The sequence below is a fragment of the Micromonospora sp. NPDC048040 genome, from assembly GCF_055587185.1.
Map to the genome: position 1 here is coordinate 56,915 of NZ_JBVJGT010000020.1, position 49,113 is coordinate 106,027.

At 75.5% G+C, this 49,113-nt stretch carries 45 protein-coding genes (1 of these 45 running past the window's edge); 24 read left to right on the top strand and 21 right to left on the bottom strand.

Translation table 11 applies throughout. From position 1 onward, the window contains the following. The 6 genes from ACZ6O2_RS20140 to ygiD form a co-directional block, all read left to right on the top strand. Positions 1-1,291: the 3' portion of a hypothetical protein gene (locus ACZ6O2_RS20140; RefSeq protein ID WP_466023880.1), read on the top strand. It extends 950 nt beyond the left edge of the window; only the last 1,291 of its 2,241 coding nucleotides appear in the window; its start codon lies beyond the left edge, outside the window; the stop codon is at positions 1,289-1,291. Positions 1,292-1,668: 377 nt separating this feature from the next. Further along, positions 1,669-1,836, top strand: coding sequence for a multicopper oxidase domain-containing protein (locus ACZ6O2_RS20145; RefSeq protein WP_466023881.1), 168 nt, complete (start codon positions 1,669-1,671; stop codon positions 1,834-1,836). Positions 1,837-1,867: 31 nt separating this feature from the next. Further along, positions 1,868-2,245: a hypothetical protein gene (locus ACZ6O2_RS20150; RefSeq protein WP_350708278.1), complete on the top strand. Its 378-nt coding sequence runs from the start codon at positions 1,868-1,870 to the stop codon at positions 2,243-2,245. A gap of 31 nt (positions 2,246-2,276) precedes the next feature. Next, positions 2,277-2,879, top strand: coding sequence for an MBL fold metallo-hydrolase (locus tag ACZ6O2_RS20155; protein ID WP_350708280.1), 603 nt, complete (start codon positions 2,277-2,279; stop codon positions 2,877-2,879). Between the two features lie 121 nt (positions 2,880-3,000). Next, positions 3,001-3,219, top strand: coding sequence for a hypothetical protein (locus ACZ6O2_RS20160; RefSeq protein WP_350708282.1), 219 nt, complete (start codon positions 3,001-3,003; stop codon positions 3,217-3,219). Between the two features lie 153 nt (positions 3,220-3,372). Continuing rightward, complete coding sequence (gene ygiD / locus ACZ6O2_RS20165) at positions 3,373-4,242, top strand: 4,5-DOPA-extradiol-dioxygenase (RefSeq protein WP_466023882.1); 870 nt, start codon at positions 3,373-3,375, stop codon at positions 4,240-4,242. Between the two features lie 50 nt (positions 4,243-4,292). On the opposite strand, the gene ACZ6O2_RS20170 is transcribed toward ygiD, so the two are convergent. Continuing rightward, the gene (locus tag ACZ6O2_RS20170; RefSeq protein WP_466023917.1) at positions 4,293-4,820 is read right to left on the bottom strand and encodes a LysE family translocator; all 528 of its coding nucleotides are present in this window, start codon (positions 4,818-4,820) and stop codon (positions 4,293-4,295) included. A 28-nt stretch (positions 4,821-4,848) separates the two neighbouring features. Here ACZ6O2_RS20170 and ACZ6O2_RS20175 point away from each other — a divergent pair, with 28 nt between their 5' ends. Together ACZ6O2_RS20175 and ACZ6O2_RS20180 are read left to right on the top strand one after the other, a co-directional pair. Further along, positions 4,849-5,412 carry an aminotransferase class I/II-fold pyridoxal phosphate-dependent enzyme gene (locus ACZ6O2_RS20175; RefSeq protein WP_466023883.1) on the top strand — a complete coding sequence of 188 codons (564 nt, stop codon included), beginning with the start codon at positions 4,849-4,851 and terminating at the stop codon, positions 5,410-5,412. Positions 5,413-5,740: 328 nt separating this feature from the next. Continuing rightward, positions 5,741-6,970: a low temperature requirement protein A gene (locus tag ACZ6O2_RS20180; protein ID WP_466023884.1), complete on the top strand. Its 1,230-nt coding sequence runs from the start codon at positions 5,741-5,743 to the stop codon at positions 6,968-6,970. 46 nt (positions 6,971-7,016) lie between these two features. On the opposite strand, the gene ACZ6O2_RS20185 is transcribed toward ACZ6O2_RS20180, so the two are convergent. The 3 genes from ACZ6O2_RS20185 to ACZ6O2_RS20195 form a co-directional block, all read right to left on the bottom strand. Next, on the bottom strand, positions 7,017-7,472 hold the full coding sequence (locus ACZ6O2_RS20185) for a MarR family winged helix-turn-helix transcriptional regulator (RefSeq protein WP_466023885.1): 456 nt from the start codon (positions 7,470-7,472) through the stop codon (positions 7,017-7,019). A gap of 107 nt (positions 7,473-7,579) precedes the next feature. After that, positions 7,580-8,062 (bottom strand): SRPBCC family protein, encoded by a 483-nt coding sequence (locus tag ACZ6O2_RS20190; protein WP_466023886.1) that lies wholly within the window; start codon positions 8,060-8,062, stop codon positions 7,580-7,582. Continuing rightward, entirely contained in the window at positions 8,059-8,421 is a 363-nt protein-coding gene (locus ACZ6O2_RS20195) for an ArsR/SmtB family transcription factor (protein WP_466023887.1), read from the bottom strand. Before ACZ6O2_RS20195 ends, ACZ6O2_RS20190 begins: the two co-directional genes overlap by 4 nt. An 84-nt stretch (positions 8,422-8,505) precedes the next feature. Between ACZ6O2_RS20195 and ACZ6O2_RS20200 the strand changes: the two genes are divergently transcribed. Together ACZ6O2_RS20200 and ACZ6O2_RS20205 are read left to right on the top strand one after the other, a co-directional pair. Then, positions 8,506-8,805 carry a hypothetical protein gene (locus ACZ6O2_RS20200; protein WP_466023888.1) on the top strand — a complete coding sequence of 100 codons (300 nt, stop codon included), beginning with the start codon at positions 8,506-8,508 and terminating at the stop codon, positions 8,803-8,805. 259 nt (positions 8,806-9,064) lie between these two features. Next, complete coding sequence (locus ACZ6O2_RS20205) at positions 9,065-10,099, top strand: extracellular catalytic domain type 2 short-chain-length polyhydroxyalkanoate depolymerase (protein ID WP_350708296.1); 1,035 nt, start codon at positions 9,065-9,067, stop codon at positions 10,097-10,099. Positions 10,100-10,145: 46 nt separating this feature from the next. Here the strand turns inward: ACZ6O2_RS20205 and ACZ6O2_RS20210 are convergent, their stop codons facing one another. From ACZ6O2_RS20210 to ACZ6O2_RS20260, 11 genes are all read right to left on the bottom strand, one after another. Continuing rightward, a complete protein-coding gene (locus ACZ6O2_RS20210) occupies positions 10,146-12,533 on the bottom strand; it encodes a hypothetical protein (RefSeq protein ID WP_466023889.1) in 2,388 nt (795 codons plus the stop codon). Next, complete coding sequence (locus ACZ6O2_RS20215; RefSeq protein WP_466023890.1) at positions 12,530-14,293, bottom strand: ABC transporter permease; 1,764 nt, start codon at positions 14,291-14,293, stop codon at positions 12,530-12,532. The genes ACZ6O2_RS20210 and ACZ6O2_RS20215 overlap by 4 nt, the downstream gene beginning before the upstream one ends. Then, a complete protein-coding gene (locus ACZ6O2_RS20220) occupies positions 14,290-15,570 on the bottom strand; it encodes an extracellular solute-binding protein (RefSeq protein ID WP_466023891.1) in 1,281 nt (426 codons plus the stop codon). The genes ACZ6O2_RS20215 and ACZ6O2_RS20220 overlap by 4 nt, the downstream gene beginning before the upstream one ends. Continuing rightward, on the bottom strand, positions 15,567-16,175 hold the full coding sequence (locus ACZ6O2_RS20225; protein WP_466023892.1) for an ATP-binding cassette domain-containing protein: 609 nt from the start codon (positions 16,173-16,175) through the stop codon (positions 15,567-15,569). The genes ACZ6O2_RS20220 and ACZ6O2_RS20225 overlap by 4 nt, the downstream gene beginning before the upstream one ends. A gap of 91 nt (positions 16,176-16,266) precedes the next feature. Continuing rightward, positions 16,267-17,793, bottom strand: coding sequence for a hypothetical protein (locus tag ACZ6O2_RS20230; protein WP_466023893.1), 1,527 nt, complete (start codon positions 17,791-17,793; stop codon positions 16,267-16,269). Positions 17,794-17,800: 7 nt separating this feature from the next. After that, on the bottom strand, positions 17,801-21,655 hold the full coding sequence (locus ACZ6O2_RS20235; protein ID WP_466023894.1) for a hypothetical protein: 3,855 nt from the start codon (positions 21,653-21,655) through the stop codon (positions 17,801-17,803). Further along, complete coding sequence (locus ACZ6O2_RS20240) at positions 21,655-24,291, bottom strand: hypothetical protein (RefSeq protein ID WP_466023895.1); 2,637 nt, start codon at positions 24,289-24,291, stop codon at positions 21,655-21,657. Before ACZ6O2_RS20240 ends, ACZ6O2_RS20235 begins: the two co-directional genes overlap by 1 nt. A 13-nt stretch (positions 24,292-24,304) precedes the next feature. Continuing rightward, positions 24,305-27,622 carry a DUF6603 domain-containing protein gene (locus ACZ6O2_RS20245; protein ID WP_466023896.1) on the bottom strand — a complete coding sequence of 1,106 codons (3,318 nt, stop codon included), beginning with the start codon at positions 27,620-27,622 and terminating at the stop codon, positions 24,305-24,307. After that, entirely contained in the window at positions 27,622-29,331 is a 1,710-nt protein-coding gene (locus ACZ6O2_RS20250) for a M14 family zinc carboxypeptidase (protein WP_466023897.1), read from the bottom strand. The genes ACZ6O2_RS20245 and ACZ6O2_RS20250 overlap by 1 nt, the downstream gene beginning before the upstream one ends. Before the next feature lies 1 nt (position 29,332). After that, positions 29,333-29,617: a hypothetical protein gene (locus ACZ6O2_RS20255; protein WP_350708314.1), complete on the bottom strand. Its 285-nt coding sequence runs from the start codon at positions 29,615-29,617 to the stop codon at positions 29,333-29,335. A gap of 186 nt (positions 29,618-29,803) precedes the next feature. Next, on the bottom strand, positions 29,804-30,811 hold the full coding sequence (locus ACZ6O2_RS20260) for a helix-turn-helix transcriptional regulator (RefSeq protein ID WP_466023898.1): 1,008 nt from the start codon (positions 30,809-30,811) through the stop codon (positions 29,804-29,806). Positions 30,812-30,855: 44 nt separating this feature from the next. Between ACZ6O2_RS20260 and ACZ6O2_RS20265 the strand changes: the two genes are divergently transcribed. Both ACZ6O2_RS20265 and ACZ6O2_RS20270 read left to right on the top strand, forming a co-directional pair. After that, positions 30,856-31,335 carry a hypothetical protein gene (locus ACZ6O2_RS20265; RefSeq protein WP_350708318.1) on the top strand — a complete coding sequence of 160 codons (480 nt, stop codon included), beginning with the start codon at positions 30,856-30,858 and terminating at the stop codon, positions 31,333-31,335. Further along, the gene (locus ACZ6O2_RS20270) at positions 31,335-31,796 is read left to right on the top strand and encodes a hypothetical protein (RefSeq protein ID WP_466023899.1); all 462 of its coding nucleotides are present in this window, start codon (positions 31,335-31,337) and stop codon (positions 31,794-31,796) included. The genes ACZ6O2_RS20265 and ACZ6O2_RS20270 overlap by 1 nt, the downstream gene beginning before the upstream one ends. Before the next feature lie 15 nt (positions 31,797-31,811). Here the strand turns inward: ACZ6O2_RS20270 and ACZ6O2_RS20275 are convergent, their stop codons facing one another. Both ACZ6O2_RS20275 and ACZ6O2_RS20280 read right to left on the bottom strand, forming a co-directional pair. After that, positions 31,812-32,450 carry a flavin reductase family protein gene (locus tag ACZ6O2_RS20275; protein ID WP_466023900.1) on the bottom strand — a complete coding sequence of 213 codons (639 nt, stop codon included), beginning with the start codon at positions 32,448-32,450 and terminating at the stop codon, positions 31,812-31,814. 130 nt (positions 32,451-32,580) lie between these two features. After that, positions 32,581-33,243, bottom strand: coding sequence for a TetR/AcrR family transcriptional regulator (locus ACZ6O2_RS20280; RefSeq protein ID WP_350708322.1), 663 nt, complete (start codon positions 33,241-33,243; stop codon positions 32,581-32,583). Between the two features lie 121 nt (positions 33,244-33,364). Between ACZ6O2_RS20280 and ACZ6O2_RS20285 the strand changes: the two genes are divergently transcribed. The 3 genes from ACZ6O2_RS20285 to ACZ6O2_RS20295 are packed head-to-tail and all read left to right on the top strand — an operon-like array spanning position 33,365 to position 36,700. Beyond that, entirely contained in the window at positions 33,365-34,843 is a 1,479-nt protein-coding gene (locus ACZ6O2_RS20285; protein WP_466023918.1) for a flavin-containing monooxygenase, read from the top strand. Then, positions 34,836-35,762: an SDR family NAD(P)-dependent oxidoreductase gene (locus ACZ6O2_RS20290; protein WP_466023901.1), complete on the top strand. Its 927-nt coding sequence runs from the start codon at positions 34,836-34,838 to the stop codon at positions 35,760-35,762. The genes ACZ6O2_RS20285 and ACZ6O2_RS20290 overlap by 8 nt, the downstream gene beginning before the upstream one ends. Then, complete coding sequence (locus ACZ6O2_RS20295) at positions 35,759-36,700, top strand: alpha/beta fold hydrolase (RefSeq protein ID WP_466023902.1); 942 nt, start codon at positions 35,759-35,761, stop codon at positions 36,698-36,700. Before ACZ6O2_RS20290 ends, ACZ6O2_RS20295 begins: the two co-directional genes overlap by 4 nt. Before the next feature lie 135 nt (positions 36,701-36,835). Here the strand turns inward: ACZ6O2_RS20295 and ACZ6O2_RS20300 are convergent, their stop codons facing one another. After that, positions 36,836-37,369 carry a TetR/AcrR family transcriptional regulator gene (locus ACZ6O2_RS20300; protein WP_350708327.1) on the bottom strand — a complete coding sequence of 178 codons (534 nt, stop codon included), beginning with the start codon at positions 37,367-37,369 and terminating at the stop codon, positions 36,836-36,838. Between the two features lie 148 nt (positions 37,370-37,517). Between ACZ6O2_RS20300 and ACZ6O2_RS20305 the strand changes: the two genes are divergently transcribed. The 4 genes from ACZ6O2_RS20305 (at position 37,518) to ACZ6O2_RS20320 (ending at position 42,379) form a co-directional block, all read left to right on the top strand. Continuing rightward, the gene (locus tag ACZ6O2_RS20305; RefSeq protein WP_466023903.1) at positions 37,518-39,077 is read left to right on the top strand and encodes an MFS transporter; all 1,560 of its coding nucleotides are present in this window, start codon (positions 37,518-37,520) and stop codon (positions 39,075-39,077) included. Between the two features lie 107 nt (positions 39,078-39,184). Further along, positions 39,185-40,291, top strand: a complete 1,107-nt coding sequence (locus tag ACZ6O2_RS20310; RefSeq protein ID WP_466023904.1) for a CapA family protein — start codon at positions 39,185-39,187, stop codon at positions 40,289-40,291. Positions 40,292-40,415: 124 nt separating this feature from the next. Beyond that, the gene (locus tag ACZ6O2_RS20315; RefSeq protein WP_466023905.1) at positions 40,416-41,078 is read left to right on the top strand and encodes a GntR family transcriptional regulator; all 663 of its coding nucleotides are present in this window, start codon (positions 40,416-40,418) and stop codon (positions 41,076-41,078) included. Beyond that, entirely contained in the window at positions 41,075-42,379 is a 1,305-nt protein-coding gene (locus tag ACZ6O2_RS20320; RefSeq protein WP_350708335.1) for an MFS transporter, read from the top strand. The genes ACZ6O2_RS20315 and ACZ6O2_RS20320 overlap by 4 nt, the downstream gene beginning before the upstream one ends. A gap of 40 nt (positions 42,380-42,419) precedes the next feature. Here ACZ6O2_RS20320 and ACZ6O2_RS20325 read toward each other — a convergent pair whose 3' ends face one another. Then, positions 42,420-42,845: a hypothetical protein gene (locus ACZ6O2_RS20325; protein WP_350708337.1), complete on the bottom strand. Its 426-nt coding sequence runs from the start codon at positions 42,843-42,845 to the stop codon at positions 42,420-42,422. A 191-nt stretch (positions 42,846-43,036) separates the two neighbouring features. On the opposite strand from ACZ6O2_RS20325, the gene ACZ6O2_RS20330 reads away from it, so the two are divergent. After that, positions 43,037-44,122: an S-(hydroxymethyl)mycothiol dehydrogenase gene (locus ACZ6O2_RS20330; RefSeq protein ID WP_466023906.1), complete on the top strand. Its 1,086-nt coding sequence runs from the start codon at positions 43,037-43,039 to the stop codon at positions 44,120-44,122. Continuing rightward, positions 44,122-44,751 carry an MBL fold metallo-hydrolase gene (locus ACZ6O2_RS20335; protein WP_466023907.1) on the top strand — a complete coding sequence of 210 codons (630 nt, stop codon included), beginning with the start codon at positions 44,122-44,124 and terminating at the stop codon, positions 44,749-44,751. The genes ACZ6O2_RS20330 and ACZ6O2_RS20335 overlap by 1 nt, the downstream gene beginning before the upstream one ends. A gap of 112 nt (positions 44,752-44,863) precedes the next feature. Here the strand turns inward: ACZ6O2_RS20335 and ACZ6O2_RS20340 are convergent, their stop codons facing one another. Beyond that, a complete protein-coding gene (locus ACZ6O2_RS20340) occupies positions 44,864-45,802 on the bottom strand; it encodes an anti-sigma factor RsbA family regulatory protein (RefSeq protein WP_466023908.1) in 939 nt (312 codons plus the stop codon). Beyond that, entirely contained in the window at positions 45,799-45,981 is a 183-nt protein-coding gene (locus ACZ6O2_RS20345; protein ID WP_466023909.1) for a hypothetical protein, read from the bottom strand. The genes ACZ6O2_RS20340 and ACZ6O2_RS20345 overlap by 4 nt, the downstream gene beginning before the upstream one ends. Before the next feature lie 108 nt (positions 45,982-46,089). On the opposite strand from ACZ6O2_RS20345, the gene ACZ6O2_RS20350 reads away from it, so the two are divergent. The 3 genes from ACZ6O2_RS20350 (at position 46,090) to ACZ6O2_RS20360 (ending at position 48,906) form a co-directional block, all read left to right on the top strand. Next, the gene (locus tag ACZ6O2_RS20350) at positions 46,090-46,566 is read left to right on the top strand and encodes a VOC family protein (protein ID WP_350708347.1); all 477 of its coding nucleotides are present in this window, start codon (positions 46,090-46,092) and stop codon (positions 46,564-46,566) included. 183 nt (positions 46,567-46,749) lie between these two features. Beyond that, a complete protein-coding gene (locus ACZ6O2_RS20355) occupies positions 46,750-47,871 on the top strand; it encodes a DUF3626 domain-containing protein (RefSeq protein ID WP_466023910.1) in 1,122 nt (373 codons plus the stop codon). Between the two features lie 327 nt (positions 47,872-48,198). After that, the gene (locus ACZ6O2_RS20360; protein WP_350708351.1) at positions 48,199-48,906 is read left to right on the top strand and encodes a hypothetical protein; all 708 of its coding nucleotides are present in this window, start codon (positions 48,199-48,201) and stop codon (positions 48,904-48,906) included. The last annotated feature ends 207 nt before the right edge of the window (positions 48,907-49,113 follow it).

Below are 49,113 nucleotides of genomic sequence, written 5' to 3' on the forward strand. Positions count from 1 at the left end.
CGGCCAGCTCTACGCCGTTATCGGCAACTACGCCGGGCAGGCGCTGCGGTACGACCCGGCGACCGGCGCCAGCGAGCGCTACCGGCTGCCGTTCCCGCCGCAGGCGCTGGACATCAACAACATCACCGCCGGCCCGGACGGCCGGATCTGGACGAACCTCTACATCAACGGCAACCTCGCCGTGCTCGACCCGGCCACCGGCGCCGCGACGAACGTGGGCCGGCTCGGGCAGGCCGACGGCTTCGGCTGGCACGACGGGAAGATGTACCAGGGCGTCTACCCGTACGGCGGGGTGCTCGTCTACGACCCCACCCAGCCGTACCGCCTCGGCACCAATCCGCGCGAGCTGTTCCGGCTGCAACCCGAGGGCCAGAACCGCCCGATCGCCTTCGCCTCGGCCGGCAGCCGGGTCTACGTCGGCAGCACGCCCGACTACGGCCTCTGGGGCGGCGCGCTGACCGTGTACGACACCGCGACCGGCGCCCGCACCACCCGCCGGGACATCGTCGCCGATCAGGGCGTGATCAGCCTGGCCGTGGTCGGCGACCGGCTCTGGGCCGGCACGACGGTCAGCGGCGGCGGGGGCACCGTGCCGCGCGCCACGGAGGCGAAACTGTTCACCGCCGACCTGGTGACCGGCGAGAAGACGGCCGAGTACACCCCGGTGCCGGGCGCCGACGCGATCACCTCGGTCGTCGCCGGGCCGGACGGCATGATCTGGGGACTCGCCGACGGCGAGGTGTTCGTGCTCGACCCGGCGACCGGCGCGGTGACCCACCGCGTCGACGTGCCCGGCGGCTACTCCGGGGTGGCCGACGAACTGCTCGTCAGCGCCGCCGACGAGCACGTCTACGCCTCGCTCGACGGCTACCTGCTGAAGATCGACCCGCTGTCGAAGGCGGTGCGGGTGATCCGGGACGCGGAGACCTACCGGCTGACCCAGGACGGCCAGGGCAACCTGTGGTTCCGCAACGGGGTCAAGGCGCCCAACCGGGCGGTCCAGTACGGCTCGCACCTGCTGCGGTACGTGCCCGAGGCGGACGCCTGCCCGCGCTCCGACCTGCGCCGTCAGGCGTACGCGGGCGGCGCGACCGCCGTGCCGAACCGGTACGCCGACGGCGGGTGCACGGTCAACGACCTGATCCGCGACGAGGCCGACTGGGGCAGCCACGGCGCGTTCGTCGCGCACGTCGCCTCGGTCACCGACGGGCTCGTGGGATCCGGCGTGCTGGACGACGCCGAACAGGACGCCATCGTGGCGGCGGCCGCCGCCTCCGCCGTCGGCCGCTAGGCGGTCGCGCGGCGCTTCCTACGGGCGCCGTGGGCGAGGGCCCGGGCGGTGTACGCCGCCCGGGCCCCGCCGAGCGCGCCGAGATCGTGGTGGACGTCCGCTCGGGGGAGCGGGTGAGACCCTGCGCAGCACCCCGCCCGACCTCGGCGCCGGCGCGCTGGCTGACCGGTTCGCCGGCGGCACGGACCGCTTCGACGTGCTGCAACTGCGCGCCGCCGGCACCCTCGCGGTATCGCCGTCGGTGCCCGACACGCTGGTCCCGGTCGACCGGCTGGACCCGGCGTCCGCCGGCGAGACCCGGCGGTTCACCCTCACTGTGCGGTCTGCGGTGAACCAGGAACCCCAACCCGCGAGGGTAGGAATCCCCCCGCCATTAGGTGGGGGAGGATGTCAACGACCACGGTGACCCGGACGTGCCGTACCTGTTCCACTGCCACCTGCTCTACCACGAGGACGCCGGCATGATGGGCCAGTTCGTGGTGGTGGAACCGGGCCAGCGCGCCGGTACCCCACCCCGGCCCGGCGCCCACGCCGGGCACGACTGAGTCTGTCGCACCCGCTCGTTACCCTGCCGGCATGATCATGGACGACGCGGACGCCACCACCGTACGGTTCCTCCGGATGATGCGGGCCACCCTGCGCGAGGAGAAGGTCGGCGAGGACACCCTGGGGCGCACGGTCGAGCTGGCGCGCGCCTGGGGCACGAGCGAGGCCGCCGACGCGCAGCTGCGCGCGGCGCTGCGCCGGCTGCACGGCGAGTCCCCGGATTCCGGCGACCCCCGGCAGGTGGCCGACGAGTGCGTCGGCCTCGACCCGGACGGCGTGCCGGACCCGGCCACGGCGGCGCGGGGCCGGGCGATCGGCCGATTCGCCGCCAACGCCCGGCGGCTGCGCGAGGGCGAGATCGGCCCCGCCGAGTTCGACCGGATCGTGGGGGAGGGCCGGGAGGGCTGACGGTCGCGGGCCGTCGGCGTACGGTCGGCGGGTGCGGATCACCAAGTTCACCCACGCCTGCGTCCGGCTGGAGCACGACGGCGGCGTGCTGGTCATCGACCCGGGCACGTGGAGCGAGCCGCGCGCCCTGGCCGGCGCGGACGCCGTGCTGGTCACCCACGAGCACACCGACCACGTGGACGTGCTCCGGCTGGCCGGCCTCGGGGTGCCGGTCTTCGCGCCCGAGGGCGCGGCGCTGCCCGATCTGGTCCCACTGCCCGTGACCCGGGTGCGCGCCGGGGAGCGGTTCACCGCCGCCGGCCTCACCGTGACCGCGCTCGGCGGCCGGCACGCCGCCATCCACGGCGGTCAGCCCGACTGCGCCAACCTGGGCTACCTGGTCGGCGACGAGGTCTACCACCCGGGTGACTCCCTGTACCCGCCGGACCGGCCCGTGCGGACCCTGCTCGTCCCGGCGCAGGCGTCCTGGCTGAAACTGACCGAGGCGATCGACTTCGCCCTGACCGCCGGGGCGGAGCGGGTGTTCCCGATTCACGACGCCCAGCTCAACGACCGGGGGCTGGCCAGCGTGAACGGCTGGTTCACCGAGACCGTGCCCGGCTACCGCTTCCTGGCGCCGGGGGAGTCCGCCTGAGCGGCCGTCTCCTCGCCTGCGTGCCGTCCTCGACCCGGGAGCGGGCGCCCTGGCCGGTGGTCGGCCGAGTCGCTCCGGTGCCCCCGTGCCGTCCACCGGGCGAGTGCTATACGGTCGCCAGGTGAGGATCGAAGAGCACTGGTGGAACGGCGACACGTCCCAGCGCGGGCGCCGCGACGTGTACATCCGCACGGACGGGCAGCGCTGGGACGTGCAGGTGCAGATCGGCGGCGCCTCCGGCCGGTCCCGGGTGCAGGAATGCCCGGGCCGGGCATCGGCGGTCATCCTCGCCGGCGCCTGGCGGGGCAACCATCCCGCCTGGCGTGAGGTGTCCGCCTGACGGGCGCCGACCCAGCCGGCGCACCGGGGCCGAGGTCGACGTCGGCGAGGGTCGACCCCGTCGTGACGCCACCGGGTCATGGTGGGCGTTGACCCGCCCACCCCCGCCGGTGGCTGGTTACGCTCGGGTCGTCGTCGAGGTCGGGGGAGCAGCATGAGCAGCCAGACGGTCCCCACGGTGATGCCGGCGGCGTTCTTCGGGCACGGCAGCCCGATGAACGCCCTGGAGCTGAACCGGTACACGTCCGCGTGGCGCGCCTTCGGCCGGTCGGTGCCGCGTCCCCGCGCGATCCTGGTGGTGTCGGCCCACTGGTACATCGGCGCCACCGCCGTCACGGCGATGCCCCGACCAAAGACGATCCACGACTTCTACGGCTTCCCGCAGGAGCTGTTCGACGTCCGCTACCCGGCGCCCGGCCTGCCCGAACTGGCCGAGGAGATCAGCGACGTCGTCCACCCCACCTGGGTCGGCGCGGACGTCGACTCCTGGGGCATCGACCACGGCACCTGGTCGGTGCTCACGCACGCCTTTCCCGACGCCGACATCCCCGTCGTCCAGTTGAGCATCAACGCGTTCAAGGATCTGGACTACCACCTGGATCTGGGCGCGAAGTTGGCACCGCTGCGCGAGCGCGGCGTGCTCGTCGTGGCCAGCGGCAACGTCGTGCACAACCTCCGCGGGGTGGATCCGCGCATGGTCGACGAGGGCTTCGACTGGGCGCACCGGTTCGACGAGGCGGCGAGGGAGGTCATGCTCGGCGACCCGACCGAGGCACCCGCGCTCGACGCCCACCACGACTTCGGCCTGGCCGTGCCGACGCCCGACCACTTCATCCCGCTGCTCTACCTGGCCGGCCTGGCCGGGGCCGCCGGCAACGGCTCGGAGGTGCTGGTGGACGGGTACGCGTACGGATCGCTGTCGATGACCGCGTACACCGTCGGGATGTCCTGCCAGGGGTTGGGCCCGGCGGCCGGTGCGCCACTGCTCCCGGCAGACGTGCCTCCCGACTCCTCGAACATCTGATCACCCGGCCTCAGCACTCGAAGCCGCCGGCCAGCCGGTCGGGTCCATCCTCAGGACTCGGCGCGGGCCAGCAGCAGCCCGAGCGCCACGAACGAGCCGGCGAAGCCACGGCGCAGCCAGCGGGTCACCGCCGGCCGGGCCAGCACCCGGTCGCGCACGGCACCGGCGAGCAGCCCGTACGCGCCGAACACCACGAAGGTGAGCAGCATGAACACCGCCCCCAGCCCCAGCATCCGGGCCACCTGGTCCGGCTCGTCCGGGCGGACGAACTGCGGCAGGAACGCGACGAAGATGGTCAACTTCGGGTTGAGCAGGTTCGACAGCACCGCCACCCCGACCACCCGGGCGGGCGACGGCGCGGGCTCCGCCGCCGCGATCGTGAACCCGCTGCGGACCCGCCACGTCGCCCAGGCCAGGTAGAGGAGGTAGGCCACCCCGACGTACTTGAGCACCTGGAACGCCGCGGCGCTGGAGTGCAGCAGTGCGGCCAGGCCGATGACCGCCGCCGCCAGGTGCGGGGCGACGCCCAGGGTGCAACCGGCGGCGGCGAGCAGCCCCGCGCGAGGGCCACGGGTCAGCCCGGCGGCGAGCGTGTAGAGCGCCCCGGTGCCGGCCGGCGGCCTGGTCGTCGAGGACGACTACGACGCCGAGCACCGCTACGACCGGCCGCCGGTGCCCGCCCTGCGCGCCATGCTGCCCGGCCACGTCTGCTACGCCGGCAGCGTGTCGAAGCTGCTCGCGCCCGCCCTGCGCATCGGCTGGCTGCTGGTCCCGCCGCGCCACCGCGACGCGGTGGTCGACGCCAAGCGCAACGCCGACCTGGGCAACGCCGTGCTACCGCAACTGGTGCTGGCCGAGCTGATGACCTCGGGTGCGCTGGAGCGGCAGCTGCGGCTGCTGCGCCGACGGCACGTCCGGCGGCGCGACGCGATGGTGGCGGCCGTCGCCCGGCACCTGCCGGGCGCGACGGTGCACGAGGCGGCGGCCGGGCTGCACCTGACGGTCACGCTGCCCGGCGAGGTGGCCGACACGGAGGTGGCGTTGGCCACCCTGGAACGTGGGGTGAAGGTGCAGCCGCTGTCGTGGCACTGCCAGCGCCCCACCCGCCGGGCCTGGTCCTCGGGTACGCGGCCAACACGGCCTCGGCCATCGAGGAGGGCGTCGGGGTGATCGCCGCGGCCCTGCGGGCCGGCCGGAGCTGATCGACACCGGAAGCGAGCGGACGCGCCCGGCAGGGCGGCCACCCCGCCCGGCGGGACAGCCGCCCGTCAACCGGAGACGACCCGTGTCTGCGGACCTGCGCCGCCGTGGCCCTGATCCGGGTGGTCGCAGGGAGTTTGTCCGGTGCCCACACGGGGACACGTCCCTGCCACAGCCATGCGCGAGGAGGAGTAGGCGTGCGGTTCCTCAGCCGGCCTCGACGCCGTTTCCGGCCCACCCGGGTCATGACGCCGCCGTGTCCGCCCGACGAGTGACGGGAGCGCGGCGCGTCCGCTCGGTGACCGAGCAGTCCCGGGTCGCCACGGCGGAACTCTTCCTCGACGTGGTGTTCGTCTTCGCGTTCATCCAGGTGACCACCCTGATGACGGCGGAGGCGGGCGAGCTCGGCGTGCTGCACGGCCTGCTCGTTCTCACCGTCCTGTGGTGGTCCTGGTCGCTGTTCGCCTGGCTCGGCAACCGGGCCCAGGCGACCTACGGCCTGTCTCGGCTGGTGATCCTCTCCGTCACGCCGATCATGTTCGTGCTGACGGTGACGATCAGCGAGGCCTTCACCGACGTTCCCGGCGGCACGGACACGTCGCTGGCGTTCGTCGCCTGCTTCGCCGCCGTGCGGGTCCTCTACCTGGCGCTGCGGATCTACGCGACCCCCGGACTGCGCCGCGTCGACCTCGCCGCGCTCACCGTGCCGATGGTCGTCGCGGTCACCCTGCTGCTGGCCGCGGCGCTGCTTCCCCGATCGACCCTCAGCACCGACCAGGCAAGGGCCGGGCAGGTCGTCCTCTGGCTGCTGGCGGTCATCGTCGACTACGGGGCAGGACAGATGCTCCGGGTCCCCGAACGCCAGATCTTCTCCGCCCGGCACTGGGCCGAGCGGCACAACCTGATCATGATCGTGGCGCTCGGCGAGGTGCTGGTGTCGGTCGGCATCGCCGGCGGCAGCGTACCGGGCTCACCGGGTCTGCTCACCGCCTCCGCGCTCGCCGTGGTGGTCGCCGGCGCCCTCGAACTGATCTACTTCGACCTGTCCGCTCTCATCGGCGAACGTGCGCTGCGGGACGCTGACCAGGCCCGCCGGGTGGCCCTCGCCAGAGACGGCTACACCTTCCTGCACCTGCCGATGATCGCCGGGATCATCCTGCTCGCGCTCGGGCTGAAGCACGTGCCGTCGCTGGTCGGCGACGCCCACGCCTACCGGCGGGGCGACCCTCTCGACAGTCTGGGTCTCTACGCCATGTACGGCGGGGTAGCGCTGTTCATGCTCTCGCACGCCGCGTTCCAGTGGCGGCTGAGCCGCGCCGTCCGCACCCTCGTGTGGCCGCGGGTCGTCGCGGCGATCCTGCTGGTGGCGCTGATCCCGGTCATCGCCCGACGGTCGGCACTCGCGGCGCTGGCGTGGCTGAGCGTGATCTGCGTCGTCACGGCGGCGATCGAGTTCTTCCTGACCCGCCGCGAGCGGCGGCGGCTCCGCGAGGCGCTGTCCGAGGAAGAGGAGTGCCCGGCGCAGTGAGCCGGGCACCTGGCCGTGGCGGGAGCGCGATGGGCACCCCGCGCCGCTACGGGAGGTCGCTGTCGCCGCCGAGGTTGGCGATCATCCGGCGCAGGACGTTCAGGGCCGCGACGTACTCGGCGGCGTCGATGCCGTCGTGCATCCGCTCGTGGACCTTGCGGTTGCGGGCCGCGGCGCGCTGCCGACCGGCCTCGCCCGCCTCGGTGAGGGCCAGCCGGCCGTCGACCTCGGTGGTCCAGCCGCGGGCGGCGAGGTCGGCGTGGACGGCGTCGAAGTCGGTGCCCTGCGTGTCGAATCGGGAGAGCTTGGCCGTGAGCGCGACGCGGGTCCACTCCCCGGGGGCGCCGGCGACGTGGTTCAGCGTCCACCAGTGCGGCTGGGTGAGGTCCTCCTCGGCGAGGGCGGCGCGGAGACTGCCGACGATGATCTCGTTGGCGGCGCCGCTCCAGTAGCCGATGGGCTGGGCGGCGAGCACGTCCTGCGGGTAAGCCTTGATCGTCATGCCGCGACCGTAGGACCTCAAGTGAGGTTGAGGTCAAGATCGCGGCCGGGCGCCGGTGGCCCCTCCCGTCAACGATCGGGAGGGGCCACCGGCGTTCGTCGCGGCCGTCAGAGGGACTTCGCGACCTCGACCAGCTGGTCCAGCGCCGCGCCCCAGCCCTCGGTGAAGCCCATCTCCTCGTGCGACTTCTTCCCCACGGCGTCGGCGTGGATCGCCGTCGCGGTGTACTTCGTGCCGTCGCCGGCGCGCTCGAGCCGCACGACCGCGGTGAACGGGAGGTCGTCCCCGCCGGGCTGCGGACGGAAGTCGGGGCCCAGCGCGGAGGTGAAGACCAGCGTCCTGTTCTCCTCGACGACCAGGATGCAGCCGGTGCTCGGATACTCCTCGCCCTCCGGCGAGCGCATGACGGTGTGGAACCTGCCGCCCGGTCGCAGGTCGATCTCACAGGACGAGGTCGACCAGGGCTTCGGGGCGAACCACTTCACGAGCAGCTCGGGGGTGGTCCAGGCCTTCCAGACCAGCTCCGGCGCGACGTCGACGGTGCGCTCCAGGACGAGGTCGAGCTTCGGGTCCATGGTGTACGCGGTCATTTCTGCTGCTCCTTCAGGTCGTAGAGAAGTGCGTCCAGTTGGTCGATGCGCCGGGTCCACAGCGCGCGCTGCCCGGCGAGCCAGGCGTCGACCCGGTCGAGCGGCTCGGGCGCGAGCCGGTAGGTCCGCACCCGTCCCTTCTTCTCCGACGTCACCAGGCCGGCGCGCTCGAGGACGCGCAGATGCTGGGTGAACGACGGTAGTGCCATGTCAAACGGGCGAGCCAGGTCGCTCGTCGTCGTCGGGCCCCGGCCGAGGAGCTCCACGATCTGGCGGCGGGTGGGGTCCGACAGCGCGTGGAACACGTGATCCAGGGCGGCGTCGACCTCCCCGTCCTCGTTGCCAGATCGCTTAGGCATGTGCCTAAGTATTGCGGCAGAGGAAGCTTAGGTCAATGCCTAAGTAAAGGTGTCGTGGGAGAGGTCGTACGCCATGCTGTTCGGATGACCGACGCGGACCTTCCCGAACCGTTCCTGCTCCAGGTGTACTGCCGGCTCACGGTCGCCGTGACCGACCCGCGGGTGCTCACCGACCACGCGGTGGCCGATCTGCGGGCGGCGGACATCGACTGGTCGGCGGAGGAGGACGACCTCGACGCGGCCGTGGCGGAGCTGCGCGCCGACGTCGCGGTGTCGCTGGCGTCGGTGGTGGACATCGGCCGGCTGGTCGACGGGCTGCCGGGCGTGGCGGCCAGGGGCGGACTGTGCTGGGCCGAGCCGGGGCCGCCTCGGGAGCCCACCTGATCCGGTTCCCCGAGCCCCGACGACGTAACTGAGCGACGCGCTCCCAGCGCCCCTGACCTGGCCCTTCGACAGTGGCCCGAACCGGCGACAAACCGGATCCGCAGCCGCGTGGGTCCGGAACCGTGGGTGCGAGCTGTGGGCGGCCGACACCCCGGCGCCGCCCGAGGTGTCGACGCCGCTCATGTCCGATGTGGTCGGTGTCACGTTAGCGTCTGCGCACGCCGACACCACCGCCACCGCTCCCGGACAGGAGAGCGCCATGACCACACCGCTCAAGGCCGCCACCGCCCTCGTCACCGCGCTGCTGCTCGTCCTCACCGCAGCGGCTCCCGCCCAGGCCGCCACCCCGTACACCAAGACACCCGTCTCCGGGTCGCTGCGCGCCTACAACGTCTCCGGCGTGTACGTCGCCGGCGTCTCCTCCGGTGGCTACATGGCCACCCAGCTCCACGTCGCCTACTCGTCGCGGATCCGGGGCGCGGCGGTCTTCGCCGCCGGGCCGTACTACTGCGCGCAGAACAACGTCGTCCAGGCGCTCAACGGCTGCGGCGACAACCTGTACCCGACGAACGTGACCGCCCTGCAGACCTACACCCGGACGTGGGCCACCTACGGCTGGGTCGACCCGGTCGGCAACCTCTCCGGCGATCCCGTGTACGTCTTCCACGGCAACAACGACGGCGTCGTCAAGAAGTCCGTCACCGACGACCTGGTCCGCTACTACCAGCACTTCGGGGCCGGCGTGCAGTACGACAGCGGCTCGTCGGCCGGCCACGCCTGGGTCACCCCGTACGGGACGCTGGGTTGCACCGCCACCGCCTCACCCTTCCTGAACGACTGCGGCACCGACCCGCAGAACGCCCTGCTGCGCAAGCTGCTCGGCAGCGTGCAGGCGCCGAACACGGGCCCGCTCGGCGGAACGCTCATCCGGTTCAGCCAGAACACCCACGCGGTCAACGGTTGGGCCAACGGCCTGAGCATGGACGCCAACGGGTTCGCCTACGTCCCGGCGTCCTGCGCCGCCGGGCAGTCGTGCCGGCTGCTGGTCGCCCTGCACGGCTGCCTCCAGGGCTACGGCGCGGTCGGCACCGCCTTCGTCGACCGGGCGAACCTCAACCAGTACGCCGACACCAACAACCTGATCGTGCTCTACCCGCAGGCGCGGGCCACCGCCGGCACCAACCCGAACGGGTGCTGGGACTGGTGGGGCTACCTCGGCGCGACCAACTACCCGATCAAGGGCGGCGCCCAGGTGGAGACCATCATGAACATGGTCCGCCGGCTGGACGGCTGAGCTGCCCCTCATTCGTCTGAGCGGGGGCCCCGCACCAGGCCCCCGCTCAGGCCGGCTCGTCGGCGGGCGCGTTGCTGCCCACCAGGCGCGCGTCCGCCGCGGCCTGACCGTCGGCGTCCCGCGCCTCCTCGCACACCGTGGCGGCGTCCAGCCAGTGCCGCCGCGCCTCGGCGGCGTCGCCGAGGGCCGCCGCCGCGTCGCCCAGGTGCAGCAGCGTCCGCCCCAGCCCCGCCGTCGGCCGCCCGTCGCGTAGCCGCCGGCTCTCCGCCAGCAGCTCGTACGCCTGCCGTGCCTGGCCGGGAGCGGAGGCCAGCAGCGCCGCTCCCGCGTTGAGCAGCGCGGCGGCCCGGTTGGTCGGGTCCGCCACGGACTCGTACTCCCGCAGCGCCGCCCGCCACGACTGCGCCGCGTCGAGGTGCTCGCCGAGCCCGGCGTGCACGAGCACCAGGTTGGTCAGCGCCGCCGCGTAGCCCCGGGCGTCGCCGAGCGCGCGGAAGGCGTTCGCCGCCCGCACCAGGTGGTGGTGCGCGGTCTCCAGCTCGCCCCGCGCCAGCCGGGCGGCACCCATCCCGAGGTCGGTCAGCGCGTGCCCGGCCCGGTCCGCGCCGGAGCGGTGCCGCCGGGACAGCTCCAGGTGCTCCACGGCGTCGTCGAGCTGCCCCAGGTCCAGCAGCACCAGGCCGAGGTTCATCCGCGCCTGCGCGGTGCCGCGCCGGCCCCGCTCCGCCACCGCCAGGCTGAGCGCCGTCGCCGCCCCCTGCGGGTCGCCCCGCCGGCGGCGCAGCACCCCCAGCTCGTTGTGCGCCCAGCCGGCGATCTCCGGCCGGTCGTCGGCGGTGGGCGTGGCCAGCACCGTGCGGCACACCTCCTCCCACTCGCCGAGCCGCTCCGCGTGGGCGAGCCATCCGCACAGCGCCACCGCCAGCCGGAACCACCAGCGGCGCACCCGCCGCGGCAGCGTCTCCGCCGCGCCCGCCGGCACCTTCACCACCGCCAGCAGCAGCTCCTGGTGCAGGTCGAACCAGCCGTACGGGTCGTCGTCCAGGGCCAGCGTCGGCTCCCGGTCCGGCGGCGAGCCGGCCACCGCGAGGCTCGTGGCGTGCCGCTCGGCGCAGCGGGCCAGGTGCCGGGTGAGCCGGGCCTGCGCGGCCACCCGCCGCCGCGCCGGCTCCGCGTCGCGCAGGTGCATCCGGGCGTACGGGCCCAGCAGCGGGCGCACCTCGTAGCGGTCGCCGGGCGCGCCGGTCACGAACCCGCCGGTGGCCAGCTCGTGCAGCAGCGCGGCCACCCGGTCCGGGCGGCGGCCGGCGAGCGCCGCGATCGTCGGCCGGTCCAGCGGCACCGGGCTGAGCGACATCAGCCGCCACAACCTCCGCGCCTCGCCGCCCAGCGCGTGGTACGCGGTGTCCCGCCCGGTCACCAGCAGGGTCGCCGGGGACGCGGCGACGTGCTGGTGCGGGGGCGTGTCGACGGCGCGGCGCAGCGCGTCGAGCACGTCGGCGTGCCGCCAGCCGTGCTGCGCCGTACGCCGACCCAGCTCCGCCACCGTGCGGGGCTGCCGGCCGCACAGCTCGACGAGGACGCGTACGGCCGGGTCGGTGCGCGGATCCGGGCGGTGCGGTCGGGCGACGGGCGCGGCGGCGCCCGCGGCGGCGAAGAGCTCGACCGCGTCGTCGGCGTCCGGCTCGGCGAGACCGTGCGCCACCACCCCCTCCAGGGCGTCGAGCGCGGGCGTGCCGACCAGCAGCAGTCGGCAGGCCCGCGCGGTCGGCGGCAGCAGCGGCCGGACCTGGCCGGGGTCGTCCACGTTGTCCAGCACGACCAGGATCTGTCGGCCGTCGAGCTGCCCGCTCAGCTCGTCGGCGGCGTCGGCGAGGTCGTCGGCGTGGCCCGACGCCGGCGGCCGGGTGCCCAGGATCCGGGCCAGCGCGGTGAGCACCTGCCGCGGGCCGTGCGGCCGGCCGCCCCGCCGCAGGTCCAGGTAGTACTGGCCGTCGGGGAAGTCCTCCCGGCACAGGTTGGCGGCCTGGATCGCGCAGGACGAGGTGCCGACGGCCCGCCGGCCGACCACCGCCACCGCGTGCTCCTTCGCCAGCAGGTCGATGATCGCGTCGACGTGCCCGGCCCGCCCGGTGAACCCCGCCGGCCAGGGCAGGGTGGGCGCGCCGACGGCGGGCGGGGTGTCGGGGTCGTCCTGCGTCGCGGCCTGCTGACGCTGGCGCCGCCACTCCACGATCACGGCGGCGGCGAGGCCGAGCACGATCACCCCGGCGCTCGCGGAACCGAGCTGGGCGACCGACAGCTCGGAGAGCAGGTTGCCCGTGACGTTGCCGAGCACCGCGCTGACCGTCCCGCCGACCACGCCGCCGACTGCCAGCAGCAGGCTCAGCCGGCGCGCCCGGCGGGAGCGGCCGGCAGGCCCCTGCCCGCTCACCGGACGCCCCCGGCGACCAGGCCGGCGACGAGCTGGCGGCGGGCCAACACCACCAGCAGCACCGGCAGGATCGAGGCGATCACCGAGCCGGCGGCGAGCGCGCCGCTGTTGGCGACGAAGCCGCGGGTCTGGCCGGCGAGGAACAGCCCCAGCGGCACCGCGCCCGGGCCGCTGAACAGCAGGCCCACCACCAGGTCGTTCCACACCTGCACGAACTCCAGCACGGCGACGGCGACGACGGCCGGGCGGTTGTGCCGGGCGAGCAGCCGCAGCGTGCCCCACCAGTGCCGCCCGCCCACCCGGGCCGCCCGCACCTGCTCGGCGGGCAGGTCGGCGAAGGCGTTGCGCAGCACCAGCACGGCGAACGGCACGCCCAACGCGACGTGCACCAGCGCCAGGCCGCGCGCCGTGCCCGAGGACAGCGCCACCCCGAGCACCTCGTTGACGGGGCCCGCGATCACCTGCACCGGCACGATGCTGGCGGCCATCAGCAGCAGGCCCGTGCCCTGGGCGGCCGGCCCCGTCAGCCAGGCGAGGGGATATGCGGCGAGCAGCGCGACGCCCAGCACCGCGGCGGTCACCACCGTCGCCAGCACCAGCGTGAAGCCCAGCGTGCGCCACAGCTCGACGCCGGTGAGCAGTTCCCGGTAGGAGGCGAGGCTCGGCGGTCTCGACCACCAGCCCTCACCCGCGGCGTCCACCGTTCCGTGCAGCGAGGTGGCGAGCAGCACCCCGAGCGGCACCAGCCAGGCGGCCGCCGCGCCCGCGACCAGCAGCCGGATCGACCGGCGTGGTGCCGGCGCCGCCGGGTCGGGCCCGACGGGCGCCGGATCCCGGGGCGGAGGCCAGGCCTGCCGCACGAACAGCGCCGCGACCAGCACCCCGGCGGCCACCGCCACCAGCCAGACGACGCCGAGCGCGGCGCCCTCGCCGGTGGTGGCGCCGTTGGAGGTCTGCCAGACCCGCAGCGCCAGCACCGACGCCTCGTCGCGCACCGAGCCGGGCGCCAGCACCAGGATCAGGTCGAACGTGCGGGTGGTGCCGAGCGCCACCAGGGTGAAGACCACCGCGACCGTACGCAGCAGCAGCGGTCGCCACTGGGCGTCCCAGAGCACGTCGCGGCGGTTGCCGCCGTACGCGCGGACCGCGTCGGCGAGGCTCGGCGGCACCGCGTCGAGGGCGGCCCGGAACACCAGCACGGCCAGCCCGACCCAGGCCCACACGAACGCCGACATCAGCGCCACCGTGACCAGGCCGGGGCCGAGCAGGTGCGGCGCGTCCGCCGCCGACCGGCCGGTCAGCCTCGCGGCGACCAGGGTGGCCAGCCCGCGCTCCGGATCCGGGTCGTACATGAGCCGGAACGTGACGCCGGTGACTACCAGCGGCAGCGCGGTCGGCACCACCAGGATCAGCCGGACCAGCCCGCCCTCCTGCGAACGGCGGGAGGCGGCGGCGAGCAGGTAGCCCAGGACGGTCACCACGGCCGGCACGACCAGCGCCCAGAGCACCGTGCGACCCACCACCGCGCCGGTGCCGGGCGCGGCCAGCGCCGTGCGGTAGTGCTCCGCGCCGACCCACCGGCCGTCGGTGGTGACGCTGGCGTGCAGCGTACGCAGCACCGGCCACGCCACCAGCCCGCCGAGCAGCAGCAGGGCGGGCAGCAGCAGCGTCGAGGTGGCTCCCGCCGCGGGGTAGGCCCGCCCGCGCCGGGGCGGCCCGACGTCGTCGAGGACCGCGGGCTCGCCCAGCACCCGGCTCATCGGCCCCTCCCCGCGGAGCGGGCCGCCGTGGCCAGTTGACCGGTCGCCCGCCGGACCGCCTCGCCGACGGCGACCCCATCGGTGACGTCGGCGAAGAAGTCCTGCATGATCCGCCAGATGCCCACCCCGTCGGAGCCGGTGAACGGGCCGGGCAGCCGGTCGGAGAGGTCGAAGCGCACCACCTCGGCCGTGCGCAGCTCGGCGGCGAGGCGGCGGCGCACGGCGTCGTGGTAGTCCGCCAGCGGCACGGACACGTTGGGGGAGAGGTAGCCGCCGGCGCGCAGCCACGGCTCGAACGCCGTCCCGCCGCTGAGCCAGCGCACCAGCTCCGCGCCGCGGGCCGAGCCGGCGAAGGCCACCGCCGCGTCGCCGCCGACGATCAGCGGTTTGTCGGCCAGCCGGGCGCCGGGGAACCGGAACGTCTCCGGCCGCTCCGGACCCCGGCGGAACCGGCTGGCGACGTCGTCGACGAAGTCGGCCTCGAAGAGCATCGTGGCCCGCCGGTGGTACACCACCTGGATCACCGACTCCTCGTACTGGGTGAGCAGGGCGCGGCGCCCGCCGCCGGGGAACGCGCCGTCGACGCGCCACAGCTCGGCGAGCCGGTCCAGCGCGACCTGCACCGGCCGGGCCCGCCAGTCGGCCTCACCGTGGGCCAGCGCCTCGTAGAAGCCGGGCGGAGCCACGTCGGCCAGGACGTTCTCGAACCAGTCGGTGAGCACCCAGCCGTCGGCCGCGCCGACGGCCAGCGGGGCGGGGCCGTCGCCGGCCCGGGCGCGCGCGCCGAGCCGCCGGGTGAGCGTGACGAGCTGGTCCCACGTGCGCGGCGGCTCGGGGAGCATCGACGGGAAGTACCAGAACAGCGACTTGTGGGCCGCCTTCACCCAGACGCCGTAGCGCCGCCCGTCGGCGGAGAGCAGGTCGGCCATGCCGGGCGGGAGGGCGTAGCTGGCGGACGGGGTGAGCTCGCGCAGCCAGCCGCGCCGGGCGTACTCCACGACCAGCCCCGACCTGGGCAGGATCGCCACGTCGGGGCTGGTGCCGGCGAGCTGGCGGGCGCGCAGGAACGCGTCGATGTCGTTGCCGGCGCTGATCACCTGCACGCCGGCGTCGTAGCCGGCCACCACCTCGCGGAACCGGGCCAGCTCCCCGCCGCTCCACACCACCGCGACCTGGACCGACGGCTCCGCCCGGGAGCAGCCGGCGACGGCGGTCGCGCCCGCCGCCGCGGCGGCCCGCAGCAGGGCACGGCGGCGCAGCCGCCCCGGTGCGGTCACGCGACCACCTCGGCGGCGACCGGCACGTCGGCCAGCGCATCCGGATCGCGGGTGCACACCAGCACGGCCGCCCCGGCGGTGTCCGGCGGCGACAGCCGCCCGACCAGGTCGGTGAGCCGCCCGCCGCCGGCCGGCCCGGTCGGCAGGTCGATCACCAGCACCTCGGGCAGGCAGGCCACCGCCCGGGCCAGCGCGACCCGGAACCGTTGCGCCTCCGACAGCAGGTGCGGTCGCAGCTCCAGAGTCGGCGCCAGCTCCAGCCGGTCGACCACCGTCGCCGTCCAGTCGTCGGCGACCTCCCGCACCCGCTCCCGCCGGCGCTGGCCGTAGGCGATGTTGCGGCGCACGGTCAGGTGGGGCAGCAGCGCGCCGCCGGCCGGGACGTAGGCGATCCGGCGGCGCGGCGGTGGCATCCCGGTGACGTCCCGACCGCCGACCAGGACCTGACCGGCGACCGGCGCGGCCAGCCCGGCCACCACCCGGGCGACGGCGGTGCCGACCGGCGGGTCGGCCACCAGCGCGGCCGAGGCGCCCGCGGCGACATGGAGGGTCACCGGCGCGGCCTCGGGCACGGCGACGAGTTCGCGCAGACGTAACGTGGCCATCACCTCCGGTGACCCGGGCAGTCACCCCCAGGGTGGCACAAACCGGCGACCCGCGGTGCCCCGCACCCTCCCCTGTGGAGTCACGACGGGCTCATGCCACCACCTCCGGCGGCACCGGCTCCAGCGCGTCGAAGCGCAGCCCCAGGGACGGCGGGGTGAGCAGCGGCTGCCGGCGCCGCTGGGTCCACAGCACCGGCCTGCCGTCGGTGGCCCGGGCCAGCACCGCCCGCCGCTCCACCCGTACGCCGTCGGCCGGCACCGCCGCCGGTTCGAGCTGGTGGGTGGGGTGCGTCCCGCCGGCGGCCGGATCGACCAGCAGGTCACTCTCCGCCTCGGGCAGCAGCACCGCCGTGGGCCCGGACAGGTCCACCCCGCGCCCCTGCACGTACCGGCGCCGGCCGGCGACCTCCTCCACCACGTACGGGTGCCAGTGCCGGGGCACCCTCGTCATCGGCCGGTACGCGAACCCGGGCCGGCCGGAGGCGTCCAGGTGGGCCGGGGGCTCGGCCGGGGCCTCCTCGTCGCCGAGCACCCCGCGCCCGCGCAGCCGCTGCTCCACCGCCCAGACCAGGTTGGCGTCCTCGTCGGTGCCGATCACCACCTCGTCGAGCACCGGACCGGCCAGCGGTGTGGCCGCCGTGGCCCAGACCACCAGGGAACGGCTGTCCAGCCCGTCGGTGGCGAAGAGGCTCCAGCCGGCGGGCGGCGTCACCGGCCAGTCCTCGCCGAACGAGTCGTGCACCACCACCTCGTCCAGGGTGACCACGTGCCCGGCCAGACCGGGCACCGCGAAGGCGAACCAGTCGTCGGAGTGGTTGACGATCAGGTCGATCAGCAGCAGCGTCGCCAGGTGGGAGCGGTCCGGCGGGTAGCCGCCGACGTCCACCGCGGCGTCCTCGATCTGCCACCATCGGGGCAGCGGCGCGCCCGGGTAGCGGACCCGCCGGGGCACGGTGGTCGCCGCGTCGACCGGCACGGGCGGGTCGGGCAGCGGGCGGTCGGCGTCCACCGCGTACCAGTCGAGGTCGCCGCCGTCGTGCCGGCGCAGCGCCAGGGTCACCCCGTCGGCGGTGAAGTCGGCGTCGTAGGCCAGCTCCGCCGGATCCCACAGGTCCACCGGCTCCGGCTCCGGCGGGCGCAGCCCGGCGAACCACGCCTCGGGCAGGCCCAGTTCGCCGCGCCGCCGCCACAGCTCGCGGCCGTCCACGCCGGTGCCGTCCAGCACGTCGTACGGCACGGGCAGCGCCGCGAGCAGCAGGGTCGGGTCGGCCGGCAGGGGCGTCCCGGCCGTCCCGGCCGCCGTCGCGACCGCCCGGCCGGCCGCGATCCGCCGGCCGGGGGTCCACCAGTCACCCGGCTCGGACTCGACGATCGCCTCGGCGGGGGTGGTGCGCGGGTCCAGGTGTGGCTGCCCGCCCAGCGGGTCGACGGGAGTGAGCCGGGCCCGGTAGCTGACCCGCACCGGGGAGGACGCGTCCTCGCCCTGGTGCTCGCCGAGCTGCCACTGCCGGCCGAGCAGCCAGGCCGGGTCGGCGACCTCGGCGGCGAAGCCGCGGGTCAGGTCCGACCCGGCCTGGTCCGCCTCCAACCGTCGTACCGTGTCGAAGACCAGCGCCATCGCCGGTTCACCTCCGGGTCGCATCGAGCGGGACCCCCGTGGGTCCGTCGGCGGGCAGCAGCCCGGCCGGCAGCAGCCCGCGCAGGCCGGGGGTGAGGTCGGCCGGCCGGGCGACCCGGGCCCGGGCCAGCTCGCGGACGTCGGCGAGGAGTTCCACCAGGGTTTCGGGGTCGAGTGGCCGCGACAGGTCCGGCGGCACGGCGAGCAGGATCGCCTGCGGCGCCCGGGCGGCCGGGGCGTCGAAGCCGAAGGTCGCCGCCGTGGCCTGCGTCGCCTCCGGGACCACCTCGGTGAACCGGTCGAGCACGGCCACCGCGACCGGCGCCCCCGGCGGCGTGGCGGTGAGGTCCAGCGTCGGGTCGGCGTACGCGACGACCAGCCGTCGCCCGTCGGGGCCGCCGCTCTGCCACGGGTCGCCGGCCTTGTTGCTCCAGCCGGTCAGGGCCGGCCCGGCGGCGGCGGGCGTGCCGTCGGCGAGCTGGTGCGCCTCCAGCCTGGCCAGCGGCTCCCGGACGGCGGCGACCACCGGCAACCAGTCCGCGTCGAGCGTCCCGTCGCCGGTCATCGCGGGCAGCGCCGAGCGGGGCAGCCGGGCGGTCACCGCGAGCTGGCCGGTCGGGCTGACCAGCGCGGCGAGCTGCCCGACCAGGTCGTCGCGCGTCAGCTCCGCCGCCGGGGAGGCTGACCCCGGGCCGGTCGGCGCGGTGTCGGCGGCGGCGTCGAGCCGCGCGTCGAGCAGCTCCCGCACCCGGACGGCCTGCGCCACCAGCCGCCGCTGCGCGGCCTCCGCGCCCGACGCCGCCTCCGTCGGCGCCGGGTCGGGGGCGAGGCCCCAGGCGCGGGCGGCGGTGACCAGGCGGGTCAGCACCGCCGGGTCGGCGCCGCCGATGCCCCCGTCGCCCGTGGTCAGCGCCAGCTCGGTGGCGAGCCGGGCGGCCAGGGCCGCCGCCGTGTCCCGGACCCGGGCGTACCGGGCCAGCAGGTCGGCGTGCGCGGCGGCGGGCGGGTCGGCGGAGTCCGGCCGCTCGGCCGTCGCGTCCGGGTCGGCCGGGTGGCGCCCGATCAGGGCGACCAGCCGCGCCGCGGCCTCGTAGCGGGCGACGCCGTCGCCGCCGGTCAGCGTGGCCGTCGCCGGCTCCGCGCCGAGCGCGGCGGCGCCGGCGGCAACGGCGAGGCGCTCCAGGTCGGTACGCGCCAGGGCCAGCGCGTCCGCCGGTCCGAGCCCCAACCCGTCGAGGGTGACGGTGGCGACGAGCCCACCGGCGGCGACCTCGAACGTCCAGTCGGGGCCGACCTGGGTGGCCAGGAACGCGGCGGTCGCCGGGTCGGCCAGGGCCGCCGGGGCGAGGGTGGCCCGGTCGGTCGGGTCGGCCGGCAGTGCCGTGTCGGCGACGTGCGGAAGGACGACGACCACGCCGGTGCCCACCGCCCGCCCCTCCCGGGGGGTGCGCAGCAGCCCCAGCCGCGGCGGGCGGGTCAACCCGGCGGCGGCGTCGAGCGCCGCCCCGGCCACCTCGGCCCGGCCCTCGGTGACGTGGTGCACGGCCTCGGCGACCAGCAGGTCCCCGTAGGCGTCCATGGCGACGCGCAGCCGGTCCAGGTCGGCCAGGCGGGCCGGGTCCAACCCGAGGTCGCCCGGCGGGGCGGCCAGCACGGCCAGCCCGTCGCAGACCCGCCGCCCGGCGTGCTCGGTGCGGACGGGGAAGTCCCGGCGCAGCCGCTCCACGTCGGCCGGCGTGCCCACCACCCGCTCCACCTCGCGGCCGAGCGCCTCGGCCAGGTGCGCGCCGACCCGGACGTGTTCGGCGATCCGGTCGGCGTCGCGGACCGACCGGGACGTGAGGTCCAGGTCCCAGCGGGGCGACGGGTCGCTGACCGCCCTGTCCCTCAGCACCGTGGCGGCGAGACCCTGCCCGGCCGACGGCGCGTGGATCAGACCGGCGGCCGTGGGCCCCGGGGCGCCCGGCCGGGGCCGGTCCACCCAGCCGTACGCCCCGAGCCGGGGCTTGGCCGCCTGCTGTTCCACCAGGTCGTGCAGCCGCCGGGTGGGCGGCCCCAGCAACCACGGGTCGACCCGGTACGCGGCGGTGTCCACGGTGGCGCGCAGCAGCCGTTCCAACCGGGGCGGCTCGATCTCGCCGAGCGCGAGCAGCCCGTCGACCACCCGCTCGTAGGCGCGGGCCTGCGGGGTGGGCCCGTGCAGCGCGGCGACGGGGGTGTTGGCGATCCAGCCCTGGAGCCGGCCGGCGGTGGCGGCGTCCCGGGCCACCGGCTCCGGGCCGGGCGGGGCCTCGCCGGCCAGCGCCCGCCCCACGTCGCCGATCGCCACCTGCAACGACCGGACGGCGAGCCGCAGCAGCAGGCTGTCCAGCGGGTACTCCCTGAGCAGCTCCTTCTCCAGGATCGCGCGGTTCGCGTACGCCCACGGCTGCTCCTCCGCGACCTCCACCAGCCGCTTCAGCACGTCGGCGACGCCGGTACCGGCGGGCAGGCCGTCCGGCGTCACGAGCGGGATCTCCAGCCGGCGGGGCGCGCCCGTGGCCCCGTAGCGGCGCTGCGGCGCCAGGCCCAGCCGCTCGGCGTCGGGATGCCGGCGCCGCCAGGCGGTGTCCAGGTCGGACCAGGATGCGCCGTAGCCGAGCAGGAGCAGCACCAGCCACCACAGCTCCAGCGGCCAGGCCCTGCGGTGCCGGAACAGCGGCGAGGTCGGCACCTGACCGATCAGGTCGAGCAGCTCCTCGGTGGACGCCCCGACCACTGTGCCCCGCTGCTCGGCGGCGGCGGCGTACTCGGCGCGCAGGTGGGACAGCGGCTCGACCAGGCCCGCCTCGACCGGCGGGTCCTTCGGCTCGGGCACCCACCGGCGCAGCACCGTGGCCGGCAGCAGCCCGTAGGGCTGGGGGCCGACGCGCAGCGTCGGGAACGGCCCCTCGGGCAGCAACGCGCCGGGCGCCCACTCGGCGGCGGCGCCGGTCGGCAGCGCCCACACGTCCGCCCCGGCGAAACCCCATAGCGCCGGCCAGAGCCCGGCCACCGCCGCGCCCGCCCAGCGCCGGTGCGGCTCCGACGTGCCGGGCAGGGCGCCGAGCAGCCCCGGGTCGCCGGTGAGCGTGGCGGAGACCAGCCGGTCGGTGTCGGTGGGCGCACCGGTGAGCACCCCCCACCAGGCCGCCGCGTCCCCGGTGACGGGCGCGGCGGGCGCCCCGTCCACCGTGTTCGTCGCCGAGCCGTGGGCCAGCAGGGACAGCCGTCCCTCGTCGCGGTGGCTGCCGAACAGCGCGCCCGGGTCGCCGTCGCCGAGACCGGTGACGTAGAGCGCGTCGATGTCGGACGGGTCGCCGTCCAGCGGCACCTTCCCGGCCAGGCCCGCCTCGACGGCCTCGTCCCAGTTCTCCCACCACCGCCGCTCCGCCGGTGCGTCCGGGTCGGGGAAGTCGACCGCGAGCCGGCCCCGGTCGACGGTGAGGGTCAACACCTGCGCCGGCGGGCCGCCGCCGCGGGCCAGCCACACGTGCAGCGTGTCCGGGAACTCCTCGATCCGGGGGAAGGCGGGCTCGGTGCGCAGTTCGCCCGCGCCGACCGGCCGCAGCGCGGTGGTGCCGTCGGGGGCGGTGACGGCCAGCGTCCGGACCAGCCAGACCGCCCGTGCCCCGCCGACGTGGACGGTCAGCTCGCGCCAGGCCACCTCGCCGCCCCCGGCGTCGAGATAACGCCGCACCGCGTCGACCTCGCCCGGCGACACCCGCGGGTCGTGCCGGGCGAACCAGGGCTCGTCCGGCACCACCAGCAGGCGCAGCAGGCCGGGGGAGAACCGGGTCTCGATCCGCACCGGCAGCAGCACGCCGACGACTGGTTCCGCCATCACGGTCCTTCCGGGTCGAGGTGGTCGCCGCGGATGAGCACGCGCACCGGGCGGGCGAAGCTGGTCCGCGCCCAGGTCTCCGGCACCGGGGAGGTCGAGGCGTCGTTGGCGAAGCGGTAGCCGGCCGGCGGTTCCTCGAAGACCAGCCAGTGCCGCAGCACGTCCGCCGGGTCGAACCCCTGGAAGCCGAAGAAGGTCACGTCGGTGCCGATCCGCCCCTGGAAGCTGGGCAGCACCCGGACCGCCCCGGCCGGCGGGTCCTGCCCGAAGTCGACCGTGCCGGAGTGCTCGGCGGTGACCAGGTAGACCACGGTGGCCGGATAGCGGAGGAACAGCCGCCCCTTGATTACCACGACCAGGTCCCGGCCCGAGGCGCCGGCCGGGCGGTGCGCCGGGGTGCCCAGGCCGCTGTCGTCCGGCCAGTTCCCGATGCCGGTGATGTCGTCGACGCGGGCGCCGGTGCCGGTGTCGGCCCGGCTCCAGAACACCCGCAGCGGGGTGCAGCCGGTCGCCACCGGGATGTTGCGCCACCGCAGCTCGCCGAGGAGCTGGGTGTTCAGCCCGGTCAGCAGGGCGTCGACGAAGCGGGGGTTGGTCTCCACGGCGATCACCGAGTTCTCCGGCAGCGCGCCCACCCCGGGCAGCAGCCACTCGTCGAAGGCGTCGCGCAGGTCGGCCCAGACCGGTCGGTCCAGCCCGACGCAGACCTCCGGCGGGGCGAGCGGCTGCGCCGGGTCCAGGCCGTCGATGGTGGACAGCACCCGTACCCGGGCGGCGGCGCCGGGGCCGGTCGGGTCGAACGCGGCGGCCACCCCGGCGGCCAGAGCGTCCAGGTCGACCGGGCGGCACGGCGGCTCCACCGGCTCCGGCTCGGCCAGCCCGTCCAGCAGCGCCGGCAGGTCGTCCTCGCCGGCCGGCTTCGGCCAGCGTTCCAGCAGCTCCTGCAGGGCGGCGGCGAGCCGCTCCAGCTCCCGCTCGGCGCGGTCGTCGACGGTCGCGGCGGCGGCCAGCAGGGCGAGGGCCTCGGCCCACGGCGCCGGTGACCCGGCGTGCGCCGCCCGGGCGAGCCGCTCCGCCACCGCGTGCGCCAGGTCGCGCAGCTTCGGGTGGGCGGCCTCGGCCAACTCCTTCGCCCGCCCGGCGGCGGCGTGCAGGTCCACCTCCCCGGTCTCCGCCGCCCGACGTCGGCGTTCCTCCAGGTCGTCGAGGTCGATGCCGAGGTCCTCCAGCGGGAGTCCGTCGGCGCTCGGGCGCGGCGGGCGGGGGCACCGGTTGGCGGCCTTGAGCACCTCGCCCGCCGGCACCGCGCCGGCGGCGGTCAGCGCGGTGCGCGCCGGCCCGGCGCGCAGGATCCGCCGGGCCGCGCCGGAGAACAGCCCCGCCGGCAGCGGCCGGTCCGCGGCGGTGGCGAGCGCGGCCACCGTCCCGTCCGGGGTGACCACGCGGCCCAGCGCCGGCCCGAGCAGCCAGAGCCGCTCGTACGCGTCGGCGGGCGTCCGCCGCCGCCACAGCCCGCCCGCGGCGTGCAGGCCGAGCACCAGGTCCCGGATCCGCTGTCGTGCCTCGGCGAGCGCGCCCTGGTGGGCGCGGGCCTCGGCGGCCAGTTCCTCCTGGAGGCGGATGCCCAGCTCCAGCCCGAGCCCGGCCACCCCCCGGTCCCGGGGGTCGGTGTTCAGGCTGCCGCCCCAGGTGGTCTCCTCCGGGGCACCGGCCCGCCACGCCTCGCCGTAGCGGGGCAGCCCGACGATCGGCCGGCCCTGGTCGTCCCGCGCCGGGGTGCGCAGCGCGTCCAGGTCGTCGTGGACCTCGCCGGGCAGCGCCGCGTCGGTGCCGCCGAGCGGGGCGAGCGCGCCGCGTACCGCCAGGTCGCCGGCGGTGGGCACCCGAGGGTAGTCCAGCGGCGCCCGGCCGGTCTCCGGCTCGGCGGCGCCGGGGCGCAGCGCGGCGGCCAGGTCCTCGAAGCTCCCCGCCGGGGTGGCGGTGCGGAACCGCCAGGTGTCGTAGCAGGGCACGGTGGCCGGGCCGGTGCCCGTCCACCGCGGCTGCCCCGCCGGGTCGTACGCCGGCACCAGCGCCGCGACGTAGTCGGTGCCCGGGGCGAGGGACCGCCCGGAGAGCAGCCGGGCGATCCGCCTCCCGGCGCTGTCCACCTGCAGGTGCGCCCACCGGTACGCCGTCGCGCCGGTGCCCAGCGGGTGCAGCGCCTGCACGGCCGGGCTGAGCGTCACCTGGTCCCCGGCGAGGGTCAGCTCGTCGCCGTCCAGCCCGACGACCAGCACCAGCCAGGGGTGCTGCGCGCCGGTGCCGGCGGCCGGGCGGGGCGCCGGGGTGTACCGCCACGGCAGGGTCGCGTCGGCGAACTCCACGTGCGGGCAGCGGTCCGACTCGTGGTCGACGGCGCCGGGCGTCGGGTAGCGGCGGGTTATCGCCCCGGGGGCGAGGCGGACCACGTCGGCCGGGCCGGCGAGCAGGAACCGTACCGTGCCGGTGGCGGCCGTGGTGGTCGCGCCGGCGGCGTCGGTGCCGGTGAGGGTGACGGCCGTCTCGACCCGGGGCCGCCCGTCCTGCACGCCGGTGGCCAGCGCGGCGATCCGCTCCCGCGACCATCCGTGGAAGGTGAGCTGTTCGTCGGCCATCCTCGCCGCCCCTCTAGAAGCTCATCGCCGGCACGGGGTCGGTCGCCGCGACGGCGGCCCCGACGCCGCCCACGGTGGCCAGCTGGTGCGCCTGCGCCTGGGACAGCCCGGCGGTCACCGCGCCCCCGGCGCCGTGCACGGCCCAGGTCTCGTCCCGCACGCCCACCGCCGGGGCGACCGGGTCGCGTTCGGGCCGTCCGGTGCGGCCGGCCGCCGCGGCGAGCAGCCACCGGGGCAGCGCGGTAGCGGTGACCAGCACCGGCGGCGCGGGCAGCCGGATCTGCTTGACGGTGACGGTGAGCAGCGTGGACGGTCCGGCGTCGACGCCCTCGCCGCCCAGGCGGACGCCGGCGGTGAGCCGTTCGAAGGCGCGCCGGTTCAGCGCGTCGGCGTCGGTGAGGTCGGCGAAACCACCCGGCGCGAACCAGTCGACCTCGGTGCCGGTGACCTGCGGGCCGGTGGCGGTGACCGTCTCCGGCCGGGTCAGCGGCGCGCCCTCGAAGCGTTGCAGCAGCAGGTCCAGCGGGGCGCGTTCCTGGGTCCAGACGGCCTGGCCCAGCGGCGAGACCACGGGCAGCGCGGCGGTGCGGGCCGGCTCGACGACCACGGCGGCATCGGTCGCGCCGGTGCTGCGCAGGTTGGCCGGGTCGGCGAGTTCCCCGGCGAGCTCGGCCACGGCCGAGGCGACCGGCGTGACGGCCGGCGGCGTGGACGAGCCGAGGGTGATGGTCTCCTCGAAGGTGATGTCGAAGAACAGGATCTCCAGGGTGACCCTGCCGTGGAAGACCACCGGGCCGGGGCCGGAGATGCTGCCCGTGAGGTCCAACCCGGCCAGGGTGCGGCTGCGCCAGCGCACCCGCACCGAGGCGTGGATGGCGAACTCGAAGTGGAACGGCTGGAACCGGATCAGCGCGTCGAAGCCGAGGAAACCCCGGATGTTGAACGGCCCCAGGTTGACGACGACCTCGACGGCCGCGCCGAACTGCAGCGTGTTCGTGGTGACCGCGAAGTAGCCCTCGAAGCGGAAGTAGAGCAGGTCGTCGGGCTCGCCGCGGGTCATGGCGATCCGGGTCAGGCTGGCGGGGAAGACCAGGGGTGCCGGGTTGTACGCCGGGTGGAAGCCGCCGATGGTCAGCACCACGTACGGCTCGGCGCCGTAGCTGAGCCGGAACGCCGCGCCGCCGGTCAGTTCGAGGATCTCCAGCAGGTGGCTGTCGATCAGGACCGCGTCGAAGGCGACCAGTTGCTGCGCGAAGTCGACCACGCCCAGGATATCCAGCCGGATCTGCAGGTAGGGCCGGCCGCCGGACGGGTTCTCGATCCCCGCGCGCGCCGAGCCGAGGATCACGATCTTGCGCGGGCCGGGCAGCTCGATGAACACGCCGATGTCGAAGCGGACCAGCTCCGCCCAGGACAGTTGCAGCGTCGGCCCGACCACGATCACGCCGGGCGTGGGCGGGAAGACCGCGGCCAGGTCGGCCAGGAGCACCGGGGCGTTGCGGACCGGGTCCTCCGGGGCCAGGATCCGCCCGACGGTGCCGGAGGCCATCCGGGCACGCAGCGCGTCCACGTCGGTCTGCCGGTTCAGCGCGAGCAGCCCGCCGACGGAGGAGAGTGCGAAGCCGAAGCCGAGCTGGATCGGCGGGAAGCTGGCCCGCAGCAGGATCAGCAGCGCGTAGCCGGGCGCGCCGCCGGGCAGCCGGGTGTCGAGCAGGCCGACCGCCTCCACCCCGACCACGCCGAGCTTGAGCGCGAGGACGCCCGAGTAGCGGCCGGCCGGCTCGTCGAAGCCGATGAAGCCGCCGCCGGTGACCGGCCCGGCGTCCACGACCATGCCGAGCCCGGTGGGCGGCAGGAAGCGGAAGGTCAGGTCGACCGGGCCGAGGTTGCCGTCGCGGACGGCCAGGTCGGCGCCGACGCCGATGCCGGCCACGCTCGCCGCGAACGGCCCGAGGTCGATGCCGCCGGTGAGGCGGACCTCCAGGGTGATGCCGGCCGCGCCGGGGCGCAGGGCCAGGTCGAGCCGGTCCAGGCGCAGCGGGCCCAGGCGCACCGCCAGGGGTACGGCGAGCACCAGGCCGGCGCCGCCGCGCAGGGTCAGCCCGTCCACCGGGTCCCAGTGCAGCCCGAGGTCGAAGTCGACCTCCAGGGTGGCCGGCAGCACGCTGGACAGGAAGCCGTCGGCGCCGCCGAAGGCGATCACCAGGCGGCCCACGGCGACCTCGGCGTCGACGATCAGCCGGGCGCTCACCCCGCCCCCGTCGGCGGCGAACGCGGCGCCGACGGCGGCCCGGACGGCGGTGGCCGTGAGCCGGGTGCCGTCGGCCTCGCCGAAGAGCACCATCGGCCCGGGGCCGGCGGGCAGCCGCTCCACCGACACGGTCAGCTCCCCGGCGACCCCGGGAGCGGGGGCCTGCGGGCGCAGCGTGGCGGGCGGTTCGACGCGCAGGGCGGCGCCGAGGTCGAGGCTGCCCTGGCCACGCAGGCGTACCGCCCAGGCGTCGCCGATCGGCAGGGGGATGTCCAGCCCGCCGAAGTCGAACACGTCGAGGGTCAGCTCCAGCGGGGTGGGCGTGCCCGGGGGCAGCCCCGCCACGGCGTGCAGCCGGAACAGGAACGCGGCCAGCTCGGGCCGGCCGCCGGGCCCGGCGAGCACCACCGCCGGCACGCCGACGGCGGTCAGCCAGTCGCGCAGCCGGGCGAGCAGCAGCGCGGCGTCCAGGGTGGGCTCGCCCCAGCCGTACACCTGGCGCAGCGCGGCGGCCGGGTCGTCGAGCAGCACCCCGAGGCGGTCCAGCCGGAGCCCGCGCCGCAGGTAGGCGGGCCGGTCCCCGTCGGCGGGCACGGCGACGTTGTCGACCAGCCCGAACAGGGCGAGGGCGCGGCCGAGCGCCGGCCGACGGTCCAACAGGTAGCTGGCGGCGGTCCAGTCGACCAGGCGTCGCGGCAGGTCGGCGAGGATCGCGGCCAACGGCGCGCTGACCGCACCGCCCCCGGCGTACGCGGACTGCACCGCGCCGGCCAGGGCCCGGACGGCGTCGACGGCGTCGACGATCAGCGGCAGCAGGTCGCCCAGGGCGGCGGCGACCGCGGCGCTGTCGTCGTCGGCGATCGCGTCGACCAGCGCGGTGACCGCCGGCGGGAGGGCGGCGAGGGCGGTGCCGGCGGTGCCGGCGGCGGCGACCACCCCGGGCGCGCCCGCGACCGGGCCGGGCAGCGGCAGGCCCAGCTCGGCGAAGAGGTCGACCAGTTGCCCGGCGGCCAGCCGCTCGGTGACCGGGTCGAGCAGCCGGGCCAGTTCGACGGCGAGCTGCTCGGCGGTCCCGGCCATCAGCGCCCACCCCCCGGCCCGGTGCCGCCGCGCCGCCCGCCCGGCGGCCCGCCTACGGACGTGCCCCGCCCCGGCGGTGCGCCGTCTACGGGCGTGGTCCGCCCCGGCGGTGCGCTACCGGCGGATGCGGTCCGGCGCGGGATCGGCGCCCGCTCCGGCCCGAGGAGCAGGCGCAGGGCGGCGACGAGCGGTCGGATCAGCCCGACCCGCACGGCCGTGCGCGCCCGGCGGTGCCGCCGCAGCAGCCGGGCCACGGCCGGGCTGAAGCTGTAGTAGACCCGGTCCAGCGCGTCGGCCGCCCGCGCGCCGCGCGGCGTGGCCCGCAGCCGCTCGTCGCGCAGGTGCCGCAGATAGCGCACGTCCGGATGATCGGGGCGGCCCAGCGTGGCCGTGGCGATCAGGCAGGGTCCGCCGCCGCCGCCCCCGCCGGCGGCGGGCAGCGGGGCTGAGGCGGCCACCTTGAGCAGTGCCGTCACCGCCGCGTGGATCTCCCGGTTGATCTTGCGGAAGTGGCCGGGCGGATCGGCGTAGTTGCAGTGGAAGCCCTGCTCCTCGGCGTGCCCCGCCTCGAGACAGTAGGCGAAGATCGGCTGCCGGTTCGGCAGCGCGAACTGCCGGCTGCACGCGTAGTCGTCGCTGCACCCGGAGTTCGGCCCGCCGCCGACCGGAAGATAGAGGAACGCGCTCTGCCCGACCGTGTACTCGGAGTGGGCACGCTGGGTCGTGGAGGCGGGCGCGGCGGGATCGACCCCGGCCGAGCGGAGGATCCCGTCGTGCATCGCCGTGGCGATCATCCGCGCCCGCGAGCGGATCCGGTGCGGCGGGTCGTCGGGGAGGTATTCCTTGTAGTCGGTCCGGCCCGCTGGCAGCGCCGGATCCCCGGCGATCAGCCCGTCCCGGGTCCCGGCGAAGGCGGGCGCCCGCCAGTGCATCGCCGGGTCGTCGCCGTCCTCCTCGAGCCCCCAGGAGTAGAGGATGTTGCGGCCGAACATGTGCACGTCCGCGTAGTAGTGGATCGGCAGGGTGTCCAGCAGGGACTCCAGGTGGCGGGTCTCCACCTCGGAATGCGCCGACGGGCCGCGGTAGGTGTCGTCGGCTGGCGACGTGGAGGCCGGGTCGGAACCGTACCGGGCGCGGTAGAGCGCCACGTCGTAGTAGTCCTCGAAACGCCAGATGATGTCGAAGTTGCGGTTCAGGTCGACGCCGATCTCACCGCCCGCCTGCGGGCTGCGGTTCTTGCGCCAGCCCGGCTCGCTGAGGTGGGTCAGGTCGTGCTCCCGCCCGTCGGGGTTGAGCAGCGGCAGGATGTAGAGGTCGAGCTTCGTGACGATGTCGTTGACGTCGGCCGCCGGGATCCGCCAGGCGCGGTAGCGGACCGGGGCGCCGACCAGCGGGGTGACGGTCATCGCCGGAAAGACGACGTCGGTGCCCGACGTGTACGACACCAGCAGGTTGCGGGCGAGGGTGACCAGCGCGTCGGGCGGCGCCCACTCGCGGGCGTGCACCCCGCCGACGACCAACGCCGCCGGCCGGTTCGGGCCGCTGCCGTTGGCGATCCTGACGTAGCTGTGCGTCCGGCCGCCGGCCGTCTCCGTCGGGAAGACCGTCCGGGTGCACAGCGCGGGGAAGCTCGCGGCGAGGTCGGCGAGGGCGTCCTCGATCTCCTGCGCCCGCAGCGGCGCGGTGATGTCCGGATACGGCGGGGGCACCTCAGCGCTCCCCGGTGCTCTCCGGCGGGGCCGACGCCTCCGGTGGTGGGGCGAGGTGCTGCGCGACCTCGGCATGGAAGGCGTCGAACTGGCCGGACGACATCATCACCCGCACCTGGGCGCCGCGCGCCTCCAACTCGGGGATCAGCTCCTCCGGCGCGTACGCCGAGATGCGGTAGCGGTCCGCGCCCAGTGACGCGGCGCTCGGGTCGATCAGGTCGAGCCCGGCCATGCCGCGCAGCCCGCGCAGCACCTCGGCCGTGCCCTCGATCTGGATGAGCCCCACGATCGCCTCCCGGGCCTGCTGACGCGGCGGTCGAAGCCGTCCCCTGCCCACTCAACGACTCCACCGACCGGCAGGCAATACGCCGAGTGGTCGAAGGATCGCCGCAGGGTGTCGGATTGCCGTCGCGGCGGGGCCTGTCGGGCTCCCCGCCGCGCCGTTGTCGGGCCGCCGGGCGCGGTCGGAAGGTCAGGAGGGCGACGACGACACCTCGGGAACGGGGCGCGGGGCGTAGAGGGCGGCGAGGTCGGCGGCGGTGGCGGCGAGCCGCTCGCGCAGCGCGGCCGGGGCCAGCACCTCGACCTCCGCGCCGAGCCGCAGCAGGTCGCCGTGCGCGTGGGTGAGCGACTCGATCGGGATGACGGCCGTCACCCAGCCGGCCTCGTCGGGTGGCCCGGCGGTGGCGTCGACGGCCGCCGCCACCAGCTCGCTGGCGATCTCCCGGAGCCGCTCCCGGCCCCGTGCGGAGAGCCGGACCGTGGCGTCGTCGCGGTGCAGGTGGGCCCGGAACCGCACCACGTGCGCCCGCCACCAGGCGGGCAGGTCGAACCCGGCCGGCCGGGCGAACCCCTCGTCCAGGGTGGTCAGCGACAGGACCTGGTTGACGCGGTAGGTGGCCGGCTCGTCCCGGCCGCGTCGGGCGGCGACCGCGTACCACCGGCCGCCCTTGAGGACCAGCCCGTAGGGCTCCAGCACCCGGTCGACCGCCCCGGCCCAGCTCCGATAGCGCACCGCGATCCGCCGCTGCCGCCAGACCGCCTCGGCCACCTCCGGCAGGTGCGGCGAGGCGTCGCCGTCGGCGTACCAGTTGGGGGTGTCCAGGTGGAACCGTTCCTGGATTCGCGCGGCCCGGTCGGCCAGCTCGGGCGGGAGCGCGGCGTGCAGCTTGAGCTGGAGCGCGGCCACCGCCGCCCCGTAACCCAGCTCCGCGGCGGGCCCGGGCAGGCCGGCGAGGAAGAGTCGCTCCGCCTCCTGCGCGGTCAGCCCGGTCAGCCGCGTACGCCAGCCCTCGACGAGCTGGTAGCCGCCGGCGTGCCCCGCCTCGCCGTAGAGCGGGATGCCAGCCGCGTGCAGCGACTCGACGTCCCGGTAGACGGTGCGGGTGGACACCTCCAGCCGCTCGGCGAGCTGCGCCGCGGTCATCCGCCCGTGGGCCTGGAGCAGCATCATCAGGGAGAGGAGTCGACTGGCCCGCACTCCGCTGACACTAGCTGTCAGTGAAGTGTCCGTACCGTCCCGGCATGGCATTTCGCGACAAGGAACTGCGGGCGCCGGGACCTCTCACGGTCGCCGGCCGTCAACTCAAGCGCTACCACGTCGACCAGCCGGAGCGGCGGATCGAGCCGGAGGTGGAACGGGCCGCGTACGCGGTGCTGCCCCGCCTGCTGCCGGCCCGCGACGGCGACGACACCCCGTCGGCGGGCTGGGTGGTGCTGCACCGGGGCGCCGACACGGGGGCGTACCTGCTGGCGTACAGCTGGGTCTGGGACAACGTGGTCGAGGTGCGCATCGCGGCGGCCGGCCAGCCCGCCCTGAACTGCCCGGACGACGACCCCACCCGCTTCGTCGACCTGGACCGGCCGTGGGCGGGCTGCGTCTGGGAGCTGGGCGTGCTGGAACACGAGCGGGCCGCCTGGGCCCGGCACGTGCTGGCGCCGGAGCGCCCGGACCTCGCCGGCTGGCTCGCCGACACCCGCGCCGAGGGGCCGGTGGGCCGCTGATGGGCGACTTCGACTTCTTCGTCGGCACGTGGGACGTGGCCAACCGGCGCCTGCGCGAGCGGCACGTCGGCAGCGACGACTGGGACGAGTTTCCCGGCGTCTCCGTGGCCCGCGGCTTCTTCGGCGGCGCCGGCAGCTTCGACGAGATCACCTTTCCCACCCGGGGCTTCTCCGGCGCCACCGTGCGGCTCCTCGACCCGGCGGCCGGCACCTGGTCGATCTACTGGATGAACAGCCGGCGCGGGGTGCTGGAGCTGCCGCCGGTGGTGGGCCGGTTCACCGACGGCGTCGGCACGTTCTTCGGCGACGACGTCGACGAGGGCCGGCCGATCCGGTGCCGGTTCGTCTGGTCGGGCGTCACCGCGACCTCCTGCCGCTGGGAGCAGGCGTTCTCCATCGACGGCGGGCGCACCTGGGAGACCAACTGGACGATGGACTTCACCCGGAGGCCGGGCGGCTGACCGGGCCCGGCGGGCTCAACCGGCGGCGACGCCGAGCCGGTGGGGCATGTCCCAGCCCTCGGCGAGCCGGGACGGGTGCACGTTGTGCCCGCCGCCGAAGAACTCGCAGAACTTCATGATCAGCGGGTCCCAGCGCAGCGGGTCCACGTGGCTCGTCCCGGGGATGACCAGTTCCTCCTCGACGTACGCGCGCAGCACCTCGACCTGGAAGGCGGTGGCCCGCACGTCGGCCCCGGCGAAGGGGTGAGCCGCGATCACCCGGCACTCCAGCTGGACCGGGCACTCCGCGACCCGGGGTGCCCGGACCAGCTCCGAGGGCTGCGCGGTCAGCCCGGCCAGGGCGAACTTGTCCGGCTCGTACCGGTAGCCCTGGCGCAGCTTGTACGCCGGCACGTCCGGCCGGCCCGTGGTGAGCGCGATCCGGTCGACCGCGTCGACCATCGCCGAGGACGGCAGGTTGAGCACGCACTCGCGTTCGCGCAGCAGGTTGGCGGTGGTCCGGCCGCTGTCGCCGAGCCCGAGCATGGCCTGCTGCCCCAGCCACCACGCCGACGACATCGGCGCGAGATTCGCCGTGCCGTCCGGGTTGCGCGAGCTGACCAGGACCACCGGAGTTCCGAAGTAGAGCACCTTCAGGCCGGGAACCACGTGCACACGTCCACCTTTCGTCGAGGGCGTGACGGGCGCCGCGCCTCCCGCCCCGACTCTGCACGTTCCCGGCCGGCCGTTGCTGGCGGCGATCGGACGTCGCATTCGACCACCTCAGGAACGCCGCCCGGCGGGGTCAGGCCGGCGGGGGAGCGGTGCTGCGGTAGATCGCGGCCAGCCAGACGTCGAGCAGCACGTCGACCACGTCCCGCTCGGCCACCGCCGGCCCGTCGCCGGCGAACGTGGCGTACCAGACGCGCTCGTTCATCGAGTTGAGCGCGATGGCCAGGTCGCGGGCCGGCACGCCGTCGGGGGCCGCGCCGCGGCGGCGCTCGGCCTCGATCGCGGTCTCGATCGCCTGCACCCAGCGTTCCAGCACGCTCGCCCACAGCCGCCGCACCTCGGCGTTGGTGCCGCGCACCTGGGCGCAGGCCAGCACCACCGCCCGGTGGGCGCCGAACGTCTCGTGGAACCGGTCGATCAGCTCCCGCCAGCGCGCCCGCGGATCCTCGGCCAGCCGCTCCAGCACGTCACCGGCTGCGGCGTCGGCCTCCTCGGTGACCCGGTCCAGCAGCGTCAGCAGCACCGCGTCCTTCGAGGGGAAGTAGAAGTAGAAGGTGGGCCGGGAGATGCCCGCGCCCCGCGCCAGGTCGTCGACGGAGACGTCGGCGACGGCCCGCTGCCGCAGCAGCCGCTCGGCGGTGGCCAGGATGGCCGACTCGCGTTCGTCCCCCGCCGACCGCGCCCCGCGGCGTCCGCGCGCGATGGCGTTCCCGGCGGCCGTACGGGCGGGCGTCATGGCCGACGACTCTACACCGGATCGACACCGTGTCGACGGGACTCGACAGGGTGTTGACTGGCGTCGGCGGCCGTGTCTAGTGTCCGGTGTCACATCCGCGGACGGGGGAGGCGAGACGGCCATCGACCACGTCGACGTGCTCATCGTCGGTGCCGGCCTGTCCGGCGTCGGCGCCGCCTGCCACCTGCGCCGCCACTGTCCGGAGAAGACGTACGCGGTGCTGGAGGCCCGCGACGCGATCGGCGGCACCTGGGACCTGTTCCGCTACCCCGGCGTCCGCTCCGACTCCGACATGTTCACCCTCGGCTACTCGTTCCGGCCGTGGACGGACGCGAAGGCCATCGCCGACGGCGACACCATCCGCGACTACGTCCGCCGGACCGCCCAGGAGTACGGCGTCACCGACCACATCCGCTTCCGGCACCGCGTCGTGCGCGCCGAGTGGGACAGCGGGCGGGCCCGCTGGACGGTGCACGCCCACCGCGACGACACCGCCGAGACGGTCGAGTTGACCTGCTCGTTCCTGTTCACCTGCTCGGGCTACTACCGCTACGACGCCGGCTACGCCCCGCAGTTCCCCGGCACGGAGCGGTACGCGGGGCGGATCGTGCACCCGCAGCACTGGCCCGAGGATCTCGACCACGCCGGCAAGCGGGTGGTGGTGATCGGCAGCGGCGCCACGGCGGTGACCCTGGTGCCCGCGATGGCCGAGCGCGCCGCCCACGTGACCATGCTCCAGCGCTCACCCACGTACGTCATGGCGCTGCCCTCGCGCGACGTCGTCGCCGACGCGCTGCGGCGCTGGCTGCCGGCGAAGGCCGCGTATCCGGTGGTGCGCTGGAAGAACGTCCTGCTCGCCACCGCCAACTTCCAGCTCAGCCGGCGCGCCCCCGCCCTGGTGAGGAAGCTGCTGCTGCGCGCCGCCCGGGGCCGGCTGCCGGCCGGCTACGACGTCGACCGGCACTTCTCGCCCCGCTACGACCCGTGGGACCAGCGGCTGTGCGTGGTGCCCGACGGCGACCTGTTCACCGCGGTGAGCAGGGGCCGGGCGTCGGTGGTCACCGACACCGTCGACACCTTCACCGAGCGGGGCGTCCGGCTCTCCTCCGGCGCGGAGTTGGCGGCCGACGTCGTGGTCACCGCCACCGGGCTCAACCTGCTCGCCCTCGGCGGCATGACCCTGGCCGTGGACGGCGCCGAGGTCGACGTGGCCGGCACCGTCGCCTACAAGGGCATGATGCTCTCCGGGGTGCCGAACTTCGCGATGACCATCGGCTACACCAACGCCTCGTGGACGCTCAAGGCCGACCTGGTGGCCACCTACGTCTGCCGGCTGCTGCGGCACCTGGACCGCACCGGCCAGCAGGTCGTCACCCCGCTGCCGCCCCCCGGCGGCGAGTTGCGGCCCATAATCGACCTGACGGCCGGGTACGTGCTGCGCAGCGTCGACGCCCTGCCGAAGCAGGGCGACCGGGCGCCGTGGCGGCTGTACCAGAACTACCCCCGGGACGTGCTGCTGATGCGGCACGGCCGACTCACCGACTCCGGCGTGCGGTTCTCCCCCGCCGGCACACCGGAAAGGAGGACCGTCCGTGCGTAGGTTCGTCTTCACGGGCGGCACGGCAGTCGTCACGGGCGCCGCCAGCGGGATCGGCGAGGCCCTCGCCCACGGGCTGGCCCGCCGGGGCAGCGACCTGGTGCTGCTCGACCGCGACGCCGGGCGGCTCGACGCCGTGGTCGCGGCCGTCCGCGCCGCGCACCCCGACCGGCAGGTCACCACCTACCTGGTCGACCTGGCGGACGCCGCCGCGACGGCGCGGGTGGCCGAGGAGGTCCGGCAGCGGCATCCGGCGGTCCGGCTGCTGGTCAACAACGCCGGGGTGGCGCTGGGCGGCCGGTTCGACCAGGTGACCCTCGACGAGTTCAGCTGGGTCGTCGACGTCAACTTCCGGGCCGTGGTGCAGCTGACCCACGCCCTGCTGTCCACGCTGCGGGCGGAGCCCGGCGCGCACCTGGTCAACGTCTCCAGCATCTTCGGGGTCATCGCCCCGGCCGGGCAGGCCGCCTACTCGGCCAGCAAGTTCGCCGTCCGCGGCTTCACCGAGGCGCTGCGCCACGAGCTGGCCGACGACGGGATCGGGGTGACCTCCGTGCACCCGGGCGGCATCCGCACCCGGATCGCGCAAAACGCCCGGGTGGGCAGCGGCGTCTCCGTCGAGGAGTTCGAGACGGGCCGCCGGCAGTTCGAGCGGCTGCTCACCATCGATCCCGCCAAGGCCGCCGAGGTGATCCTGCGCGGGGTGGAACGCCGCCGGGGCCGGGTGCTGATCGGCTGGTCGGCGAAGCTGCCCGACCTGCTGGCCCGGGTGGCGCCGGCGTCGTACCACCGGGTCCTGGCGTTCGGGCTCGACCGGGTGGCGGGCGGTCCCGCACGCCGCGCCACGGCCACGCCGTCCGTCCCGGCGCAACGGCGATCCGAGGCGGCCCCCGTGGCCGACCCGGCCGGGGAGCCGGCGTGACCGCCCCGGCCGCGCGCCGGCCCCGGCACGTCACCGTCGACGGCCGGCGGGTGTGCCACCGCGTCGACGGCGACGGGCCCCCGGTGGTGCTGCTGCACGGCATCGGCCGCACCCTGCGCGACTTCACCGAGCTGCACGAGCTGCTCGCCGACCGGTTCCGGGTGCACAGCGTCGACCTGCCCGGCTACGGCGGCTCGCTGCCGATGGTCCAGCCCTGCACCCTGCCGGCGCTCGCCGGCTTCGTCGGCCGCTACCTCGACGCCGTCGGCGTCGACGGGCCCGCGCACGTGGTCGGCAACTCCCTCGGCGGCGCGATCGCCATGCGCCTCGCGGCGTCCGAGCCGGCCAGGGTGGCCAGCCTGACGCTGGTCAACAGCGCCGGCTTCGGCCGGGAGGTGACCATCGCGCTGCGCCTGCTCGCGTTGCGCCCGCTGGGCCGGCTGCTGCTGCGGCCCAGCCGGTGGGCCGCCCGCCGCGCCGAGCTGTCCCTGTTCCACGACCCGGCCTTCGCCACCGCCGAACGCGTCGCGTACGCCCTGGAGGTCGCCCGCCTGCCGTACGCGGCCCGGGTGATGCTGGAGACCGCCCACCACCTCGGCACGTTCCGGGGCGTGAGCGCGCAGTGGCGGGAGGAGCTGCTGTCGGAGGTGGAGCGGCTGGACATCCCCACCTTCGTCGTCTGGGGCGACCGGGACCTGATCCTTCCGGCGTCGCACCTCGACGCCGCCCGGGCGCGGCTGCCCAGGGCCCGCACCCACCTGTTCCGGAACTGCGGGCACATGCCGCAGATCGAGTGCGCCGAGGAGTTCCACCGCCTGCTCGTCGACTTCTGGTCCACGGCGGGAACGGACGCCGCCGTAGCGTCCGGCGACCACGCCCGGCCCGTGGGCGCGGTCCCGCCCGCCGGAGACCGGCCGGCGGTCGCGGAGGCGGGCTGACGGCCCGGCCCGGGGCGGACAGGCCCGCCCGTCCCGGGCGCCTCGACGGCGTCGTGGTGCAGGCCGTCCGCCGCTAGGGCGGGCGTGCTCGGCCACCCGCGGTGTCGGCAGGAATCGGTGCGGCGGTGCTCCGGCTCACAGGTCTGCGAGGGGCCCTTCCTGGCGGCTGAGGGCCAGCAGCAGTTGCCGTGTGCGTCGCAGTTCCTCGGGGTCGGTGCCGCCTTCGTACAGGCCCGCGGTCGCTACCCCGTCCGCGGCGCGGACGATGAGCAGGGCTCGTTGCGGGTGCAGCCCGTCGGCGTCGAATGCCTCGTTCCACCGTTGCTTGTCGCGTTGCAGCACCTCGGCGACGCCGGGGACGGTGGACAGGGCGGCGGCCAGCACGACCTGCTCGGGGACACTGGTTCCGTCGATCAGGTCGTCGAAGGTGGCGTTGACGTAGCCGCGCACCAGGCGCCCGGGAGCGTGGTCCCGCGGGTCGACCGCCGCGTGCACCGCGGCGGCGAACTGCTCGGCGAGGTCCTCGGCCAGGGCGAGGAGCAACTGGTCGCGGGAGCGGAAGTGGTGCAGCAGGCCGCCCTTGGAGACCCCGGCCTGCCGGGCGATTGCGTCCACGCTGGCGCCGGACCCGTGCGTGCCGACGACCTTCGCCGCGGCGTCCAGCACCATCCTGCGGGTTCTGACGGTGTCGCGTTCTCGACCTCGCACCACGTCTCCCTGCTCGTCCCGGCGGCGAAACGGCTGTCGCCGCTGTGCCGATCCTACGAGCCGACCATACGGTTTGCTCAGCAGACCAAATGGTCGGTAACGTGGGAGCATGACGTCCGCGATGCCCTCTCCGCCGGTCGGCGCCACTCCCGCCGGGCCGGACACGCCCGCGCGCCTGGCCCGCGCCGGAGCGCGGCAGTGGGCCGCGCTGGCGGCGCTGACCCTGGCGGTGACCCTGCTGGCCGTCGACGGCACCGTGTTGGCGCTGGCGATGCCGGCCTTGACCGCCGACCTGGGCGCCACCTCTGCCGAGGTGCTGTGGATCGGTGACGTCTATTCCTTCGCCCTGGCCGGCCTGCTGATCAGCATGGGCACCCTGGCCGACCGCATCGGCCGCAAGCGGCTGCTGCTGTTCGGCGTCGCCGGTTTCGGCGCCGCCTCGCTGCTGGCGGCCTTCGCGCCGACCGCGGGCTGGCTGATCGCCGCCCGCGTTCTGCTCGGCGTGGCGGGCGCGACGTTGATGCCCTCGACCCTGTCGCTCGTGCGCAACCTGTTCACCGACCCGGCCCAGCGCACCCGCGCGATCGCGGTGTGGTCGGCCGGCGCCGCCGGTGGCGCGGCCCTGGGCCCGCTGGTCGGTGGTGCTCTGCTGGAGCACTACTGGTGGGGGTCGGTGTTCGTCATCAACCTGCCGATCATGCTGTTGGTGCTGATCAGCGTCGCGCGGCTGGTGCCCGAATCGCGCAACCCCGACCCCGGACGCTTCGACCTGCTCGGCGCCGCGCTGTCGGTCGCTGCGATCGTGCCGCCGGTGTGGGCGGTCAAGCACATCGCCAAGACCGGCGTCGACCCGGCCGGCCTGCTCGCCGCCGCGCTCGGCGTGGGCGCCGCGGTGGTGTTCGTGCGCCGCCAGCGCACCCTGCGCGCGCCGCTGGTGGACGTCACCCTCTTCGCCCGGCGCGCGTTCACCGGCACCGTCCTCGCCTCGCTGGTCGCGATCTTCGCCTTCAGCGGGCTGCTGTTCTTCTTCTCGCAGTACCTGCAGCTGGTCCGCGGCTACTCGCCCCTGCAGGCCGGGCTGCGGGAGCTGCCCGCCACCCTGGCCTCCATCGCCGTGGCCGTCGTCGCCGTCCGCGTCATCACCCGGCTCGGCGTGGGTCGCGCCCTCGCCGCCTCCCTGCTCGTGACCGCGGCGGGCCTGGGGGTGCTGGCAGTGGCCGAGGGTGCCACCGGATACACCGGCCTGGCCGTGGGGCTCGTCGTGATCGGGCTGGGGATCGGGATCGCGTTCACCGCCTCCACCGACGCGATCCTGAGCACGGTGTCCCGCGAACGCGCCGGCGCCGCCTCGGCGATCTCGGAGATGTCCTACGAGCTGGGCGTCGCGCTGGGCATCGCCCTGCTCGGCACCCTGCACACCGTGCTGTACCGCGCCGGCCTGCCCGACCTGTCCGCACTCGGGGAATCCACCCGCGAGGCCGTTACCGAGTCGCTGGCCGCCGGCACTCCGGCGCTGGCCGGCACCGGCGAGCAGGGCAGCCTGATCCTGGCCGCCGCCCGCGACGCCTTCGCCCACGGCATGCAGATCACCTCGCTCGTCGCCGCGGCCCTGCTCCTCCTGGCCGCCCTGACCGCGTGGAAGATCATTCCCTCCGGCCGGCGCCCCTGAGTCCGCGACACCGGCTGTTCGGGTACCGGTGAGAAACGTCCACCGTCGGCTGTCGATCGCCGGCCGGCGACAGGTGAGTGCAGGGCCCCGCGGGGAAGGCAGACGGGATGTCCGACGTGACCCTCTTCCTCGGCGGCGACGTGATGACCGGCCGGGGCGTGGACGCGATCCTGCCCGCACCGGGTCCGCCCGAGCTGCGTGAACCCGCCGTCCGGGACGCGCGGGACTACGTCGGCCTGGCCGAGGCCGCCGCCGGCCCGGTCCCGCGCCCGGCGCCGCCGGCCTGGCCGTGGGGCGAGGCGCTCGACCTGCTCGACGCGCTGCGGCCGGACGTGCGGGTGGTCAACCTGGAGACGGCGGTGACGGGCCGGGGCGCACACGCCCCGGCCAAGGCGATCCACTACCGGATGCACCCGGCGAACCTGCCCTGCCTTGCCGCGGCCCGGCTCGACGTCTGCGCGCTGGCCAACAACCACACCCTCGACTTCGGCGAGGTCGGCCTCACCGACACCCTCGACGCGCTGGCCGACACGGGCATCGTCACCGCCGGCGCCGGCCGCGACGAGGCGTCGGCCTGGGCGCCCGCCCGGGTGCCGCTCGCCGCGGGCCGCCGCCTGCTGGTCTGGTCGGTGGCCGCCCCGTCCAGCGGCGTGCCCCCGCCCTGGGCGGCCACCGCCGACGCGCCCGGGGTGGCGTACCTGCCGGAGGTCTCCGCCGCGTCGGCCGACGCGCTGGCCGGCCGGATCGCCGCCGTGGCCGGCCCGGGAGACCGGGTGCTGGTCTCCGTGCACTGGGGCTCCAACTGGGGGTACGACGTGCCGCCCGAGCACGTCGACTTCGCCCACCGGCTGGTCGACGCGGGGGTGGACGTGGTGCACGGGCACTCGTCGCACCACCCGCGACCGGTCGAGGTGTACCGCGACCGGCTGGTCCTCTACGGCTGCGGTGACCTGGTCGACGACTACGAGGGGATCGGCGGGCAGGAGGCGTACCGGCCGGAGCTGCGGCTGCTCTGGCTGCCCACCCTCGACGCGGCGACCGGGGCGCTGCGTCGGCTGCGGGCGGCCCCGGTGCGGATGCGCCGGATGCGGCTGGAGCGGGCCGCGCCCGGGGACGCCCGCTGGCTCGCGGACCTGCTGGGCGGCTTCGGCCCGCCGTTCGTCTCCGGGTTCGACATGGACCCCGACGGGCTGCTGGCCCTCCACCCGCGCTGACGGCCCGCCCGACGGGGGCCCGCGCCGACCGCCCGGCCTGCCCGTTGCCCGCGCCGACCGTGGCGTGCGCCACCCGGAGGGCGGGCGATCGATCGCGTCGATGCCAGGGGCGCATCATAGATACATGACGCATCCCTCTCCGTCCGGGCGGGTCGCCGCGCCGTCGGCCGCCGAACGCGCCTACCGCCACCTCAAGCGGGCGATCCTGGAGCAGATCCACCCGGGCGGTTCGCTGGTCAGCGAGGGGGAGATCGCCGAGGCCGCCGGCGTGTCCCGCACGCCGGTCCGGGAGGCGCTGCTGCGCCTGGAGGCCGAGGGGCTGGTCAAGCTCTACCCCAAGCGGGGCGCGCTGATCCGTCCGGTCTCGGCCCGGGAGATCACCGACGTGATCGAGGCGCGGCGACTGGTCGAGCTGCACGCCGCCGAGCGGATCTGGCCCCGCCGGGCGGCGCTGCGGGAGGGGCTCGCCGCCCGGCTGGCCGAGATGCGCGCCGCGCACGCCGCCGGTGACGTGACCACGCTGATGGAGGCCGACCGCGCCTTCCACGCCATCGTGGTCGACGCGGCCGGCAACGAGATCCTCGCCGAGCTGTACCAGCGGCTGCGCGACCGGCAGCTGCGGATGGGGGAGGCCAGCTTCCGGCTCTCGCCCGGCTGGGCCGAGACGGCACTGGCCGAGCACGCCGCCCAGCTCGCCGCGCTCGACTCCGACGACCCCGGGTCCTGGCTCGCCGCCGTCGCCGCGCACATCGACAAGGCCGCGGACGTGCTGCGGACGCTGCCGTGACCGTCCTGACCACCCCGGCGCCCGCGCCGGTCGCGCCGCGCCGTGCCGCCGCGCTGGTCTGGGGCGTGGCGGTGAGCGCGTACGTGGCCGCAGTGTTCCACCGCAGCTCGCTGGGCGTCACCGGGGTCGACGCGGCGCACCGCTTCGAGATCAACTCCTCGGTGCTGGCCACCTTCTCCGTCGCCCAGCTCGCCGTGTACGCGCTGATGCAGGTGCCGGTCGGCGTGCTGCTCGACCGGTTCGGCTCCCGGCGGCTGCTCATCGCCGGCGGCGCGCTGATGGTCGCCGGGCAGGTCTGCTTCGCCCTCGCCACCGACGTGCGCCTCGCCGTGGCCGCCCGCGTCCTGGTCGGGCTCGGCGACGCGATGACCTTCATCAGCGTGCTGCGGATCGTGGCGTTCTGGTTCCCGGGGCGACGCAACCCGATGATGACCCAGCTCACCGGGACGCTCGGGCAGCTCGGGGCGATCCTCGGCGCCGTACCGCTGGTGGCGCTGCTGCACCGGGCCGGCTGGACTCCCGCCTTCCTCGCCGTCGCGGCGGTGGGGGCGACGGTGCTCCTGATGATCGTGGTTGCCGTCCGGGACACCCCGCACGGGGAGACCGCCCCCGGCCCGGCACCCGACCTCGCCGCCGTGCGCCGGAAGCTGCGGGCCGCCTGGGCCGAGCCGGGCACCCGGCTGGGCCTCTGGACGCACTTCGTCACCCAGTTCTCCGGCTCCGTGTTCGCCCTGCTCTGGGGGTACCCGTTCCTGGTGCAGGGACAGGGACTCAGCCCGACGGCCGCCGCGTCGCTGCTCACCCTGATGACCGTCGCCATGTTCCTGACCGGGCCGGTGATCGCGCACCTGTGCGCCCGGCACCCGTTCCACCGGTCGGTGCTGGTCTTCGTGATCACCGGCGCCACCGCCGCGGTCTGGGCCGTCGTGCTGGCCTGGCCGGGACGCGCGCCGGGCTGGCTGCTGGTCACGCTGGTGCTGGTGCTGGCCGTCAACGGTCCCGGCTCCATGATCGGCTTCGACTACGCGCGCACCGCCAACCCGGTCAACCGGATCGGCAGCGCCAGCGGCGTGGTCAACGTCGGGGGCTTCCTCGCCTCCATCGTGCTGGTGCTGGCCGTCGGCGTGGTGCTCGACCTGGCCACGCCGGCCGGTCGGGCCGCCCCGGACCTGGCCGCCTTCCGCTGGGCCTTCGCCGTTCAGTACGCCCTCTGGGCGCTCGGCGCGGTGCAGGTCCTGCGCTACCGCAACGCCGCCCGCCGGGAGGCCGCCGCGCGGGCGCGTACCCCGGCCACGCCCTGAGTCCGGCGCGGCCGGGCCCGGCGCCGGGCCCCGGCCCGCCTCACCGTCGGCGGAGCCGGCGGCGGAGGGTCAGGTCGTCGAGCACCAGGGTCAGGCCGGCCCCGAGCAGCCAGACGTCCTTGGCCAGGCCGATGCCCTGCTGGGTGGGCTTCAGGCTGCCGGGCTCGCGCATCCCCGGCGTCTTGAGGTAGAGCTGCACCAGACCCGCGCCGAACGCGGCCAGCCCCAGCCCCGCGAGCGCCGACGGGACGAACGGCGCGAGCAGCGCCGCGCCCAGGGCGACCTCGGCCCGGGAGAGCAGCCGGGCGAACCGGTTCGGATCGAGCTGCCCGAGCTGCGGGATGGCGCCGACGGCCATCCCGTGCATGCCCTGCGCGGCCTCCCCCTCCAGGCTCCGCTTGCCGAGGCCGGAGTTGAGGATGAACGCGCCGGTGCTGACCCGCAGCGGCAGATGACTGACCTTCATGGCGCACTCCCGTCCCACCGTCGAACCGTGCCTCCGCCTACCCCGCCCACGAGGCGATAACCGCCCGACCTGGCGTTGGGACGACGGATGATCAGCGGTAGCGTCGCCGAGAGGACGTCACCCCACGGTGCCGTCGCAGCGCACCCTGGATGACGGCGGCGCGGCGCGCCGGCGTGGAGCAGGAGGAAATCGTGAGCCAACAGGTCAGGGGAGTCATCTCCCGCAGCAAGGGCGCGCCGGTCGAGGTGACGACGATCGTGGTGCCGGACCCGGGGCCCGGCGAGGCGGTCGTGCGGATCCTGTCCTGCGGGGTCTGCCACACCGACCTGCACTACCGCGAGGGCGGCATCAACGACGACTACCCGTTCCTGCTCGGGCACGAGGCCGCCGGCATCGTCGAGGAGGTCGGGGCCGGCGTCGACAGCGTCGCGCCCGGCGACTTCGTGGTGCTCAACTGGCGGGCCGTCTGCGGGGTGTGCCGCGCCTGCCGCCGGGGCCGACCGTGGTACTGCTTCGCCACCCACAACGCGTCCCAGAAGATGACCCTGACCGACGGCACCGAACTCGCCCCGGCACTCGGCATCGGCGCCTTCGCCGAGAAGACGCTGGTCCACGCCGGCCAGTGCACGAAGGTGGACCCGGCCGCCCGGCCCGCCGCCGTCGGGCTGCTCGGTTGCGGCGTGATGGCCGGTCTCGGCGCCGCCATGAACACCGGCGGGGTCACCCGGGGCGACTCGGTGGCCGTGATCGGCTGTGGCGGCGTCGGGGACGCGGCGGTCGCCGGCGCGGCGCTGGCCGGCGCGACGACGATCATCGCGGTGGACACCGACCCCCGCAAGCTCGACTGGGCCCGCAGGTTCGGCGCCACGCACACCGTGAACGCCCGCGAGGACGACGTGGTCGAGGCGATCCGCGCCGCGACCGGCGGCTTCGGTGCCGACGTGGTGATCGACGCGGTGGGCCGCCCGGAGACCTGGAAGCAGGCCTTCTACGCCCGCGACCTGGCCGGCACGGTGGTGCTGGTGGGCGTGCCGACGCCGGAGATGACGGTCAACGTGCCGCTGCTGGACGTGTTCGGCCGCGGGGGCTCGCTGAAGTCGAGCTGGTACGGCGACTGCCTGCCCAGCCGGGACTTCCCGATGCTCACCGAGCTCTACCTGCAGGGCCGCCTCGACCTGGACGCGTTCGTCACCGAGGAGATCGCGCTGGACGGGGTCGAGGAGGCGTTCGCCCGGATGCACCGAGGCGACGTGCTCCGCTCGGTGGTGGTCCTCTGATGGCGGCCCGCATCGACCACGCCGTCACCTCCGGCACGTTCTCCCTCGACGGCCAGACCTTCGACGTGGACAACAACGTCTGGATCGTCGGCGACGACACCGAGTGCGTCGTCGTCGACGCCCCGCACGACGTCGACGCGATCCTGGCAGCCGTCGGCGACCGGCGGGTACGCGCCGTCCTCGCCACCCACGCCCACGACGACCACGTCCGGGTGGCCCCGGCGCTGGCCCGGGCCACCGGCGCGCCGGTGCTGCTGCACCCCGCCGACCGGGTGCTGTGGGACATGGTGCACCCGGACGAGGCGCCGGGCGGGGAGCTGCGCGACGGGCAGACCGTCGAGGTGGCCGGGGTCGCGCTGACCGTCCTGCACACCCCCGGCCACAGCCCCGGCGCGTGCAGCTTCCACGCCCCGGCGCTCGGCGTGGTGTTCACCGGCGACACGCTCTTCGCCGGCGGGCCCGGCGCCACGGGGCGCTCGTACAGCGACTTCGGCACGATCGTCGCCTCGATCCGGGACCGGCTGCTCATCCTGCCGCCCGAGACGGTGGTGCACACCGGGCACGGCGACAGCACCACCGTCGGCGCGGAGGCCCCGCACCTGGACGAGTGGCTGGCCCGAGGGCACTGAGCGCGCGGGCCGGCGGGCCGGCCACGGTCGGCCCGTCGCCCGGACCGGACCCGCCGGCCCGGTCCGGGCGACGCGGCCCACCCGGCGGGCGGGGGAGGAGCGTCGGCGCCGGTCAGAGCGGGCGGCGGATGTGCAGGCGGACCGTCGTGCCGACGGCGGTGCTGTACACCCGGACCAGGTCGCAGAGCGCCTGCACGATCACCAGGCCTCGACCGCCGACGCCGTCCTTCGCCGGAGTCAACCGGCCGGCCAGCGGGTCGGCCAGCCGGCCGTCGTCGTGGATCTCGCAGACCAGGTGCTCGGCGGTCCGCCAGACCCGCAGCACGCCCGCGCCCCCGGCGTGCGCGATGCTGTTCGTGGCCAGCTCGGTCACCGCGATCTGCAGGTCGGCCACCCGGTCCTCGTCCAGCCCGGCGACCTGGCCGTGGCCGGCGACGAACGCGCGCACGGCGGGCAGGCTGTCGACCTGGTAGGCCAGTGCCGCGACCGGTTCCGCCGGTGCCGGCAACGGGATGTTGTAGCGGGCGACCACCTCCGACGGGGCGTACGCCCCGCTCGACCGCCGCCCCGCGTCGTCGACGAGCACCGGGTGCGTGGCGCGCGCGTCGGCCAGCACGTCGTCGTCGAGGCCCGCCACGTCGTACGGGCAGAGGATGGTGGCGTCACGGCCGGCGAACGCCATGTTGATCAGCGCTTCGTGCTGGGCGCAGGCCGGATACTCGGTGTCGCTGCGCCCGGCCCAGATCGGCTCGCCGATGATCCGCACGCGCCGGCCGGCGTGCTCGTCGATGAACGCCTGCAACACCCACGGGATGATCCGCCCCGGGTTCCGGCCGGCCTCGGTCATGTCCGCCCAGCGCACGCCGTCCATCGCGCCGACCGCGGCGCGGACCAGCCACAGGTTGGCGCCGGGCATCGCGACCAGCACCGGTTCTGCGGCGGCCAACCCGCCGGTGATGAACGGCACCGTGCCCGCCAACAGCTCGTCCGGGTCGCGGTAGAAGAGGCCCTCGTGCACGAAATCGCCCGCTGTGCCGCCCGGCCCGGTCATGCCGCCGGTCCCACCGGGGACGGGCCCGACGTGTCCAGGGAGTCGGCCGCGGCCCGACCGTGGCGGGGACCGGGAGTGACGAAGCGGCCGACGGCGGCGAGCGCGTCGGTCTCGTCGTCGTCGGCCCACCAGACGTGGTCCCCCAGGGCGGCCTGGTCGACCACCGCACCAACAGTCAATTCCCTGCCTTCCGGTCGGCGTTCCCACTGTAATCCCCGGTTTCGGTACCGACCCAGCGGGTGAACCGTAGGCGCCCGGCGCACCGTGACCGACTAGGCTCTGCCGGCATGACGACGGACGACGCCGGCCGCCCACCCGCCGTACGCCAGCTTCGTCTGGTCGTGGAGGCCGAGGACTACGAGGCGGCGGTCGTGTTCTTCCGTGACGCGTTGGGCCTGCCCGAGCAGGCCGCCTTCACGGGGGAGGGCGACGCGCGGGTGGTGATCCTCGACGCCGGCCGGGCGACGCTGGAGATCGCCAACCCGGCGCAGAAGCGGATGATCGACGAGGTCGAGGTCGGGCGGCAGGTCGCCCCCAAGATCAGGGTGGCGTTCGAGGTGGACGACAGCCGGTCCGCCACCCGCCGCCTGGTCTCCGCCGGCGCCACCGAGATCGCCCCGCCGACCGTGACCCCGTGGCAGTCGCTCAACTCGCGCCTCGACGCCCCGGCCGGCCTGCAGATCACGCTCTTCCAGGAACTGCTCGGCGCGGACGAGCGGGCGACCCTCGACGGCTTCGGCACCGACCGGGCGCGCGAGGAGTAACCGAAAAGGACTCCTCGGTCCGTTCGGAGCGTGGCCGGCAACGACGGCGCGGGCGGAAGGGCGGAACCGGAATCGGCCGGGGCCGGCAGGTCGGTGACCGGCTGCCGCCGCCGCACGACGCTGCTCCGGCCGGCACCGAAATTCGGGTGCGTCGCGGCCCGCGCGCGGGAAGTATTCGCAGCCGTGCACCCCACCGTCGGCCCGGCCGCCGTCGACGCGGCACTGACCCCCGCCCAGCGCGCGGCGATCGGGCACGTCCGCGCGACGGCGCTACGCGACCGCCCCGCAGCCCTGGCCGCCATCGCCCGCGCACTCGCGGGCTCGGGCGTGACCCACCGGCCGGAGCGCCTGATCGCCGCGGTCGGCCGGCACGGTCGCCTCACCCTCAACTTCCACCCGGACCGGCTGAGCGCCGACGGGCGTACGGTCGCGTCGGCCCTCGCCGCCGAGGGCGTCTACCGCAGCCAGTTCGAGACCGGCATCTCCAACGGCGGGCTGACCGCCTTCCCCGGGGGCGACCGGGACCGCTGGGAGGAGACCCTCTTCGGCGGCGCCTACCAGGTGCCCGGCGTACCCCCGACGGACCGGCCGAAGTACGGCGGCCTGAACCTGCTCGACCACCCGGACGGTGCCAGCCCCCGGTTCGGCTCCTGCCACCTGCGGCTGCGCCCCGAGGTGCTCGCCCGGGCGACGTTCTGCTTCGGCGACAGTCACCTGGGCCCCCGCGACCTGGGCACCGTCGACGTCTTCGAGCCGGTGCTGGCGGCCCTGCTCGCGGCGACCGACGGCACCGGGGTCACCCTGGGCGTGCCGGGGGACGTGGTGGCCCTGGTCCGGGCGCTGCTGCGCCGCCGCGAGGACGCCGCCTGGGCCGCCGGCGCCGCGGGTCGCGCCCTCGACGACTACATCGAGGCCCAGATCCACGGGGAGTTGAGCCTGGCCCGGGACGTGGAGGCGGTGGTCCTGGACCCGTCCTTCCGGGGCACCGAGGCCGGCGAGACCCTCGACGCGCTGGCCCGTCGGCACGGCGTCGCCCTGCACTGGCACGCCGGCTTCGCGCTTCCCGTCGACCGGATCGACCCCGACTTCCGGGGGCCGGCCATCCCCCCGCTGGCCGCCCGGGTGCATGCCGAGTTCGCCCGGCCGGGCGAACTGGTCGACGCCGCCCTGATCGGGCGCGCGGCGGTCTCCGTGGTCACCGAGCCGTCCCGCTGGGCCGACCGGGGGCCGGCCGAGGTCACCCTCCAGCACCTCAAGCAGCTCTGGCACGTCCTCGTCCGGTTCGGCGCGCCCCACGCCGCCTGAGCCGGTCCGGTCCGGCACCGTGCCAGCCCTCACCGGTCCGGCCTCGCGGTGAGCGTGTCCCGGCTGTCCCGGCCCGGACTCGGCCGGCCTGGGTCGATCGTCCGGTTCATCCTTTCCGCGCGTCGACGCAGGGGAATGTGCTCGCCCGTCCCACGTGTCGAGTGACGGGGACCGCAGCACGCCACCACCGGCTCATATCCGGAATGCCCGACAGGTCAAGCTGGTTGTGTCCCCCGTACCGCCGGAACCGAAACCTCCTCCGGCGCGGAAGTTCCCCCGAGGAGCGCTCAGCACGGAGCGCTTCGCCTGACCGAAAGGGCAACCATCGTGAAGTACGACTTCACTCGGTGGCTCCCGGCCATCGCGAAGGACTCGAAGGACTCGAACCGCAAGATCGCGCTGAGCGTCGTGGGTGTCGCCGCCCTCGGCGGCCTGGCATTCGGGCCGACAGCCGTGGCCGCACCTGTCACCAGCACGCCGCACGAGGGCGCCGTGGCCGCGATCGAGCAGGCCACCGGCCAGGGCAAGTCGGCCCCCACCGAGGAGTCGGCCCTGACCACCGGCGGCGAGACGGCCAAGCCGGTCGCCGACAAGCCCGCCCGGGACGAGCTGATCCCGCACGGCGTGCAGGGCGCCCAGTCGCGCATCCCGCTCGACGACGCGCAGCTCGCCAACGCCAAGGCCATCATCGAGGAGGCCAAGGAGACCGGCGTGGGTGAGCGGGGCGCCGTCATCGGCATCGCGACGTCGCTGCAGGAGTCGAAGCTCTACAACCTCGGCCACCTGGGCGCGTACAACGACCACGACTCGCAGGGCCTGTTCCAGCAGCGCCCGTCGTCGGGTTGGGGTTCGCCCGACCAGATCACCGACCCCGAGTACGCCTCGCGGGCGTTCTTCGAGGCGCTCAAGAACGTCGGCGGCTGGCAGGACCTGCCGCTGACCTCCGCCGCACAGACGGTGCAGGTCTCGGCCTACCCGTTCGCGTACGCGCAGTGGGAGGAGCAGGCGGCGGACATCGTCGCCCAGCTCTGGTGACGACCGTGTGACAACCGCATGACCCGACCGGCCGGTCCCGATTTCAGGGGGCCGGCCGGTTGTGTCTGCGGCGGCGCGTTCTTCCGGCGCTGTGCCTTCCTTGGTTGGGGTGGGGTGTTGTCTTGCCGTGCGGTCGTGGTGGGGGTGTGGCCCGCCGTGCCCGGCTCCGGGCGGTCAGGCTTGATCCCTGCGCCGGGCACGGCGGGC

Excerpts from the sequence above, each read along its gene's own strand:
- ACZ6O2_RS20215 (WP_466023890.1), bottom strand. The coding sequence starts at position 14,293 with ATGAGCCGGGTGCTGGGCGAGCCCGCGGTCCTCGACGACGTCGGGCCG.
- ACZ6O2_RS20225 (WP_466023892.1), bottom strand. The coding sequence starts at position 16,175 with ATGGCCACGTTACGTCTGCGCGAACTCGTCGCCGTGCCCGAGGCCGCG.
- ACZ6O2_RS20340 (WP_466023908.1), bottom strand. The coding sequence starts at position 45,802 with ATGACCGGGCCGGGCGGCACAGCGGGCGATTTCGTGCACGAGGGCCTC.
- ACZ6O2_RS20205 (WP_350708296.1), top strand. The coding sequence starts at position 9,065 with ATGACCACACCGCTCAAGGCCGCCACCGCCCTCGTCACCGCGCTGCTG.
- ACZ6O2_RS20185 (WP_466023885.1), bottom strand. The coding sequence starts at position 7,472 with ATGACGATCAAGGCTTACCCGCAGGACGTGCTCGCCGCCCAGCCCATC.
- ACZ6O2_RS20265 (WP_350708318.1), top strand. The coding sequence starts at position 30,856 with ATGGCATTTCGCGACAAGGAACTGCGGGCGCCGGGACCTCTCACGGTC.
- ACZ6O2_RS20195 (WP_466023887.1), bottom strand. The coding sequence starts at position 8,421 with ATGCCTAAGCGATCTGGCAACGAGGACGGGGAGGTCGACGCCGCCCTG.
- ACZ6O2_RS20310 (WP_466023904.1), top strand. The coding sequence starts at position 39,185 with ATGTCCGACGTGACCCTCTTCCTCGGCGGCGACGTGATGACCGGCCGG.
- ACZ6O2_RS20190 (WP_466023886.1), bottom strand. The coding sequence starts at position 8,062 with ATGACCGCGTACACCATGGACCCGAAGCTCGACCTCGTCCTGGAGCGC.
- ACZ6O2_RS20325 (WP_350708337.1), bottom strand. The coding sequence starts at position 42,845 with ATGAAGGTCAGTCATCTGCCGCTGCGGGTCAGCACCGGCGCGTTCATC.
- ACZ6O2_RS20305 (WP_466023903.1), top strand. The coding sequence starts at position 37,518 with ATGACGTCCGCGATGCCCTCTCCGCCGGTCGGCGCCACTCCCGCCGGG.
- ACZ6O2_RS20240 (WP_466023895.1), bottom strand. The coding sequence starts at position 24,291 with ATGGCCGACGAACAGCTCACCTTCCACGGATGGTCGCGGGAGCGGATC.
- ACZ6O2_RS20235 (WP_466023894.1), bottom strand. The coding sequence starts at position 21,655 with ATGGCGGAACCAGTCGTCGGCGTGCTGCTGCCGGTGCGGATCGAGACC.
- ACZ6O2_RS20270 (WP_466023899.1), top strand. The coding sequence starts at position 31,335 with ATGGGCGACTTCGACTTCTTCGTCGGCACGTGGGACGTGGCCAACCGG.
- ACZ6O2_RS20350 (WP_350708347.1), top strand. The coding sequence starts at position 46,090 with ATGACGACGGACGACGCCGGCCGCCCACCCGCCGTACGCCAGCTTCGT.
- ACZ6O2_RS20245 (WP_466023896.1), bottom strand. The coding sequence starts at position 27,622 with ATGGCCGGGACCGCCGAGCAGCTCGCCGTCGAACTGGCCCGGCTGCTC.
- ACZ6O2_RS20335 (WP_466023907.1), top strand. The coding sequence starts at position 44,122 with ATGGCGGCCCGCATCGACCACGCCGTCACCTCCGGCACGTTCTCCCTC.
- ACZ6O2_RS20200 (WP_466023888.1), top strand. The coding sequence starts at position 8,506 with ATGACCGACGCGGACCTTCCCGAACCGTTCCTGCTCCAGGTGTACTGC.
- ACZ6O2_RS20315 (WP_466023905.1), top strand. The coding sequence starts at position 40,416 with ATGACGCATCCCTCTCCGTCCGGGCGGGTCGCCGCGCCGTCGGCCGCC.
- ygiD (WP_466023882.1), top strand. The coding sequence starts at position 3,373 with ATGAGCAGCCAGACGGTCCCCACGGTGATGCCGGCGGCGTTCTTCGGG.
- ACZ6O2_RS20230 (WP_466023893.1), bottom strand. The coding sequence starts at position 17,793 with ATGGCGCTGGTCTTCGACACGGTACGACGGTTGGAGGCGGACCAGGCC.
- ACZ6O2_RS20280 (WP_350708322.1), bottom strand. The coding sequence starts at position 33,243 with ATGACGCCCGCCCGTACGGCCGCCGGGAACGCCATCGCGCGCGGACGC.
- ACZ6O2_RS20300 (WP_350708327.1), bottom strand. The coding sequence starts at position 37,369 with ATGGTGCTGGACGCCGCGGCGAAGGTCGTCGGCACGCACGGGTCCGGC.
- ACZ6O2_RS20150 (WP_350708278.1), top strand. The coding sequence starts at position 1,868 with ATGATCATGGACGACGCGGACGCCACCACCGTACGGTTCCTCCGGATG.